This window comes from Jannaschia rubra (genome assembly GCF_001403735.1).
GTDB lineage: Bacteria > Pseudomonadota > Alphaproteobacteria > Rhodobacterales > Rhodobacteraceae > Jannaschia > Jannaschia rubra.
Genome location: NZ_CXPG01000017.1, coordinates 1 through 56,245, shown reverse-complemented (window position 1 = coordinate 56,245; position 56,245 = coordinate 1). Strand labels below are relative to the sequence as shown.

54 protein-coding genes, 1 other RNA gene and 1 pseudogene (1 of these 56 cut by a window edge) are annotated in these 56,245 nt (G+C 67.1%); 26 read left to right on the top strand and 30 right to left on the bottom strand.

The window, feature by feature from the left end; all coding sequences use genetic code 11:
• The 3 genes in view from JAN5088_RS08760 to cysS are tightly spaced (each overlapping or abutting the next) and all read right to left on the bottom strand, a layout consistent with a single transcriptional unit that may run on beyond the window.
• Positions 1 to 305: the start of a squalene/phytoene synthase family protein gene (locus JAN5088_RS08760; RefSeq protein ID WP_055682458.1), read on the bottom strand. The gene continues 457 nt to the left of window position 1, outside the view; only the first 305 of its 762 coding nucleotides appear in the window; the start codon lies at positions 303 to 305; its stop codon lies beyond the left edge, outside the window.
• The gene (cimA, locus tag JAN5088_RS08755) at positions 302 to 1,909 is read right to left on the bottom strand and encodes a citramalate synthase (protein ID WP_055682457.1); all 1,608 of its coding nucleotides are present in this window, start codon (positions 1,907 to 1,909) and stop codon (positions 302 to 304) included. Before cimA ends, JAN5088_RS08760 begins: the two co-directional genes overlap by 4 nt.
• A complete protein-coding gene (gene cysS / locus JAN5088_RS08750; protein ID WP_055682456.1) occupies positions 1,906 to 3,303 on the bottom strand; it encodes a cysteine--tRNA ligase in 1,398 nt (465 codons plus the stop codon). The genes cimA and cysS overlap by 4 nt, the downstream gene beginning before the upstream one ends.
• 145 nt (positions 3,304 to 3,448) lie before the next feature.
• Between cysS and JAN5088_RS08745 the strand changes: the two genes are divergently transcribed.
• Together JAN5088_RS08745 and JAN5088_RS08740 are read left to right on the top strand one after the other, a co-directional pair.
• Positions 3,449 to 4,627, top strand: coding sequence for a pyridoxal phosphate-dependent aminotransferase (locus tag JAN5088_RS08745; RefSeq protein WP_055682455.1), 1,179 nt, complete (start codon positions 3,449 to 3,451; stop codon positions 4,625 to 4,627).
• Positions 4,624 to 5,427, top strand: a complete 804-nt coding sequence (locus tag JAN5088_RS08740; RefSeq protein ID WP_055682454.1) for an isocitrate lyase/PEP mutase family protein — start codon at positions 4,624 to 4,626, stop codon at positions 5,425 to 5,427. Before JAN5088_RS08745 ends, JAN5088_RS08740 begins: the two co-directional genes overlap by 4 nt.
• A 10-nt stretch (positions 5,428 to 5,437) precedes the next feature.
• On the opposite strand, the gene eda is transcribed toward JAN5088_RS08740, so the two are convergent.
• Positions 5,438 to 6,070, bottom strand: coding sequence for a bifunctional 4-hydroxy-2-oxoglutarate aldolase/2-dehydro-3-deoxy-phosphogluconate aldolase (eda, locus tag JAN5088_RS08735; RefSeq protein WP_055682453.1), 633 nt, complete (start codon positions 6,068 to 6,070; stop codon positions 5,438 to 5,440).
• Positions 6,071 to 6,112: 42 nt separating this feature from the next.
• The gene (gene edd, locus JAN5088_RS08730; RefSeq protein ID WP_055682452.1) at positions 6,113 to 7,918 is read right to left on the bottom strand and encodes a phosphogluconate dehydratase; all 1,806 of its coding nucleotides are present in this window, start codon (positions 7,916 to 7,918) and stop codon (positions 6,113 to 6,115) included.
• Positions 7,919 to 8,011: 93 nt separating this feature from the next.
• Here edd and JAN5088_RS08725 point away from each other — a divergent pair, with 93 nt between their 5' ends.
• Positions 8,012 to 8,443 carry a GNAT family N-acetyltransferase gene (locus JAN5088_RS08725; RefSeq protein WP_055682451.1) on the top strand — a complete coding sequence of 144 codons (432 nt, stop codon included), beginning with the start codon at positions 8,012 to 8,014 and terminating at the stop codon, positions 8,441 to 8,443.
• Here JAN5088_RS08725 and hisI read toward each other — a convergent pair.
• Complete coding sequence (gene hisI / locus JAN5088_RS08720) at positions 8,440 to 8,799, bottom strand: phosphoribosyl-AMP cyclohydrolase (RefSeq protein ID WP_055682450.1); 360 nt, start codon at positions 8,797 to 8,799, stop codon at positions 8,440 to 8,442. The genes JAN5088_RS08725 and hisI overlap by 4 nt on opposite strands.
• Before the next feature lie 67 nt (positions 8,800 to 8,866).
• Between hisI and JAN5088_RS08715 the strand changes: the two genes are divergently transcribed.
• Both JAN5088_RS08715 and JAN5088_RS08710 read left to right on the top strand, forming a co-directional pair.
• Entirely contained in the window at positions 8,867 to 9,322 is a 456-nt protein-coding gene (locus JAN5088_RS08715; RefSeq protein ID WP_055682449.1) for an iron-sulfur cluster assembly scaffold protein, read from the top strand.
• Positions 9,323 to 9,368: 46 nt separating this feature from the next.
• The gene (locus JAN5088_RS08710; RefSeq protein WP_055682448.1) at positions 9,369 to 10,277 is read left to right on the top strand and encodes a methyl-accepting chemotaxis protein; all 909 of its coding nucleotides are present in this window, start codon (positions 9,369 to 9,371) and stop codon (positions 10,275 to 10,277) included.
• Positions 10,278 to 10,499: 222 nt separating this feature from the next.
• On the opposite strand, the gene JAN5088_RS19415 is transcribed toward JAN5088_RS08710, so the two are convergent.
• The 5 genes from JAN5088_RS19415 to sciP form a co-directional block, all read right to left on the bottom strand.
• A complete protein-coding gene (locus JAN5088_RS19415; protein ID WP_267885373.1) occupies positions 10,500 to 10,625 on the bottom strand; it encodes a hypothetical protein in 126 nt (41 codons plus the stop codon).
• 99 nt (positions 10,626 to 10,724) lie between these two features.
• A complete protein-coding gene (recG, locus tag JAN5088_RS08705) occupies positions 10,725 to 12,809 on the bottom strand; it encodes an ATP-dependent DNA helicase RecG (RefSeq protein ID WP_055682447.1) in 2,085 nt (694 codons plus the stop codon).
• Entirely contained in the window at positions 12,806 to 15,046 is a 2,241-nt protein-coding gene (gene ligA / locus JAN5088_RS08700; protein WP_055682446.1) for an NAD-dependent DNA ligase LigA, read from the bottom strand. Before ligA ends, recG begins: the two co-directional genes overlap by 4 nt.
• 83 nt (positions 15,047 to 15,129) lie before the next feature.
• The gene (gene ctrA / locus JAN5088_RS08695; RefSeq protein ID WP_055682445.1) at positions 15,130 to 15,840 is read right to left on the bottom strand and encodes a response regulator transcription factor CtrA; all 711 of its coding nucleotides are present in this window, start codon (positions 15,838 to 15,840) and stop codon (positions 15,130 to 15,132) included.
• Between the two features lie 93 nt (positions 15,841 to 15,933).
• Positions 15,934 to 16,212, bottom strand: coding sequence for a CtrA inhibitor SciP (gene sciP, locus JAN5088_RS08690; RefSeq protein WP_055682444.1), 279 nt, complete (start codon positions 16,210 to 16,212; stop codon positions 15,934 to 15,936).
• A 130-nt stretch (positions 16,213 to 16,342) separates the two neighbouring features.
• On the opposite strand from sciP, the gene mnmA reads away from it, so the two are divergent.
• The 4 genes from mnmA to JAN5088_RS08670 all read left to right on the top strand — a co-directional run bounded on the left by mnmA (position 16,343) and on the right by JAN5088_RS08670 (position 19,452).
• The gene (mnmA, locus tag JAN5088_RS08685) at positions 16,343 to 17,479 is read left to right on the top strand and encodes a tRNA 2-thiouridine(34) synthase MnmA (protein WP_055682443.1); all 1,137 of its coding nucleotides are present in this window, start codon (positions 16,343 to 16,345) and stop codon (positions 17,477 to 17,479) included.
• Positions 17,480 to 17,602: 123 nt separating this feature from the next.
• A complete protein-coding gene (locus JAN5088_RS08680; RefSeq protein WP_055682442.1) occupies positions 17,603 to 18,010 on the top strand; it encodes a DUF2852 domain-containing protein in 408 nt (135 codons plus the stop codon).
• A gap of 56 nt (positions 18,011 to 18,066) precedes the next feature.
• Positions 18,067 to 18,531: an RDD family protein gene (locus JAN5088_RS08675; RefSeq protein ID WP_055682441.1), complete on the top strand. Its 465-nt coding sequence runs from the start codon at positions 18,067 to 18,069 to the stop codon at positions 18,529 to 18,531.
• A gap of 90 nt (positions 18,532 to 18,621) precedes the next feature.
• Positions 18,622 to 19,452, top strand: a complete 831-nt coding sequence (locus JAN5088_RS08670) for an arginyltransferase (RefSeq protein ID WP_055682440.1) — start codon at positions 18,622 to 18,624, stop codon at positions 19,450 to 19,452.
• A 3-nt stretch (positions 19,453 to 19,455) separates the two neighbouring features.
• Here JAN5088_RS08670 and JAN5088_RS08665 read toward each other — a convergent pair whose 3' ends face one another.
• A complete protein-coding gene (locus tag JAN5088_RS08665) occupies positions 19,456 to 20,952 on the bottom strand; it encodes a polysaccharide deacteylase family 2 protein (RefSeq protein WP_055682439.1) in 1,497 nt (498 codons plus the stop codon).
• Between the two features lie 113 nt (positions 20,953 to 21,065).
• On the opposite strand from JAN5088_RS08665, the gene JAN5088_RS08660 reads away from it, so the two are divergent.
• The 6 genes from JAN5088_RS08660 to lexA all read left to right on the top strand — a co-directional run bounded on the left by JAN5088_RS08660 (position 21,066) and on the right by lexA (position 25,938).
• Positions 21,066 to 21,647: an anthranilate synthase component II gene (locus tag JAN5088_RS08660; protein ID WP_055682438.1), complete on the top strand. Its 582-nt coding sequence runs from the start codon at positions 21,066 to 21,068 to the stop codon at positions 21,645 to 21,647.
• Positions 21,644 to 22,660 carry an anthranilate phosphoribosyltransferase gene (trpD, locus tag JAN5088_RS08655; RefSeq protein WP_055682437.1) on the top strand — a complete coding sequence of 339 codons (1,017 nt, stop codon included), beginning with the start codon at positions 21,644 to 21,646 and terminating at the stop codon, positions 22,658 to 22,660. The genes JAN5088_RS08660 and trpD overlap by 4 nt, the downstream gene beginning before the upstream one ends.
• On the top strand, positions 22,657 to 23,469 hold the full coding sequence (trpC, locus tag JAN5088_RS08650; protein WP_055682436.1) for an indole-3-glycerol phosphate synthase TrpC: 813 nt from the start codon (positions 22,657 to 22,659) through the stop codon (positions 23,467 to 23,469). Before trpD ends, trpC begins: the two co-directional genes overlap by 4 nt.
• Positions 23,466 to 23,948 carry a cyclic pyranopterin monophosphate synthase MoaC gene (gene moaC, locus JAN5088_RS08645; RefSeq protein ID WP_055682435.1) on the top strand — a complete coding sequence of 161 codons (483 nt, stop codon included), beginning with the start codon at positions 23,466 to 23,468 and terminating at the stop codon, positions 23,946 to 23,948. The genes trpC and moaC overlap by 4 nt, the downstream gene beginning before the upstream one ends.
• Positions 23,945 to 25,120, top strand: a complete 1,176-nt coding sequence (locus JAN5088_RS08640) for a molybdopterin molybdotransferase MoeA (protein WP_055682434.1) — start codon at positions 23,945 to 23,947, stop codon at positions 25,118 to 25,120. Before moaC ends, JAN5088_RS08640 begins: the two co-directional genes overlap by 4 nt.
• A 125-nt stretch (positions 25,121 to 25,245) precedes the next feature.
• Positions 25,246 to 25,938, top strand: coding sequence for a transcriptional repressor LexA (lexA, locus tag JAN5088_RS08635; protein ID WP_055682433.1), 693 nt, complete (start codon positions 25,246 to 25,248; stop codon positions 25,936 to 25,938).
• A gap of 134 nt (positions 25,939 to 26,072) precedes the next feature.
• Here lexA and JAN5088_RS08630 read toward each other — a convergent pair whose 3' ends face one another.
• Positions 26,073 to 28,157: a ComEC/Rec2 family competence protein gene (locus JAN5088_RS08630; RefSeq protein ID WP_055682432.1), complete on the bottom strand. Its 2,085-nt coding sequence runs from the start codon at positions 28,155 to 28,157 to the stop codon at positions 26,073 to 26,075.
• A 111-nt stretch (positions 28,158 to 28,268) separates the two neighbouring features.
• On the opposite strand from JAN5088_RS08630, the gene gltX reads away from it, so the two are divergent.
• Both gltX and gltA read left to right on the top strand, forming a co-directional pair.
• Positions 28,269 to 29,687, top strand: coding sequence for a glutamate--tRNA ligase (gene gltX / locus JAN5088_RS08625; RefSeq protein WP_055682431.1), 1,419 nt, complete (start codon positions 28,269 to 28,271; stop codon positions 29,685 to 29,687).
• 118 nt (positions 29,688 to 29,805) lie between these two features.
• Positions 29,806 to 31,101, top strand: coding sequence for a citrate synthase (gene gltA / locus JAN5088_RS08620; protein WP_055682430.1), 1,296 nt, complete (start codon positions 29,806 to 29,808; stop codon positions 31,099 to 31,101).
• Between the two features lie 63 nt (positions 31,102 to 31,164).
• On the opposite strand, the gene putP is transcribed toward gltA, so the two are convergent.
• The 14 genes from putP to JAN5088_RS08550 form a co-directional block, all read right to left on the bottom strand.
• A complete protein-coding gene (putP, locus tag JAN5088_RS08615) occupies positions 31,165 to 32,676 on the bottom strand; it encodes a sodium/proline symporter PutP (RefSeq protein ID WP_055682429.1) in 1,512 nt (503 codons plus the stop codon).
• 115 nt (positions 32,677 to 32,791) lie between these two features.
• On the bottom strand, positions 32,792 to 33,511 hold the full coding sequence (locus tag JAN5088_RS08610) for an alanyl-tRNA editing protein (protein WP_055682428.1): 720 nt from the start codon (positions 33,509 to 33,511) through the stop codon (positions 32,792 to 32,794).
• The gene (locus JAN5088_RS08605) at positions 33,508 to 35,820 is read right to left on the bottom strand and encodes a DUF3772 domain-containing protein (RefSeq protein ID WP_055682427.1); all 2,313 of its coding nucleotides are present in this window, start codon (positions 35,818 to 35,820) and stop codon (positions 33,508 to 33,510) included. The genes JAN5088_RS08610 and JAN5088_RS08605 overlap by 4 nt, the downstream gene beginning before the upstream one ends.
• Positions 35,817 to 36,845, bottom strand: coding sequence for a cysteine synthase A (locus tag JAN5088_RS08600; RefSeq protein WP_055682426.1), 1,029 nt, complete (start codon positions 36,843 to 36,845; stop codon positions 35,817 to 35,819). Before JAN5088_RS08600 ends, JAN5088_RS08605 begins: the two co-directional genes overlap by 4 nt.
• 33 nt (positions 36,846 to 36,878) lie before the next feature.
• The gene (locus tag JAN5088_RS08595) at positions 36,879 to 38,024 is read right to left on the bottom strand and encodes an NUDIX domain-containing protein (protein WP_055682425.1); all 1,146 of its coding nucleotides are present in this window, start codon (positions 38,022 to 38,024) and stop codon (positions 36,879 to 36,881) included.
• The gene (locus JAN5088_RS18605; RefSeq protein ID WP_055682424.1) at positions 38,021 to 38,482 is read right to left on the bottom strand and encodes a TrgA family protein; all 462 of its coding nucleotides are present in this window, start codon (positions 38,480 to 38,482) and stop codon (positions 38,021 to 38,023) included. The genes JAN5088_RS08595 and JAN5088_RS18605 overlap by 4 nt, the downstream gene beginning before the upstream one ends.
• On the bottom strand, positions 38,482 to 39,693 hold the full coding sequence (locus JAN5088_RS08585) for an SAM-dependent methyltransferase (protein ID WP_055682423.1): 1,212 nt from the start codon (positions 39,691 to 39,693) through the stop codon (positions 38,482 to 38,484). Before JAN5088_RS08585 ends, JAN5088_RS18605 begins: the two co-directional genes overlap by 1 nt.
• 67 nt (positions 39,694 to 39,760) lie before the next feature.
• Positions 39,761 to 41,143 carry a cryptochrome/photolyase family protein gene (locus JAN5088_RS08580; RefSeq protein ID WP_055682422.1) on the bottom strand — a complete coding sequence of 461 codons (1,383 nt, stop codon included), beginning with the start codon at positions 41,141 to 41,143 and terminating at the stop codon, positions 39,761 to 39,763.
• Positions 41,144 to 41,235: 92 nt separating this feature from the next.
• The gene (locus tag JAN5088_RS08575; protein ID WP_055682421.1) at positions 41,236 to 42,879 is read right to left on the bottom strand and encodes a BCCT family transporter; all 1,644 of its coding nucleotides are present in this window, start codon (positions 42,877 to 42,879) and stop codon (positions 41,236 to 41,238) included.
• Between the two features lie 138 nt (positions 42,880 to 43,017).
• Complete coding sequence (acuI, locus tag JAN5088_RS08570) at positions 43,018 to 44,007, bottom strand: acryloyl-CoA reductase (protein ID WP_055682420.1); 990 nt, start codon at positions 44,005 to 44,007, stop codon at positions 43,018 to 43,020.
• The gene (locus JAN5088_RS08565; RefSeq protein ID WP_055682419.1) at positions 44,004 to 45,083 is read right to left on the bottom strand and encodes a dimethylsulfoniopropionate demethylase; all 1,080 of its coding nucleotides are present in this window, start codon (positions 45,081 to 45,083) and stop codon (positions 44,004 to 44,006) included. Before JAN5088_RS08565 ends, acuI begins: the two co-directional genes overlap by 4 nt.
• Positions 45,080 to 45,583, bottom strand: a complete 504-nt coding sequence (locus tag JAN5088_RS08560; RefSeq protein WP_233489747.1) for a DinB family protein — start codon at positions 45,581 to 45,583, stop codon at positions 45,080 to 45,082. The genes JAN5088_RS08565 and JAN5088_RS08560 overlap by 4 nt, the downstream gene beginning before the upstream one ends.
• A complete protein-coding gene (locus tag JAN5088_RS08555) occupies positions 45,580 to 46,248 on the bottom strand; it encodes a DUF1326 domain-containing protein (RefSeq protein WP_055682417.1) in 669 nt (222 codons plus the stop codon). Before JAN5088_RS08555 ends, JAN5088_RS08560 begins: the two co-directional genes overlap by 4 nt.
• Positions 46,245 to 46,955, bottom strand: a complete 711-nt coding sequence (locus tag JAN5088_RS08550; protein WP_306455465.1) for a DUF2182 domain-containing protein — start codon at positions 46,953 to 46,955, stop codon at positions 46,245 to 46,247. The genes JAN5088_RS08555 and JAN5088_RS08550 overlap by 4 nt, the downstream gene beginning before the upstream one ends.
• 144 nt (positions 46,956 to 47,099) lie before the next feature.
• Here JAN5088_RS08550 and JAN5088_RS08545 point away from each other — a divergent pair, with 144 nt between their 5' ends.
• From JAN5088_RS08545 to JAN5088_RS08530, 6 genes are all read left to right on the top strand, one after another.
• Positions 47,100 to 48,131, top strand: a complete 1,032-nt coding sequence (locus JAN5088_RS08545) for an extracellular solute-binding protein (protein WP_055682415.1) — start codon at positions 47,100 to 47,102, stop codon at positions 48,129 to 48,131.
• 104 nt (positions 48,132 to 48,235) lie between these two features.
• Positions 48,236 to 48,589: a transfer-messenger RNA gene (gene ssrA, locus JAN5088_RS18270) on the top strand.
• Positions 48,590 to 48,758: 169 nt separating this feature from the next.
• The gene (locus tag JAN5088_RS08540; RefSeq protein ID WP_055682414.1) at positions 48,759 to 49,235 is read left to right on the top strand and encodes an SspB family protein; all 477 of its coding nucleotides are present in this window, start codon (positions 48,759 to 48,761) and stop codon (positions 49,233 to 49,235) included.
• A gap of 78 nt (positions 49,236 to 49,313) precedes the next feature.
• Positions 49,314 to 50,705, top strand: coding sequence for a class II fumarate hydratase (fumC, locus tag JAN5088_RS08535; protein WP_055682413.1), 1,392 nt, complete (start codon positions 49,314 to 49,316; stop codon positions 50,703 to 50,705).
• Positions 50,702 to 50,875: a DUF4169 family protein gene (locus JAN5088_RS18265; RefSeq protein ID WP_074962657.1), complete on the top strand. Its 174-nt coding sequence runs from the start codon at positions 50,702 to 50,704 to the stop codon at positions 50,873 to 50,875. The genes fumC and JAN5088_RS18265 overlap by 4 nt, the downstream gene beginning before the upstream one ends.
• A complete protein-coding gene (locus JAN5088_RS08530) occupies positions 50,872 to 51,114 on the top strand; it encodes a ribbon-helix-helix domain-containing protein (RefSeq protein WP_055682412.1) in 243 nt (80 codons plus the stop codon). The genes JAN5088_RS18265 and JAN5088_RS08530 overlap by 4 nt, the downstream gene beginning before the upstream one ends.
• Here JAN5088_RS08530 and JAN5088_RS08525 read toward each other — a convergent pair.
• Complete coding sequence (locus tag JAN5088_RS08525) at positions 51,107 to 52,636, bottom strand: trimethylamine methyltransferase family protein (protein ID WP_055682411.1); 1,530 nt, start codon at positions 52,634 to 52,636, stop codon at positions 51,107 to 51,109. The genes JAN5088_RS08530 and JAN5088_RS08525 overlap by 8 nt on opposite strands.
• A 142-nt stretch (positions 52,637 to 52,778) precedes the next feature.
• Between JAN5088_RS08525 and guaA the strand changes: the two genes are divergently transcribed.
• Positions 52,779 to 54,344 carry a glutamine-hydrolyzing GMP synthase gene (gene guaA, locus JAN5088_RS08520; RefSeq protein WP_143114853.1) on the top strand — a complete coding sequence of 522 codons (1,566 nt, stop codon included), beginning with the start codon at positions 52,779 to 52,781 and terminating at the stop codon, positions 54,342 to 54,344.
• 554 nt (positions 54,345 to 54,898) lie between these two features.
• On the opposite strand, the pseudogene JAN5088_RS19240 reads toward guaA, so the two are convergent.
• Positions 54,899 to 55,349: pseudogene (locus JAN5088_RS19240) on the bottom strand (transposase); the annotation flags it as partial.
• A gap of 103 nt (positions 55,350 to 55,452) precedes the next feature.
• On the opposite strand from JAN5088_RS19240, the gene JAN5088_RS19235 reads away from it, so the two are divergent.
• A complete protein-coding gene (locus JAN5088_RS19235) occupies positions 55,453 to 55,728 on the top strand; it encodes a hypothetical protein (RefSeq protein ID WP_177220078.1) in 276 nt (91 codons plus the stop codon).
• On the opposite strand, the gene JAN5088_RS19665 is transcribed toward JAN5088_RS19235, so the two are convergent.
• Positions 55,645 to 56,109 carry a transposase gene (locus JAN5088_RS19665; protein WP_370736409.1) on the bottom strand — a complete coding sequence of 155 codons (465 nt, stop codon included), beginning with the start codon at positions 56,107 to 56,109 and terminating at the stop codon, positions 55,645 to 55,647. The genes JAN5088_RS19235 and JAN5088_RS19665 overlap by 84 nt on opposite strands.
• Here JAN5088_RS19665 and JAN5088_RS19660 point away from each other — a divergent pair.
• Positions 55,990 to 56,245: hypothetical protein (locus JAN5088_RS19660; protein ID WP_370736410.1), on the top strand; the 256-nt coding region annotated here is incomplete at its 3' end. The genes JAN5088_RS19665 and JAN5088_RS19660 overlap by 120 nt on opposite strands.

The window sequence follows — 56,245 nt, the reverse complement described above, 5'->3', positions numbered from 1 at the left end:
TCATCGAGATCGCGCGCCGCGGTGGCGTCGATGGCTGCCGCAAGCGGCGTGACGACCTCATGCCGGCGGACGGTCGTGCCCTCCGCAATCTCCTCGAGAGCGTCGCGCCACCATTGCAGGCGCATCTCCGCGATCAGCGGCTCCTTCGTGACCCAGGGCGCACGGGCAACCTCCAGGTTGAAGGCGTAGAGCGGGAACAGCATCCGGCGCAGCAGCATCGGTGCGGCCATCACGGCGCGAAACCGGGCAGGATCACCGCGCTGCACCAGACCCGCGCAGGCCGTAAGGTCGTCGTCAACGCTCACTGGAGCAGCTTCCACCGGACCGCGTCGAGCAGCGCCTCGAAACTGGCGTCCACGATGTTGGCCGAGACGCCGACCGCGGACCAACGCCGCCCCGCGTCATCCTCGTGGTCGATCACGACGCGGGTCACGGCCTCGGTCCCGCCCTGCATGATGCGGACGCGGAAGTCCTTGAGCCGCATATCAGCGATTCGGTCCTGCAACGGCCCGAGATCCTTGGCCAGCGCCTTGGACAGCGCGTTCACCGGCCCCCGGTCCCCGCCCGTCGCATCCATGGACTCCGACACCGACAGGCGTTTTTCGCCGTCGACCTTGACCACCACGACCGCTTCCGACAGCGTGACCATCCGGTCGTGCTTGTTCTTGCGACGCTCGACCGTCACGCGATACCGCTTTACCTCGAACAACTCCGGCATGAGTCCCAGCACCTCGCGCGCGACCAGCTCGAAACTGGCGGGAGCCATGTCGTAGGCATAGCCCGCGTCCTCCCGCTCCTTCACCGTCGTCAGGATGGCGCGCAACTGGTCCTCGGTTCCCGTCAGGCCCAGGTCGCCCAGCCGCTTGCGAAGGTTCGACAGGCCCGCCTGGTTCGACATGGGAACGATCCGCTGGTTGCCCACGGCCTCGGGCGGGACGTGTTCATAGGTCGTCGGGTCCTTCAGGATCGCACTGGCATGTAGTCCCGCCTTGTGCGCGAAGGCCGAGGCGCCGACATAGGCCGCCTCGCGCCGGGGCACGCGGTTCAGGATGTCGTCCAGCCGGCGCGACACGCGCATCAGCCGCGGCAGGGCGTCGGGGGAAATGCCGGTCTCGTAGCGGCTGGCGTATGGCTCCTTCAGCAGGAGCGTTGGGATCAACGCGGTGAGGTTCGCATTGCCACAGCGTTCGCCCAGCCCGTTCAGCGTTCCCTGAACCTGCCGCACGCCCGCGTCCACGGCGGCGAGCGTTCCGGCAACCGCCTGTTCGGTGTCGTTGTGGGTGTGAATGCCCAACCGTCCGCCAGGCACGCCGCCGTCGATCACCGCGTCGACCACCTCGGCAAGGCGGTACGGCATGGTGCCGCCATTGGTGTCGCAGAGCACCACCCACCGCGCGCCCGCTTCCATCGCGGCGCGCGCGCAGGCCAGTGCATAGTCGGGATCGTCGGCATGGCCGTCGAAGAAATGCTCCGCATCGAACAGCGCCTCGCGGCCTTGCGACACGACATGGGCGACCGAGTCGCGGATCGCCTGAAGGTTCTCGTCGAGCGTCACGCCAAGCGCGGTGCGGACGTGGAACGGGTGCGTCTTGCCAACCAGGCAGACCGTGCCGGTGCCCGCGTTCAGCACGGCGGCCAATACGTCGTCGTTCTCGGCGGACCGGCCAACGCGCTTGGTCATTCCGAAAGCCGTCAGCCGGGCGCGCATCTTCGGCGCGGCGTCGAAGAACTCACTGTCGGTCGGGTTCGCTCCGGGCCAGCCGCCTTCGACATAGTCGATGCCGAGGTCGTCCAGCATCGTCGCAATCTCATGCTTCTCGCTGGCCGAGAACTGCACTCCCTGCGTCTGCTGTCCGTCCCGCAGGGTCGTGTCGTAGAGATAGAGCCGGGTCTTTCCCCCCTCCGTCACAATACCCCCTCCAGCCGCGAAGGGTCGAACCCCGCACCGGCTTCCCATCCGCGGCCCTTGCCGTCGGTCACGACCACGCCCGCCGCAAGCAACGCGTCGCGCAGGGCGTCGGCACGGGCCCAGTCCTTTTCAGCGCGGGCGGCCAGGCGGGCGGCCAGAACGCGCGTAATGCGGGCATCGTCCGAAACCTCGGCCCAGTCCCCCATCGCCGGCTCCAGCAACCCTAGAAGCGCAGCGGATGCGGCAAGCGTCTCTCCGTCGCCCGTCTTGGCGATCCGGTGCAGCTCCGTGATCGCGCCCGGCGTGTTGAGGTCGTCGCGCAGCGCGTCCAGCACGCGTTCGTCGGCCTGTCCATCCGCGCGCGCCATCGCCCGCCACTTCCGCAACGTCGCCTCCGCCTCCCGTGCCTTCTCCTCCGTCCAGTCCATCGGTTTCGAATAATGGGTGGACAGGAACACGAAGCGGATAACCTCGCCCGGCACGCCACGATCCAGCAGGTCGCGCACCGTGAAGAAGTTGCCGAGCGACTTGGACATCTTGCGCCCCTCGACCATCAGCATCTCGTTGTGCAGCCAGTATCGCGCGAACCCGGCATTGGGATCGGCGCAGCAGGACTGTGCGCGTTCGTTCTCATGGTGCGGGAACAGCAGGTCGTTGCCGCCACCGTGGATGTCGAACGTCGGGCCCAGCAGCGCCTTCGACATCGCGGAGCATTCGATGTGCCATCCGGGGCGCCCGTATCCCAACGACGTGTCCCAGCCCGGCTCCTCGTCCGACGACGGCTTCCACAAGACGAAATCCATCGGATCTCGCTTGTAGGGCGCGACCTCGACCCGCGCGCCTGCGATCATGTCGTCCACCGATCGCCCCGACAGTCGGCCATATCCTGCAAAGGACGCGACCGAGAACAGCACGTGACCATCGGCCTTGTAGGCATGGCCGGAGGCGATCAGCCCCTCGATCATCTCGACCATCTGCCCGATGTAGTCAGTGGCGCGCGGCATCTCCGTCGGCGTCAAAGTGCCCAGCGCCGCCATGTCGTCCAGATACCACCGGATCGTGCGAGCGGTGATCGCATCGATCTCCTCGCCCGTCTCGGCCGCGCGCGCGATGATCTTGTCGTCCACGTCCGTGAAGTTGCGGACGTAGGTGACGGCCTCGGCGCCGTAATCGTGGCGCAGAAGGCGGAACAGGATGTCGAACAGGATCACGTTGCGCGCATTGCCCAGATGGGCGCGGTCATAGACCGTCGGGCCGCAGAGGTAGATGCCGATGGCCAAAGGGTCGAGCGGCTCGAACGGTTCGACCTTGCGGGTCAGCGAGTTGCGAAGACGGATCACCGGCTCCTCCTGTCTGAGGCGGGATGGGGCCGGAGGAAGATCGCGGGCACCCATCGCCCGCCGAAATCACTCAGCGGGCGGTCGAAATGCGGATGATGCAGATGCGGATGCCCATAGCCGGGGCCTAGCACGCCGCCCCGTGCCTGACAACGTGCGAGAGGCGTTTGACAAGCCGCCGGGCCGCGTGTCCCTTGCCGCCATGACGAAGCTATCTAAACGCATCCGCGGCCTGACCGCAGGCACGGGCGACGGATGGAGCATCCACCGCAGGGCCGTCCGCCTCCGCGCGCAGGGCATGCCCGTCATCGACCTGACGGTGGGTGAGCCGGACGTGCGCACCGACCCCGAGATCCTGTCGGCCATGGATGCTGCCGCGCGCGGTGGGCATACGGGCTACTCCGCCATTCCCGGCACGGACGCTTTGCGCGATGCCATCGCCGCGCGCGTGGAGGAGCGAACCGGAGTGCGCACGGCGCGCGGCAACGTGCTGGTGACGCCGGGCGGCCAATCGGCCCTGTTCTCGGCGCTCATGGCAGCGACCGATCCGGGGGCGGAGGTCCTGTTCCCCGACCCGTTCTATGCGACCTATCCCGGCACAATCCGCGCCGCCTCGGCCGCGCCGGTCCGGGTGCCGACGCGGGCATCCGGGGGGTTCCAGCCCGCCGAAGCCTTCCTACGGGCCGGGCTGACGGACCGGACGTCCGCGATGTTGGTCAATTCGCCCAACAATCCGACCGGCGCCGTCTATTCGCGCGCCACCTTTGATGCCATCGCGCGGGTCGCGCGGGATGCCGACCTGTGGCTTATCTCGGATGAGGTCTACGACACCCAGGTCTGGTCGGGTGACCACCTGTCGCCCCGCGCCCTGCCGGACATGGCGGACCGGACGCTGGTCGTCGGGTCGATGTCGAAGTCGCACGCGATGACCGGCAGCCGGGTCGGCTGGCTGATCGGACCGGAGACGGCCATCGACCGCATCGCCGACCTGTCCACGCATACGACCTACGGCATCCCCGGCTTCGTGCAGGATGCGGCCCTGCACGCCCTGTCCCTGGGCCGCGCGTTCGAGGAGCGCATCGCCGCCCCCTTCCGCCGCCGCCGCGATGCCTGTCTCGCCCGACTGGCGGGGCAGCAGGTCGTCGGGGTCATCCCGTCGGGCGGGGCGATGTACGTCATGCTCGACATCCGGGCCACCGGCCTCCCGGGACTGGACTTCGCGACCCGACTGCTGGACCATCATCACGTTGCCGTCATGCCGGGCGAGAGCTTCGGCGACGCCGCGGCGGGGCACGTGCGGGTCGCGCTGACGCGGCCCGACCATGAGCTTCTCGCCGCGATCGACACCATCGTGGCCCTTGCCGGAAAGATGATCCCATGACCGACTTCCGCGCCCTGCATCGGCCCGGCGATCCGTTCATCCTCGCGAACGCTTGGGACGTGGGATCGGCGCGCATGCTGGTCGCGCTCGGGGCGCAGGCCATCGGCACGTCCTCGGCGGGTTACGCCTTCACGCGCGGCTTGCCCGATGGCGGCCGCATCGGGCGGGAGGAACAGATCGCCCATGCGGCCGACCTGGCCGACCATGTGTCCGTCCCCGTGTCGGCCGACCTGGAGGACGGCTTCGGACCGGAGCCGGCCGATTGCGCCGCGACCGTCGAGCTGGCCGCCATGGCGGGACTGGCCGGATGCTGCATCGAGGACGTCGCCCCCGACGGCACCCCCTATTCCTTCGAGGCCTCGGTCGCGCGAATGGACGCGGCGGCGAAGGCGGCCCGCCGCGCACGGCACGATTTCGTCTTCTGCGCCCGCACCGACGGGGTGATGCACGGCACCTATGATCTGGAGGAGGCCATCCGACGCCTCAGGGCATTCGAGGAGGTGGGCGTCGACGTCCTTTATTGCCCCATGCCGGGCTCCATGGACGACCTGAAACGGATCACCGCCGCGACGTCGGCCCCAGTCAACGCGCTGGTGGCCGGGCCGTGGACACGGAACGGGCTGGCGGAGTTCGCCGAGGCTGGCGTCGCACGGGTCTCGCTCGGCTCATCGCTGGCACGGGCGACGCAAAAGCTGATCCGCGACGCGGGGCAGGAGATGTTCGATGCGGGCGACTTCGGTCGCTTGGGGGGCATCGGCGGCCGCGAGGTGGACGCCCTGCTGAAACAGGGCAGCGACTGAGGCGTGGGGCTTAGCCCCGCGCCTCGCGCGCCAACGCCTCGATCCCCGCCCAGTCCCCGGCCGCCATCCTGTCGGCCGGGGCGACCCAGCTGCCGCCGACGCAGACGACGTTCGGAAGCGACAGGTAATCGTCCTTGTTCTTCAAGCTGACGCCCCCGGTCGGGCAGAACGACACCTGTGGGATCGGCGCGCCGATGGCCCGCAGCGCGGGCGCGCCGCCCGACGCCTCGGCCGGGAAGAACTTGAGCAGGTCGTAGCCGCGTTCCAGCAGGACCATCGCCTCGGTCGCGGTGGCGACGCCGGGCAGGAGCGGCAGGTCTTCGTCGATGCAGGCCTGGATCAGCCGATCCGTTGCACCGGGCGATACGCCGAACCGGGCGCCCGCTGCCTTGGCCGCCTTGACGTCGGCGGGCGTGAGCAACGTCCCTGCCCCGACGATGCCGCCCTGCACCTCGGCCATCGCGCGAATGCAGTCGAGCGCCTGCGGCGTCCGCAGCGTTACCTCCAGTGCCGGCAGCCCCCCCGCGACCAATGCCTCGGCCAGCGGACGGGCCTGCGCCTCGTCGTCGAGGACGAGGACCGGAATGACGGGTGCCCGCCCCGCGATGTCGTGCGCGGCTTTCGACTGGTCCTGCGGTGTCATGAGCGGTTCCTTCTTGGCATGTTCGGGACTGCTGCCCGGATATCAGATGACCACGCCGGCGCCACGATCGGCTGGGCCGGCGGAGTTGCGGAACAGGGCGAACAGCTCGCGCCCGAGCCCAGTCTCGTTGGCGGACAGGTCGGGGTGGGTCAATTCCCGCTCGGCCACCCCATCGGTGAGCACGTCGAGCGTGCCGTTCGCCGCATCGACGCGCAGGACGTCGCCGTCCCGAAGGCGCGCGATCAGCCCGCCGTCCAGCGCCTCGGGCGCGACGTGGATGGCCGCCGGCACCTTGCCCGATGCACCCGACATCCGCCCGTCGGTGACGAGCGCAACCCGATGACCCCGTTGCAGCAACACCGACAAGAGGGGCGTCAGCGCGTGAAGCTCGGGCATGCCGTTGGCCCGGGGGCCCTGATAGCGGACGACGACCACGCAATCGCGGTCAAGCTCACCTGCCCGGAACGCCTCCTTCACGGCGTCCTGCGAATGGAACACGCGGGCCGGTGCCTCGATGGTGTGGAAGTCCTCGGCGACGGCGCTGATCTTCATCACGCCGAGACCCAGGTTCCCCCGGACCTGTTTCAAGCCGCCATGCCCGTCGAACGGCTCATGCGGCGGCTTGAGGATGCGGTCGTTCTGCGACTCGCGCGGCCCGGCCACCCATTCGATGCGGTCGCCGGCCAGGCGCGGTTCGGTCGCATAGGCCGACAGGCCCTGCCCCGCCACGGTCTGCACGTCCTCGTGCAGAAGCCCCGCGTCGAGAAGGTGCCCGATCATGTAGGGAAGCCCCCCAGCGGCATGAAAGTGGTTCACGTCCGCGAGGCCGTTCGGATAGACGCGCGCCATCAGCGGCGTCACGTCGGACACCGCATCGAAATCGCCGCAGGTCAGTTGCACGCCGGACGCACGGGCCATGGCGATCAGGTGCAGGACCAGGTTCGTGGACCCCCCCGTCGCCATCAGACCGACCAGCCCGTTCACATAAGCACGCTCGTCCAGGACATCGCAGACCGGCGTATAGGCATTCCCCAGCCCCGTGATCTCGGTCGCGCGAAGGGTCGCCGCGTCGGTCAGCGCGTCGCGCAGCGGGGTGTTCGGATTGACGAAGGACGCACCGGGCAAGTGCAGGCCCATGAACTCCATCAGCATCTGGTTCGAATTGGCGGTGCCGTAGAATGTGCAGGTGCCGGGACCGTGGTAGCTGGCCATCTCGGCCGCCATAAGCTCGTCGCGACCGATCTTGCCTTCGGCGAACTCTCGCCGCACCCGAGCCTTTTCCTCGTTCGGCAGGCCGGAGGTCATCGGCCCCGCCGGCACGAAGATGCCGGGCAGATAGCCGAAGGTCGCCGCGGCGATCACCAGGCCGGGCACGATCTTGTCGCAGATCCCCAGATAGAGTGCCGCATCGAAGGTGTTGTGCGAGAGCGCCACCCCGGCGGCGAGCGCGATCACGTCACGCGAGAACAACGACAGCTCCATACCCTGCTGGCCTTGGGTCACACCATCGCACATGGCCGGCACCCCGCCCGCGACCTGTGCCGTCGCACCGGCGGCCCGCGCCGCGATCTTGATACGGTCGGGAAAATCCTTGAACGGCTGATGCGCGCTCAGCATGTCGTTGTAGGCAGTGACGATCCCGATGTTCGGTGCGCGGTCGGCGGCGAGATCGTCCTTGGCGTCGCCCATCGCGGCATAGGCATGGGCCTGGTTGCCGCAATCCAGATGTGCCCGGCGCGGACCCTGCTGCGCCTGCGCCCGCATCCGTGCGAGGTAGGCCTCGCGGGTCTCGCGTGACCTTTCGCGGATACGGTCGGTGATTTCCTCGATACGGGTGTCAAGCGGCATGGCGGATCTCCTCACGGGAACAAATGCCTCGTTAGCGCTAACTGTTCAAGAGGAGAGGTTGCGTACCCGCAAATCCGATGACCAGATCGCGCCATGGAAATCCGCCCCCTGACAGATCGCGACAGCGTTGCCCTTCTGACCCTGGTGCAAGGTCTTGCAGGGCATCACGGAGACCAGTCCGCCGCAACGTCCGATACCCTGACGCGCGATCTTTCCGATGGCTGGACATGGGGCTTCGGGGCCGGCGATCCGCTGATCGGTTATGTCCTGATGATGCGTCATGCGCGGGTTCATGACGGTCTGCGAGGCGTGGACCTGCATCATGTGTTCGTGACCCCTTCGGCTCGGCGACAGGGCATCGCGCGCGCCCTTCTGACGCGAGCGGAGGACGATGCGCGCAGCAAAGGGTGCAGCTATGTCGTCATCGGCGCCCACGAAGGGAATTCAGTCGCCCGCGATGCCTATGTCGGGCTCGGATACGAATGGCGCGCGCCGATCTTTTGGCGGTTCTTCAAGCGGCTCTAGCCCTCCGGCGCCATCAGTTCGACCTCCTTGCCGTCGCGCAGGGCCGTGTAAAAGCAGGTCCGGCGGTTCGTGTGGCAGGCCGCGCCGGATTGTTCCACCAGTAGTAGGAGGCAGTCGCGGTCACAGTCGATCCGCGCCTCCACCAGGGTCTGGATGTGGCCGGACGTTTCGCCTTTGATCCAAAAGGCCTGGCGCGAGCGAGACCAGTAGGTGACGCGCCCCGTGTTCAACGTCCGTACGACAGAATCGGCGTTCATCCAGGCCATCATCAGCACCTCGCCGGTGGCATGATCCTGCGCGATCGCGGGGATCAGCCCAGCGGCGTCATACTTCAGGGTCGCGGGGTCGAAGGTCATGGGCGGTGCCTTTGCATCCGGGGACTCCGGCGCTACCTACGGGGGGACAGCAGCCGGGGAAAGACGGATGGCGGACGCAGATCTCATCAAGCTCTATTCGGGGCGCATTCTCGAATTGGCGGCCGACATGCCGGCCACCGATCCGATCGCGGATCCGGCGACGACGGTCCGCAAGCGTTCGCCGCTTTGCGGCTCGACGGTGACGGTCGCGCTCGACCTGCGGGACGGGCGCATCGATCGGTACAGTCAGAACGTGAAGGCCTGTGCCTTGGGGCAGGCATCGGCTTCGGTCAGCGGCCGCGTCATGGTCGGTCGGACGTTGGTCGAAGTCTCCAAGGCACGCGACCAGTTGCGCGCCATGCTCAAGGAAGGCGGTCCCGTGCCGGACGCCCCGTTCGATGGTCTGGAAGTTCTGCTGCCTGCCCGTGACTTCGCGAATCGTCACGCGTCGATCCTGCTGGCGCTGGACGCGACGGTCGAGGCGCTCGAATGTGTGAATGACGACCGCTTAACCGCCCGGTAAGGATTGGCGACTAGGAACCTCTCATCCGCCGCCTGAAGGAGGTTGCATGACCGGTTCCGCCCTGCCGCGCTCGCTGACATTCGACACGCCGTCCCCCGACGCCCGGCCGCTCGACCACCTGATGGGCGACATCTCGTCTTTCGTGGATGGCTTGGCCGGTACGTCCGACGCCACCCTCACCGAGATCGAGAAACTGCGCCGCAGCACCGATGCGTTCTCCACCGCGCTGACAGCCCTGCGGACGGAATTCGACGATCTTGCACGGTCCGCTCAGCGCACCGAAAGGGAGGCGGCGACGCGGCTCGACTCCATCGCGGAGAATTTCCGCAATCACCAGGTCCTCTCGGACTGGGGCACGGGAATCGCGCCCCGTACGGAAGTTCTGGAAGCCGTCCTGCGTGATATCGTGGCGTCGAACGGAGAGATCACGCGGATCGCCCGGCAAGTGAACATCCTGGCCGTCAACGCCTCGATCGAAGCGGCCCGGGCAGGCGACGCGGGACGCGGATTCGCCGTCGTCGCGGAAGCCGTGAAGGAACTGTCGCGCAAGACGGCGACCGCGGCAGGGGGCATCCAGACCTCCATCGGATCCCTCGGCGACTGGACACGAACCATGCGCGAAGACAGCGAACGCCTGGCTCCGGAGTTCGCCGGCACGGTCCGTACGGCCGCCGAAACCCGCGATTCGATTTCAGAGATTCAGACGACGATGGCAAGTTGCAGAAGCAAATTCATGGCCATCGAGGAAACCCTGGGGGTTCTCGCCCGGACCGAGGATGAAGTCGAAATGATCTGCGCTGCAGCTGAAACCGGCGCGCGCCATACGACCGTAGGACTAGCCGATGCCCGGCGGCGCATCAATGACGTCGTGGACTGGTGCGACACCTTCGTTTGGCGTGATGCCGGTTCGGCTTCCCTCGCAGCAGGGGGGACTGAGGCAGAGGACAACGTCTGACGACAGCACCGATCCAGGCAAAAAAACCGCCGCACTCCGTGGGGCGGAGGCGGCGGCAAAGTGGCATCCCGGCGTTCGATCGATGGCCGGCGGTCGGGCAGGACCGCGCCGGCCGGGCATCACCTCCCGGGGACGAGGCGGCGACGCTATGTCTGCGGACATGGGGAGATCCGGACAGACGAGAGATCGAAGAGGATGCAGGCGGTAACGGGTCGTAGTCGATCAGACGACCAATGACGGAAGGTGCAGGAGACTGAGCAGAAGTGTCACCAGCCAGACCCCGGCCAGCACATCCATGACGGGCTCCGCCTCCACACGGTTCAGGGTGGTCTTGATCTTGTGGGTCATCTGCTCACCTTTTCTTCCTGTTGCTCATTTGTTCTCACATCATTAACAAAAAATCAAGAACTTTATCAGAACAAACAGGAACAAATGGGAACTTCAATCCTATCCGACAGATAGCAGCCGCAACGCCCTATCCTGTTCCGTCAGCCAGAGAAGCATCCGTGCCGCCTGACCTCGCGGTCCGTTCATCTCCGGGTCCGCGGACAGCAAGGCGCGCGCGTCACTGCTTGCCAATGCCATCAGTCCGGTCTGACGCTCGAGATCCGCGATGCGGAACCGTGGAAGACCCGATTGGGCCGTCCCGATCACGTCGCCGGCTCCGCGCAGCGCCAGATCCTCCTCCGATATGCGGAAGCCGTCCTCGCTCTCGCGCAGGATGCGCAACCGTGCCTCGGCCGTCTCGCCCAGCGGCGCCTTGTACATAAGCAGGCACGTGGACGCCGCGGCCCCCCGCCCGACGCGGCCGCGAAGCTGATGAAGCTGGGCCAATCCGAACGTCTCCGCACGCTCGATCACCATGATTGACGCGTTCGGCACGTTCACGCCCACCTCGATCACGGTCGTCGCCACCAAGACGGACGTCCGCCCGGCAACGAAGTCGGCCATGGCCGCGTCCTTATCGGCAGGGGGCATCTGACCGTGGACCAGCCCTACGATACCTTCGCCCAGCGCCGCGCACAGGCTGCGGAACCGCTCTTCCGCCGAGGTGGTGTCGACGACTTCGGATTCCTCCACCAGCGGACAGACCCAATAGGCCTGCCGGCCTTCCGCCACAGCCGTGCGCAGCTTGGCCACCACATCGTCCATCCGCGACACCGGCACCGTCGCCGTCGTCACGGGCGTTCGTCCGGGCGGCTTCTCGTCCAGGACGCTTAGGTCCATATCGCCATATTGCGTCAGCGCCAGCGAACGTGGGATGGGCGTCGCGGTCATGACGAGGACGTCCGTGGCCCTGTTCTTTTCGCCCAGCAGCATGCGCTGCCGCACGCCGAAGCGATGCTGCTCGTCGATGACCGCCAGCCGCAGGTCGGCGAAGACGACGTCGCGCTGAAAGACGGCGTGCGTACCCACCAGAATGTTGATCCGGCCTTGGGACAGCGCATCGAGTTTGGCCTGACGTTCGCGTCCCTTGTCGCGGCCCGTGAGCAACTCCAGGACGACACCCGCCGCCTCTGCCAGCGGCCGCAACCCTTCGGCGTGCTGCCGCGCCAGAATCTCGGTCGGCGCCATCAGAACACCCTGCCCGCCCGCTTCCACCGCTGTCAGAAGGGCCATCAGCGCGACCAGCGTCTTGCCCGACCCCACATCGCCCTGGAGCAGACGGTTCATCCGTCGGGGCATGCCCATGTCCTGCGCGATCTCGTCGATCGCGCGCTTCTGCGCTGCGGTCGGCGCGAAGGGCAGGCCGTCGAGCACCTTGCGCCGCAGTCGGCCGTCACCCTCCGTCGCGATACCGCGCCGGCGCCGCTCCGACGACCGCGCGAGGGCGAGCGTCAGCTGATGCGCGAACAGTTCGTCATAGGCCAGCCGTTCCCGCGAAGGCGCGCCGGGTGTCAGGTCGCGCGCCTCCTGCGGATGATGAGCCCCGTGCAGGGCCTCGGCGAAGGCAGGCCAGTTCCGCTCCGCCATCAGGCCGGGGTCGATCCATTCCTCCAGGCCCGGCACCCGCTCCAACGCACCCGCAACGGCTCGGGCCATGACCCTAGAGGTAATGCCCGTGGTCAGTGGATAGACTGGCTCGAACGCCGGCAACGCCTCGCCTTCGGCCAGGACATGATCGGGGTGCGGCATCTGCGCGACACCGTCATAAAGCTCGACCTTGCCCGACAGAATGCGCCGCTGGCCCGTCGGTAATAGGCGCGCGTGAACATCCGGCGCGCCGCGGAAATACACCACCTGAAAGGTCGTCCGCGCGTCCTCCACCTCGATGCGGTACGGCCGGTTGCGCGACGCGGGCGGCAGATGGCGGCCGACGATGACGGTCACGGTGACGACACCCGGAAGCGCCGCATCGCGGATCGATGCCACGGGCGTCCGGTCGACCCCGCCAGTCGGCAGCGTCAGCAGAAGGTCCTTCGGCGTCGCCACATGGAGGTTTGCGAGAAGCCGCGCCGTCTTGGGCCCGACGCCCGGCAAGGTTTCCAGCCCCGCGAACAGCGGGAAAAGACGCTCCGGGCGCCCCGTCATGCGCCGATCAGCGCGAGCCAGGCATCTTCGTCCATCGTCTCGACCCCCAGTTCGGCGGCCTTCGCGGCCTTCGACCCGGCGCCGGGCCCGGCGACCACGATGTCGGTCCGGGCTGAAACCGATCCCGATACCCGCGCGCCCAATGCCTCGGCCCGCGCCTTGGCCTCGGCCCGCGTCATCCGCTCCAGCGTGCCGGTGAAGACGACCGTCTTGCCGGCGACGGGGCTTTCGCCGGCCGCCGCGACGAAAGGCGCCGGGGACAGTTCGGAGAGCACCGCGTCGATGGCCGACCGCTCCGCCGGGGACGACAGCGCGTCGCAGATCGCCAAGGCAAGTGTCGCGCCCACACCGTCGATGCCGGTCAGGTCATCCCAGGCCGCTCGCGCTTGTGGCGGCACCTCCTCCCAGACGGAAGCACGGGCTTCGGCTACCCTGGCGCGCCGATCATCCGCCTTGGCCGCGGTGCGTTCGGCCATGACTGCTTCCTCCGCGGCGCGATGGGCCTCGGCTGCCGGACCCGCCGCATCGACAATGGCGGCGAACTCTGTCCAGGTTCCGAAATGCCGCGCCAGATCGCGGCCGGCCGTCTCGCCAAGGTGGCGGATGCCCAAAGCGAACAGGACACGGGCCAGACCCTGCGTCCGCGACGCCTCGATGGCCGCGAACAGTTTGGTTGCCGAGGTCTCGCCCCAACCGTCGAGCGCGGCCACTGTCTGCAACCCGCGTCCGTGCCGCTCCGCCAAGGTGTAGATCTCCGCAGGCTCCCGCAGCCAGCCGAGGTCATGGAACCGCTCGACTTCCTTGTCGCCCAGTCCCTCGATGTCCATGGCGCCGCGCGATACGAAATGCTTGAGTCGCGCGACCCGTTGCGCCGGGCAGATCAGGCCGCCGGTGCAGCGGCGCACGGATTCTCCGGGTTCGCGGACGGCAGGACTGCCGCATTCGGGGCAGATGTCGGGAAAGGCGAAGGGCACCGCGCCCGCAGGTCTGGCCGTAAGGTCCACATCGCGAACCTTGGGGATGACGTCGCCCGCCCGATAGATCTCGACCCTGTCGCCCACCCGGAGGTCGGCGCCACGGATGGCATCGCCGTCCGAGCCGCGACCCGCAATATAGTCCTCGTTGTGCAGGGTCGCATTGGACACGACGACGCCGCCCACCGTCACCGGCTCCAGCCGCGCGACGGGTGACAGCGCGCCCGTGCGTCCCACCTGGATGTCGATGCCGAGCAACCGCGTCCATGCCGTCTCTGCCGGGAACTTGTGCGCGATGGCCCAACGGGGGGTGGTCGAGCGGAATCCCAGCCGGTCCTGCAAGCCGAGGTCGTCCACCTTGTAGACCACCCCATCGATGTCATAGCCCAGTTCCGCCCGCGCCGCCGCGATAGCGTCGTAGGCGGCAAGCATCTCCTGCGGACCGTCGCAGCGCCGCGTCTCCGGATTGGTGGAGAAACCCATGGCCGACAGGCGCTCCAGCGCTCCGAACTGGGTGTCGGACAAGGGCTCCGACAGACGGCCCCAGGCATAGGCGAAGAAGCGGAGCGGCCGGGAGGCAGTGATGGCGGGGTCGAGCTGCCGCAGGCTGCCTGCGGCGGCATTGCGGGGGTTGGCGAAGACCTTGGTGCCCGCCTTGGCCTGTACCGCATTCAGGGCGGCGAAATCGGCGTGGCTCATGTAGACTTCGCCCCGAACGTCCATGACTGCCGGGGCGCCGTCCACGCTGGTCGGAATGTCGGTAATGGTCCGGGCATTCGCGGTCACGTCCTCCCCCACTTCACCGTCGCCGCGCGTCGCCGCGCTGACCAACCGACCGTTCTCATAGCGCAGTGAGAGAGAGAGACCGTCGATCTTGGGCTCGGCGGTATAAGCCAATGGCACATCGGGACCGAGGTCGAGAAACCGCCGGATGCGCGTGTCGAAATCCCGTACGTCGCCGGCATCGAAGGCATTGGCCAGTGACAGCATGCGGACGTCATGCCGGATCTTGCCGAAACTGTCGGAAGGCGCAGCCCCGACCTGTTCGGTCGGACTGTCCGGTCGTATCAGGTCGGGAAAGCGCGCCTCGATCGCGGCGTTGCGTCGCTTCAGCGCGTCGTATTCGGCATCGTCGATCTCGGGCGCGTCGTCGCGGTAATAGGCGTCGTTCGCCGTATTGAGCAGGTCCGCCAGGCGGCGAAGCTCCGCCTCGGCCTCGCGCGGCCCAAGATCCTCGACCGTGACCTTCGTTCCGTTCCGCACCCTTCGACCTCCGCTGGCTTCCTCGATGGTGATAGGGCCCGGCCGGGCCCCTTTCCACCGATTCGCGCCGTCAGAGGTTTCCGTCAGGCGCTGACCAGCCGCTTGCCCCGCGCATCGTCCTGCGGATCGCGCAGGACATAGCCGCGGCCCCAGACCGTCTCGATATGCGTCTCGCCGCCCGTCGCTTCCGACAGCTTCTTGCGAAGCTTGCAGATAAAGACGTCGATGATCTTCAGCTCGGGCTCGTCCATGCCCCCGTAGAGATGGTTCAGGAACATCTCTTTCGTCAGGGTCGTCCCCTTCCGCAGGCTCAGGAGTTCGAGCATCTGATATTCCTTACCCGTCAGATGCACGGAGTTCCCATCGACCTCGACGGACTTGGCGTCCAGGTTGACGGCCACCTGTCCGGTGCGGATCACCGACTGCGAATGACCCTTGGACCTTCGTACGATGGCGTGGATGCGGGCGATCAGCTCATCCCGGTGGAACGGCTTGGTCATGTAGTCGTCGGCACCGAAGCCAAATCCCTTGATCTTGTTTTCGGTATCATCGGACCCCGACAGGATCAGAATGGGCGTCTCGATCCGGCTCATCCGGAGTTGGCGCAGGACGTCGTGCCCGTTCATGTCAGGCAGGTTCAGGTCGAGCAGGATCAGGTCGTAATCGTAAAGCTTTGCAAGATCGATCCCCTCCTCGCCCATGTCCGTCGAATAGACGTTCAGATTCGCGCTGCCGAGCATCATCTCGATGCTTTTCGACGTGGTCGGGTCGTCTTCGACGAGCAGGATACGCATGCTTCTCTCCGGGAGGTCCTGGTGACTGCACCGACCTTCAAGGGGAATGGTTAACTTATCGTTACCATGTTCGACAATCTGTCCCCCCGCAATTCAGGATTGCCGGAATTGCTGGGTCAACGTGGTCTTCAGGCCGTTGGTTCCATGCGCGCTCATCGCGCTTTCCCATCCGGCAAGTTCCTCATCCGACAGGTCATATCGCGCGATCGCTTCTTCCCGCGTGATCAAACCGGCCTGAATGCCGCGCACGACTGCTTCCTTTCGTCGCGCCACCCACCGCGTCGTACCGATCGCTGGAAGGTCGGCACGTGACATCTGCGAGCCGTCGGGCAGGGTCACGACATGCGGACCGGGCCCCTTTCTCAGGTACATTGCAGCCTCCTTCGTCTGGACTGGAGACTTCCTGCGTCGCCAAGCCTTAAGCCGGGGTGAAGCCGCGCCTTGTGAATACAGCGGATTTTCCTATATCTGCCGCCTAATGCCCCTGCCCCGGACCGGTCCCATGCCGCTCGACGTCAAGCTCAACAGCCTCGGGTTCGCCAAGGCGCCTTCCGAAACGCGCGTCGTCGTGGCCATGTCGGGCGGCGTCGACAGTTCGGTCGTCGCGGCGCAATTGGCCGAGGAAGGCTATGATGTTGTTGGCGTGACGTTGCAGCTTTACGACCACGGCGCCGCCCTGGCCAAGAAAGGCGCCTGCTGCGCCGGGCGCGACATCCATGACGCCCGTCGCGTCGCCGAGACCATGGGGTTTCCGCACTACGTCCTCGACTACGAAAACACGTTCCGCGAGGCGGTGATCGACGAATTCGCCGACGCCTACCTGGCCGGAGCGACGCCGGTGCCCTGCATCCGTTGCAATGAACGGGTCAAGTTCCGCGACCTTCTGAACACCGCCCGCGACCTCGACGCCGACTGCATGGCAACAGGGCACTACATCCAGCGACGCATGGGCGACCGCCCAGAACTTCACATGGCCGCCGATCCCGTGCGCGACCAATCCTACTTCCTGTTCTCGACCACCGAGGAACAGCTGGACTACCTGCGCTTTCCACTGGGCCACTTGCCCGACAAGGCGGCGACCCGCGCGCTGGCCGCGAAATACGGCCTGCCCGTGGCCGACAAGCCCGACAGCCAGGACATTTGCTTCGTGCCCAACGGCGACTATGCAGCCGTCATCGAAAAGTTGCGGCCCAGTGCCGGAGAGCCCGGCGCCATCGTCGACATCGAAGGACGCGAGCTGGGTCGCCACGACGGAGTGATCCGTTATACCGTGGGCCAGCGGCGGGGCCTCGGCATCGGCGGGCTGGTCGATCCGCTCTATGTCGTTCGTCTCGACCCTCAAAAGCGCGAGGTCGTCGTCGGACCGAAGGAGATGCTCGCCACCCGTCTCGTCCCCCTGCGGGAGATCAACTGGCTAGGCGATGCGCCTCTCGACAGCCGGGGGGAATGGCACATCGGGGTCAAGGTGCGGTCCACCCGCCCGCCGCGCGACGCGATCCTGCGTCCCAAGCCCGGCGGACTGGCGGAAGTGGAACTTCTGACGCCGGAGGAAGGAGTCAGCCCCGGCCAAGCCTGCGTATTCTACGACATGGACGGCACCCGCGTCTTCGGCGGCGGCTGGATCTGGCGCGGCTACTGACCGGCGGACATCCGCGACATGTAAACCGGTTTAACTTTTTTCGACCGGCCTCTTGCAGGCCCGATCCGGCTTTCCCATCTCAAATCATGTGAAAGGTATTCACATAAACCCGAGGAGAGACGCATGACACCCGCCCCCGCCTATGCCGGCCAGACCTCCGGCAACTGGTTCACCAGGATCGAAGGATGGCTCGACGCTCGCGGAAAGGGCGCATGGATCGCCGCCGCCGTTCTCGGTTTCATCTTCTTCTGGCCTGTCGGCCTCGCCGTTCTGGCATACACCATCTGGAGCAAGCGCATGTTCAAAGGCATTTCCTGCAACCGCGGCCGCATGGCCCCCAGCCGGTTCCGCAGCACCGGAAACATGGCCTTCGACAGCTACAAAGCCGACATGCTTCGCCGGCTCGAGGATGAGCAGGAGGCGTTCGAGAGCTTCCTGAACCGCCTGCGCGAAGCCAAGGACAAGGCCGAGTTCGACCAGTTCATGGAAGATCGCAGCAAGCGCACCGACGGCGACGCCGCCGAAGCCTGATCCGACCGGCCCCGCCCATTCCGGCGGGGCCGCCCCCTTCCACCGGAGCCGCACAGATGACCCATTGGACCGACCTCACCGCCCGCCCGACGACCCGCCTGCCGGACCCCGATGCCCAGCCAGAATTCTATCGCGGCGTCGTGGCGAAGCGGTTCCTCGCGTGGATTGTCGACGTAACCGTCATTACGCTGCTGACGATCCTGGCCGGGATCGCGACCCTGACCGTCGGCTTCTTCCTCTGGCCGATCTTCTTCATGGTCATCGGCCTGCTCTACCGCTTCGCCACCCTGTCGGGCAACTCGGCGACCTGGGGCATGCGCCTCATGGGGATCGAGCTTCGCGGTCACGACGGAGAGCGGTTCGACGGCATGCAGGCGACGCTTCACATCCTCGGCTACTACGCATCGATGATGTTCGTCCTGCCGATCCTGGCGTCGGTTGTCGCCATGCTGATGACGCCGCGCCGGCAGGGCCTGACGGACCTGCTTCTCGGCTCGGCCGCGATCAACCGTCCTTCCTGAGGCCGGCATCCCGCCCGGCGCGTCTTTTCGATTGACGCGCCGGGTCTCTGGTCTAGGCTCGGACCCTGAACATCATCAAAGCAAGATCCCATGCGCCACAGCCTACCGCTGACGCCGCAGTTCTACGTGACGGCGCCGCAATCCTGCCCCTACATCGACGGGCGGCGGGAACGGAAGCTGTTCACCGCTCTGCAAGGCTCGGGCGCCACCGCGCTCAATGACAAGTTGTCGAAGCAGGGCTTCCGGCGCAGTCAGAACGTCCTCTACCGCCCAAGCTGCGCGGATTGCACGGCCTGCCTGTCGGCGCGCATCCGCGTGTCCGACTTCCGGCCCACGCGATCCCAGCGGAAGACGCTAGCACGCAATCGCCACATCCGGCGAGAGGTCACGTCCCCTTGGGCGACGGAGGAGCAATACGCCCTGTTCCGTCGCTATCTTTCCGCCCGCCACGCCGAAGGCGGCATGGCGGACATGGACATCTTCGAATTCGCCGCGATGATCGAGGAAACGCCCGTCCGCACTCGCGTCATCGAATACTGGGACGACCGTCCTGCGGTCGACGGGGGCGATCCAGCGTTGCGGGCCGTTTGCCTAACCGACGTCCTCGATGACGGACTGTCCATGGTCTATTCCTTTTACGACCCGGACCGCCTGCCGGACAGCCTCGGCACGCAGATCATCCTCGACCACGTCGATATCGCGCGCGAGGCCGGACTGCCCTTCGTCTATCTCGGCTATTGGGTGCCCGGATCGCCCAAGATGGGCTACAAAGCCCAGTTCTCCGCGCTGGAAATCTTCAAGAATCGCGAATGGCGGCCCATCGGCGCGCCCGAGGACCACGCGGACGAAACCCACCCCCTGTCTGTCGAGCCCATCGCCGAGCAGGTGGCCCGGATCGACCTGCCCGACCAGATCGGCTGACGCTCAGTTCGATGTTTCGGTCATTTGAAGGACCGCCGACAGCGGAGCCGCCGCGACCCCTTCCGCCCGCCCGCCGTCCTGCCAGTCGCTCAAGGCGCGCACCATTTCCGGCGTCGTGTGACCCACCACGACCACCGCGCCGTCCTGCGCGGCCTCGAAGGTGGCGCGGTTCAGGTACCTGGTAATCACCACCGCGCGTTCGTCGTCCTGGTCCAGGGCGCGGTAGATGGTGACTGCGGGAACACCCTCTCTCTGCGCGGCCGAGACGCCGCTGTTCAACCCGCTGGGATAGGCGACGAAAGCCATGCCCTGCTCCGCCAGCGCGGGCAGCAGCGCGCGCAAGGCCTCCCGGTTCGCGGCGAAACCGGCCCCGTCGCGGTCCAGCACGCCGAGCGCCTCGGGCAAGGCGACGACGGCGCCGGACATCGCGACCTCCACGTCCTGCGCGGATCCCTGCGGGGCAAGGGCACTGGCAAGCATGACGACCTCGTGCCCCGCCTTCCGATAGGCCTGCGCCGCCTTCCGCGCGTCCGGCCGCGTGGGGTCGATGGCGAAGGTCATTGGAATGTCCAGCGCTTCCAGGTCCCCCTGATCCACCCCTGCATCGGGATCGTCGATCAGGAGGATCGCCATCATCGGAAGGTTGCGCGGGTTGTCGAAGGGCGCCGCCTGCGCCTTCAGCGCGGGCAGTCGGACGGACGGTTCCGGCTCGACCTCGACTTCTGTCTCCTCCGCCGCGGCCCTTTCGCTATCCAGGATCAACCGCCGGGGCGTACCGGTGAACGGCGCGGGTTCCTCGGCCGCGGGTTCGGGAATGGGCTCGGGGGCAGGGTCGGTGGCTCTGGGGGGAATCACCCGCTCCTCCTCGGGCACCACTGTCGGAACCTCGACCTGCGCGACGATCTCGTCCGGCGCGTCGTCCGGGGCCTGCATGACGCGGTCCGGAGCCGCGTTCGACGTCCCGCTGCGTGGCGCTGCGGCGTCCAGAGACGTCGGCAGATCGGGCGCCGATCCGGCTTCCGGCGGCGCGGACAGGGCATCGACGGACATTGGCTCCGGCCGTGTCGCGCTTTCGGTCTGTCGCAGGGGCGCGTCGCTCGGCACCACGCCGGGTCGCATCGCCTCGGCCGTGGCAGCCGGACGGGGCTGCGCGTCGGTCTCGGGCGTGTCTGCCGTACGGTCCTCCGGCGGACGGTTGAACTGGCTTCTGGCCGGCAGGTCGACCGCATCGACCACAGGCACTGCCGGGCTGACTTCGACCTGCGGGCGGACCTCGACCTGCGGGGCGACCTCCGCGATCGGCGCCGGGGTCTCGGGCGGGGGCGCCGCCACGATGCGCTCCGGTACCGCCGGGATGCGCGGCGCGGCTTCGGCCTGATCGCGCAGGACGGGGCGTGACGGCCCGCGATCCGGCGACGGTACAAGTAGTGACGCGGACACGAGGAAAAGCGCGGAGAGCGCCAGCGCGCTCGCCGACCCCAGCAAGAGTCCCCTGACCATCTGCGACTCCTTCAACTGCCTGCCCTTGACCCTTTCGCCGGGCCTTGCGACCTGTATAACCGGAAGGTCCGGCTTGGATACCCCCGCCTGACGCGGAATCTGGAGGGATTGGCTTGCTGCTGCTGATCGACAACTACGACAGCTTCACCTGGAACCTGGTCCACTACGTGGCCGAGCAGGGGGCCGACGTTCGCGTGGTGCGAAACGACGCGATGGACGTGCAGGCCGCGATGGCGCTGAACCCCGCGGGCGTGCTTCTGTCACCCGGACCCTGCGACCCGTCGCAGGCAGGCATCTGCCTTGCCATGGTCGATGCCTGCGCCGCCACGCGCACGCCACTGCTGGGCGTCTGCCTCGGGCATCAGGCCATCGGTCAGGCTTTCGGCGGCAAGGTGGTACGCGCACCCGAGATCGTGCACGGCAAGCTCGGGCGGATGCAGAACGACGGCACCGGCGTCTTCGCGGGCTTGCCGTCGGAGTTCGGCGCAACCCGCTATCACTCGCTCATCGTCGACCGGGACACCCTGCCCGATTGCCTCGAAGTGAACGCGAGCCTCGCTTGCGGTACCGTCATGGGCCTGCGCCACCGCGACCTGCCGATCCACGGCGTGCAGTTCCATCCCGAAAGCATCGCTTCCGAACACGGCCATGCCCTGCTGCGCAACTTTCTCGACATGATGCCCGTGCCCGCATGATCGACATCAAGCCGATCCTGAACGTGGCGCCCGACCGACCGCTCACGTGGGCCGAGGCGGAAAGCGCCTTCGCGGCCTTCTTCGACGGTGCCACCACACCCGCCCAGATCGGGGGCCTTCTGATGGCCTTGCGGACCCGGGGGGAAACCGTCGATGAGATCGCCGCCGCCGCGAGTGCGATGCGCGCCCGAATGAACAGGGTCGTCGCACCGCCGGACGCCATCGACATCGTCGGCACCGGGGGCGACGGCAAGGGCACCCTCAACATCTCGACCGCGACGGCCTTCGTGGTCGCGGCGACCGGGGTGCCGGTCGCCAAGCACGGCAACCGTAACCTGTCGTCGAAGTCGGGGGCGGCGGACGTCCTGACCCAGATGGGGATCGAGGTGAACGTTGGCCCGCAAGTCGCTGAAAAGGCTCTGGTCGAGGTCGGGATCTGCTTCATGATGGCCCCGATGCATCATCCCGCGATCCGCCACGTCATGCCCGTACGTGGCGAGTTGGGCACACGGACCGTGTTCAACATCCTCGGGCCGCTGACCAACCCCGCAGGCGTCGCGCGCCAATTGACCGGCGTCTTCTCGCCCGTCCTGATCCGCCCCATGGCGGAGGTTTTGCGCGCGCTCGGCTCCGACGCCGCATGGCTCGTCCACGGCCACGACGGGACCGACGAGATGTCGATCTGCGGACCCACCTCGGTCGCGGTATTAGCGGACGGCGAGGTCACGGAACGCCAGGTCACGCCCGACGACGCCGGCCTTCCGACGCACCCCTTCGCGGACATCGTCGGGGGGGAGCCCGCCGACAACGGCCGCGCTTTCCGCGCCCTGCTCGACGGGGCGCCCGGGGCCTACCGCGATGCCGTCCTCCTGAATGCCGCGGCGGCGCTCCTGGTGGCCGGACGCGTGAACGAACTGGGCGACGGCGTCGAACGGGCCTCGCGCGCCATCGACAGCGGCGCCGCAGGCGACAAGGTCGAGGCGCTTGCACGCCTCACGACGGAGGCATCATGACCACACCCACGATCCTTGAGCGGATCAAGGCCTATAAACTGGACGAGATCGCCGCACGGAAGGCCGAACGCGACCAGACCTCGATCGAGGCCGCGGCCCGCGCCGCGCCCGCCGTTCGACCCTTCGCCGACGCCCTGTTGCAAGCCAAGATCGAAGGATATGGCCTGATCGCCGAAATCAAGAAGGCCAGCCCGTCAAAGGGCGTGATCCGCAACGATTTCGACCCGCCCGCGCTGGCCCGTGCCTACGCCGCGGGCGGCGCGACCTGTCTCTCCGTCCTGACCGACGGGCCATCGTTCCAAGGCGACGATTCCTATCTTGGTGCCGCTCGGGCCGAAGTGGATCTGCCAGTTCTTCGCAAGGATTTCCTGTTCGACCCCTGGCAGGTCGCCGAAAGCCGCAGCCTCGGCGCCGATTGCATCCTGATCATCATGGCCGCCGTATCCGACGCTCAGGCCGCCGAGCTGGAGGCTGCCGCCGCCGACTGGGGCATGGACGCCTTGATCGAGGTTCATGACCGAGAGGAGCTGGAGCGATCCAGTCACCTCAATTCGCGCCTCCTCGGGATAAACAACCGAAATCTCAACACCTTCGAAACCGATCTTCAGGTGACGCGCGATCTGTCGCGCCGGGCTCCGGAAGACCGGATGCTGGTCTCCGAATCCGGGTTGAATACGCGGGAAGATCTCGCCGGCATCGCCCGCTACGGCGTCCGTTGCTTCCTCATCGGCGAAAGCCTGATGCGTCAGGAAGACGTCGTCGCCGCGACCCGCGATCTTCTCGCCAGCCCGATGGTTCCCGTGCGATGAGCGGACTCAGCCACTTCGACGACAGCGGCGCGGCGCATATGGTCGACGTATCGGTCAAGGCCGAAACCGCACGGCTGGCTGTGGCCGAAGGCTGGGTGAAGATGTCTGCGCAAACGCTCGAAATCATAAGATCCGGTACCGCGAAGAAGGGCGACGTCATCGGCGTGGCCCGCCTTGCAGGGATCATGGGGGCAAAGCGCACGGCCGACCTCATCCCGCTGTGCCACCCCCTGCCCATCGCCCGCGTCGCGGTCGATCTTGTGCCCGATGACGATCTGCCCGGCCTTCGCGTCACGGCCACCGTCGGGACCGCCGGCCGCACCGGTGTCGAGATGGAGGCGTTGACAGCCGTCACCACGGCCTGTCTGACCGTCTACGACATGGCCAAGGCCGTACAGAAGGACATGTCCATCGGCGGTATCCGCCTGCTGTCCAAGACAGGTGGGAAATCGGGCGACTGGGAGGCCCCTGTCCGGTGATCTCGGTCGAGGAGGCGTCAGCCGCACTTCTGGCTCTCGTCAGCCGGCTGCCGGTCGAGAGGGTGCCGCTCCGCGCCGCGCGTGGTCGTGTCCTGTCCGGCCCGGTCCGCGCGCGTCATGCCCAGCCGTCCTTTGCGGCCTCCGCGATGGACGGCTATGCGATCGCCGTCGCCGATCCGGTGCCAGGCCAGAGGTTCCGCATCAAAGGTGAATCCGCAGCCGGGCATCCGTTCACGGGCCGGTGCGACGGCGACGGGGCAATCCGCATCTTCACAGGCGCACCAGTTCCCGAGGGAGCGGTCCGCGTGATCATTCAAGAGGACGTGACGCGTGACGGCGACGTCATCGTGCTGACCGATACGGTAGGCTCCGGTACTCACATCCGCCCCGAGGGAGGCGACTTCGACGCCGGCGCAACCCACGACCCGCAGAGACCGCTCGGCAGTCGCGACATCGCGCTCCTTGCGGCGATGGGGCACGGCAAGCTGTCGGTGATCCGCCGCCCGGAGGTCGCCATCATCATGACGGGGGATGAACTGCGCCCACCCGGGACGCTCCTCGCTACCGGCCAGATCGCCGCCTCGAACGGCTATGGTCTGGCCGCGATGCTGGAGGATGCGGGGGCACAGGTCAGGCTGCTGCCGATTGCGGCAGATACGCCGGAGAGCCTCGGTCAGGCGTTGGATCTTGCAGCAGGCGCGGACCTGGTGCTGACCATCGGTGGCGCTTCCGTCGGCGACCACGACCTCGTCGCGGCGACCGCAGGTGCGGCCGGACTCGAACTATCCTTCCACAAGGTCGCGATGCGACCGGGAAAGCCGCTCCTTGCCGGGAAGCTGAAAGGGTCCACCCTTGTCGGCCTTCCGGGTAATCCCGTATCGTCAATGGTTTGCGGGTTGATCTTCATTCTACCACTCCTCCGATCGATGTTGGGATTGCCCCCCGGCGTGCCACGTCGCGTCGTCCCCCTCGCCGTCGGGATCGGACCGAACGGACCACGCGAACACTATATGCGCGCGACCCTTCGTGACGGTCGGGCGCAGCCGCATGCACGACAGGACAGCAGCCTTCTGTCCATCCTGGCCGACGCCGATGTCCTGCTCGTACGTCCCCCCCGCGATCCGGAGCGTGGGCCCGGAGATCCGGTCGACGTGATCGATCTGCCGCGTTAACCTGCAATTAACCTTCGCACGCGAAAGCTGATGGTGCCCGGCCTTCTGGATGTTGACACAAAAGGTGAACTTTTCTAGAACATCCGATGATGGGCCATAATGCCGTTACCAAGGGAATCCCAATCATGTTGACCCGCAAGCAACGCGACCTTCTGGCGTTCATTCACACGCGCGTTCAGCGGGATGGGGTGCCGCCTTCGTTCGACGAGATGAAGGACGCGCTGGATCTGCGCTCCAAATCGGGAATCCACCGGCTCATAACCGCTCTGGAGGAGCGGGGGTTCATCCGTCGCCTTGCGCACCGTGCGCGCGCGATCGAGATCACGCGCCTGCCGGAAGACATGGTCGGCGGTGCGTCCTTCGTACCCCGGGTGATCGAGGGCGGCGCGTCGGAACAGGGTGCCCCGCACAATGCCATGCCGGTTCGTATTCACGCAATCGAACTGCCCGTCATGGGACGCATCGCAGCCGGTGTGCCGATCGAGGCGATCAGCGAAGTTTCGCATCACGTTGCGGTTCCCGGCCAGATGCTGGATCGTGGGGGCAATCATTACGCTCTTGAGGTCAAGGGCGATTCGATGATCGACGCCGGCATCAACGATGGGGACGTCGTGGTGATCCGCGATCAGGGCACGGCCGAGAACGGCGACATTGTGGTCGCACTGGTCGAAGGCCATGAGGCGACGCTCAAGCGGTATCGTCGCGTGAAGGGGATGATCGCGCTGGAAGCGGCGAACCCGAGCTATGAAACCCGACTCCTGCGCGAAGATCAGGTCAAGGTTCAGGGGCGGCTTGTCGGCCTGATCCGCAGCTACTGACGCTTGATTTCGGCACGGCTAATGTCGGCACGGCCGCCGGGGTCCGCCTCCGGGCGGCAGTCTGGACGTTCCTTGTGTCGATCAAGTCCAACAATGGCTTCACGAGTTGAAGAGTCTGGACCGTTGCCTGACGTTCAGTCTCCCTGCCCCATCGACCAGGGGCGTTCGCCTTGCATCTGTCGGGCCGTTCGGAAGAGGACCGCTCCGTCGGCCAGACGGGACAGTGACACTGCGCCGGTCCGCGACAGGCTTTTTACATCCAGGATGATGCATCCGTCAGCGATGGTTTGCTGTCCCGGCTCCATCGGGACGGGCAGGACGACCCATCCCGGATCCAGCGAACAGGCCTGCAAGGCGGCTGGAACGTCGCCCTTCGACCTTGCCTGATGCAGCACGATGCCCGTTTCGGTCATGTCCGGCCGGGGCCTTGCCGCGGCGGTCGCCTGATCCGCACCGTCGCCATCGTTTTCAAGCCAGACCCCGGCCACGAAGGAGGCGCCCTTCTCGCGACTGAGCCAACGTCCCGACGGACCCATCGTCCCGACGAGCCGGCCGTCGTCCGAGATAAGAATATCGGGCCGGCTTCCCTGCATCCAGATCAGGCCAGCCACCGCTACCAGGACGACACCCGTACCGCGTGACAGGTTGCCACGGGCGGCCCCGAAAATGGCAAGCCCCAACCCCAGAAGGGGGAGGACCTGCCAGGTGGGTGCCGGCAGATGGCCTGTCGAACCGGGCAGTTCCGCGACCCTATGGGCGACCGCCAGAATCCATTCGATCCCCCAGCCCGCGACGCGGAACGGCAGATCTTCCAATCCGAAGGGCCAGAGCATGAGACCGATGAATAGAAGGGGCATGACCGCAAAGCCCATCATCGGGACGGCCAGCATGTTTGCCAGAACGCCGTATTGGCCAACCCGGTTGAAGTGCAGCGCCGCGATCGGGCCTGTCGCGAGCCCCGCCACGACCGAAGACAGGAGCAGGGAGATCACGGCCCCCCGCCAGCCCCGCATCCAGGCGGGACGATCCGTCCGGGCCAGAGCGCCGAAGGCGATGACCAACGCGGCCGTGGCGGCGAAGGACATCTGGAAGCCCGGCCCGGTCAGGCTTTCGGGGCGCCAGAGCAGGACGAGGAGCGCGGCGATCGCGACGCTGCGAAGCGAGAGGGCGCGCCGCCCCAGCAAGACGGCACCCAGCATGACGACAGCCATCACGAAGGCGCGCTGCGTTGCCACCCCCCCGCCGGACAGGAACAGATAGGCCAGCGCGAAGGGCAGCGCAGCTGCCGCGGCCCAGGCGCGGGTCGGATGGTAGAGCGCGAGGGATGGGATCAGCGCCAGGCCACCGCGCACCGCCCAGAAGACGAAGCCCACCAGCAGGCCCATGTGAAGCCCTGAAATCGCGAGCAGATGGGCGAGGTTGGACGCGCGCAGATCCTCGGTCACCTGGTCGGACAGGCCGGCGCGGTCGCCCGTCGTGATTGCCGCCGCGACCTGTCCCACCTGCCCCGGCAGCCGCTCCCGCAAGCCGTTTCCGATGGCGGCGCGCAGGCGGGCGACGGCGAGCGAGATTCCGTTGGAGGGCGGCTCGGCGAGAAGCAGGGGCACGCGGGAGTAGCCGATGCCCCCCAGTTTCAGAAACCAGGCGTGCCGCTGGAAGTCGAAGCCGCCGGGCTCGGTCGGCCCGGGCGGCGCGGTGAGATGCGCCGTCGTCATCACCCGCAGGCCGGGGCGCGGGACCGCACCCGCCTCGTCGTGAAGCGAAACCCTGACGCGGCGCGGGGTCTCGTCCGGGCCAAGTCCGTCGAGCCTGACGCGGTCGAGAGTCAGTCGGGGCGCACCGGAAGCGGATCGGTCGATGTCGACGACCCGTCCCTCGACCGCTCCGTAATAGCGAAACCCCAGGACCGGGCCGGCCACGAGGTTCGTCCGCATCTGCGCCGCGAGCATCCCCGTGACCGAGACGGCGACCATCAGGGGCACGAACCCCACGCTACCGCGCAGGCCCCATGCGACGGCGAACAGCAGAAGGCAGGCGAGCGCGGCCACAACCGCCGCCGCCGATCCGGGCTCGGCCGGCAACGCGAAGTAAAGCCCCACACCCGTGCCGAAGGCGACCGCGATCCAGGGCAGGCGATGGCCGCGCAGGGCTTGACACTCCGCAGCGAGGCGCGCGCTCCAGGGGTGCGGCGCGGGTGGCGCAACGTCGGCGGGGTGCATCCTTGCCCTCGACCTCCGGGCTGCCTATCAACCCGGCGACCCTGCGCGAGGTCTGGTTTACAAATCGTTAACCGGGCCGTGCCATCACCGCGCCAGACCAAGGATTCCGCCATGACCGCCTCGACCGAGGACCGCCCCGTCGTCACCCGTTTCGCCCCGTCCCCGACGGGATATCTGCACATCGGCGGGGCGCGGACAGCGCTGTTCAATTGGCTGTTCGCCCGCGGCCGAGGCGGGAAGTTCCTGCTGCGGATCGAGGATACCGACCGCGCCCGGTCGACCGATGCGGCGACGCAGGCCATCTTCGACGGGCTGACATGGCTGGGGCTCGACTGGGACGGCGACGCGGTGAGCCAGTTCGCTCGCGCCGACCGCCATGCGGAGGTGGCAAAGGCGATGCTGGCCTCCGGGCACGCCTACCGTTGCCATTCCAGCCAGGACGAAATCGAAGCATTCCGCGAAGCCGCGCGGACGGAGGGGCGCTCGACCCTGTTCCGGTCTCCCTGGCGCGAGGCGGAGGAGGCGACGTACCCCGACACGCCGTCGGTCATCCGACTGAAGGCCCCGCGCGATGGGGCGACGGTGATCGACGATGCGGTGCAGGGACGCGTGACCTTCGCCAACGATCAACTCGACGACATGGTGCTGCTGCGGTCGGACGGTACGCCGACCTACATGCTGGCCGTGGTGGTCGACGACCGCGACATGGGCGTGACGCACGTGATCCGCGGCGACGACCATCTTAACAACGCCGCGCGGCAGGCGCAGATCTACGAAGCGATGGGGTGGGAGCAGCCGGTCTGGGCTCATATCCCCCTGATCCATGGCGCCGATGGAAAGAAGCTGTCCAAGCGGCATGGGGCCACCGGGGTCGAGGAATACGCCGAGATGGGCTTTCCCGCCGCGGCCGTCCGCAACTATCTGACGCGCCTCGGGTGGAGCCATGGCGACGACGAGTTCTTCACTGACGCGCAGGCGCGGGAATGGTTCGGGCTGGAGGGGATCGGACGGGCCCCTGCCCGGCTGGACCTGAAGAAGCTCGAGAACCTGTCGGGCCAGCACCTGAGCGCAATGGACGACGACGAGATGGTGGCGGCAGCGCTGGATTGGGCGCGCAGGACGGGCATGGCGCCCATCGACGCGGAAGCGCTGGCGCGGGCCGTTCCATTGGTCAAGGACGCCTGCCGGACCCTGCCCCAGGTGATCGAACGGGCACGCTTCGCGCTGATCTCGCGCCCGGTGGATATCGACGGCAAGGCATCGAACGCGCTCGATCCGGTATCCCGTCGCATACTGTCGGAATTGACGCCGCACCTGCAAAATGCTAGCTGGACGCGCAACGACCTCGAGGCGATCGTGGGTGATCTTGCGCAGTCCAAGGGGCTGGGTCTGGGAAAGTTGGCAGCGCCCCTGCGCGCGGCGCTCGCCGGTCGGACGGCCACCCCCAGCGTCTTCGACATGATGCTCGTCCTGGGGCGTGACGAAACGGTCGCACGGCTGGGCGATGTCGCCGTCGAGACGAGTTCCTGAGACGGCGGCATTTGTGGTCGCCGCACCACCTCAGGGTAAGGATTGCGGGAAAAGACACCCGAACGATCAATTGGTTGCATGGCACGCCGACCGCGGCGGCCCCTTCGAAAGGACGGATATGGCTGATACTGACAAGACGGCAAGACTGACGCTCGACGGCAAGAACTACGATCTGCCGATCCTGTCGCCCAGCGTCGGGCCGGACGTGGTCGACATTCGCAAGCTCTATGGACAGGCGGGGGTCTTCACTTACGATCCCGGCTTCACCTCCACGGCGTCCTGCGACAGTGCGATCACCTTCATCGACGGCGAGAAGGGCGTTCTGCTGCACCGCGGCTATCCCATCGGACAGCTTGCCGAAAAATCGCATTTTCTCGAGGTCTGCTACCTTCTGCTCTACGGCGATCTGCCATCGGCGGCCGAAATGGAGAAGTTCGAGAGCATCGTCACGCGTCACACCATGGTGCACGAACAGATGCACAACTTCTTCCGCGGATTCCGGCGCGACGCGCATCCGATGGCGACCATGGTCGGCGTGGTGGGCGCGATGTCGGCCTTCTATCACGACAGCACCGACATCAACGACGAATGGCAGCGTGAGGTCGCGGCGATCCGCCTGATCGCGAAGCTGCCGACGATCGCGGCGATGGCCTACAAGTATTCCGTGGGCCAACCTTTCGTCTATCCGCGCAACAACCTGGATTATGCGGCGAACTTCCTGAACATGTGCTTTTCGGTCCCGGCGGACGATTACGTCGTCGATCCGATCCTGGCGCGTGCCATGGACAGGATCTTCACCCTGCACGCCGATCATGAACAGAACGCCTCGACTTCGACCGTCCGGCTGGCGTCGTCGTCGGGAGCGAACCCGTTCGCCTGCATCGCGGCCGGCATCGCCTGTCTCTGGGGGCCCGCACACGGCGGCGCGAACCAGGCGTGCCTCGAGATGCTGCGCGAGATCGGGACGGTGGACCGCATCCCCGAGTTCATCGCCCGCGCCAAGGACAAGGACGATCCGTTCCGCCTGATGGGTTTCGGGCACCGGGTCTACAAGAACTTCGACCCGCGCGCGACCGTGATGAAGCAGAGCGCCGACGAGGTGCTGGAGCTTCTGGGGATCGAGGATAATCCGACCCTGCAGGTCGCCAAGGAGCTTGAGAAGCAGGCGCTCGACGATCCTTATTTCGCCGAGAAGAAGCTGTTTCCCAACGTGGACTTCTATTCCGGCATCATCCTGGAAGCGATGGGCTTCCCGACGTCGATGTTCACGCCGATCTTCGCGCTGTCGCGCACGGTGGGCTGGGTCGCGCAGTGGAAGGAACAACTGTCCGATCCGAACCTCAAGATCGGCCGGCCCCGGCAGCTCTATACCGGGCCGACGGAACGCGATTACGTCGAAGTTGAAGACCGCTGATCGCCGCCGACGTGGAAACGCCGCCCCGCAAGGGGCGGCGTTCTTCGTCGGTCAGGCGGTGGATCAGCGGGCGGCGGTTCCGCGCGCGCCCGGCGCCGGCCGGAACTCTCCCGAGGAAGCGGTGGCCCGGCTGACGAAGTAGATCGCCGCCCAGGCCACGATGAAGCCGGGGATGATCTCGTAGATGCCCGGCCCGCCGAGAAAACTGCCGTTCCAGCCCAGAGTGATCCAGACGATCACCGTGGCCGCCCCGCCGATCAGCCCGGCCACGGCGCCGCTTCCGGTCATCCGGTCCCAAGTCAGCGACAGGATGATGAGCGGACCGAAGGCCGCACCGAACCCGGCCCATGCATTCGCCACGAGGCCAAGGACCTGGCTGTCGGGATCGCCCGCGATGAAGGCAGCCACGAGGCCCACCAGGATGACGCTGATCCGGCCCACGGTCACAAGCTCCCGGTCGCCGGCCTGCTTGTTGAGGAACAGGCGATAGAAGTCCTCCGTCAGCGAAGAGGACGACACGAGAAGCTGGCTGGAGATGGTCGACATGATCGCCGCCAGCAGCGCCGCGAACAGAAAGCCGGTGATGAGCGGATGGAACAGCAGGTTGGACAGGATGATGAAGATCGTTTCAGGGTCGTCCACGGGAAGGTCGTTCCGCACGGCATAGGCCCGGCCCAGGATGCCCAGGCTGACCGCACCGACGAGCGATATGAACATCCACGTCATGCCGATGTTGCGGGCGACCGGAACCTCGCGCACCGACCGAACGGCCATGAAGCGGACGATAATGTGCGGCTGTCCGAAGTATCCCAGGCCCCAAGTCACGGCGGAGAGAAAGCCGAAGAACGTCAGGCCCTTGGTCAGCGAGAGGAAATCGGGGTCGACGGCGCCCAGAGTCTCGCCCGCCTGATCGAAACCGCCGCCGCCCGCACCATAGAGGACGACCAGCGGCATGACGATCAGCGCCAGCATCATGATGATGCCCTGCACGAAATCCGTCAGGCTGACGGCGAGGAAGCCGCCGATGACGGTATAGATCATCACGATGCCCAGCGTCAGCCATATCCCGATGGAATAGTCGCTGAAGCTGTCGGAATTGATGAGGTCGCCGAAGGCGCTGGAAAAGAGCTTGCCGCCTGCCACGAGGCCAGAGGCGGTGTAGACCGAAAAGAATACCACGATGATGATGGCCGACACGATCCTCAGCGCCGCCGCGCGGCTCGGAAAGCGGTTCGCCAGGAATTGCGGGATCGTCAGCGCGTTGTCGTAGCGTTCGGTCTGTTCGCGCAGGCGCGGGGCCACCACGATCCAGTTGACCAGCGCGCCGACGAACAGGCCGATCCCGATCCACGCCTCGACCAGCCCGGCGGCATAGAGCGCGCCGGGAAGCCCCAGCAGAAGCCAACCGCTCATGTCCGACGCACCCGCGGACAGCGCCGCGACGGCGGGGCTGAGGTTGCGCCCGCCGAGCATGTACTCCTCGGAACTGGCGGTCGATTTCCGCCAGGCATAGACGCCGATCCCGATCATCAGCGCGAAATAGGCTAAGAGACTTATCCAGACGCCCAGGGCCATCAGATTCTCCTCGAGAAAAGAATACTCAGATGACGCAGCGTCCCACGGCAGGCGACGCAAGGGAACATGAAACTGCGACGCCCGGACGCCGGCCAGCGACGCGGGGGTCGGTGTGTCAGCCGTCGAGCGTGAGCGAGATGCGCCGGTTGGACCGGCCCTTGCTCTCGATCTTGCCGATGCGGAACATGCCGATCTCGGCCGTGGTGCGGACATGGGTGCCGCCGCAGGGTTGCAGATCGACGGGCGCATCCGCCCGACCGATGCGAACCAGACGGATGCGGCCCGCGCCGCGCGGCGGCCTGACCGCCAGCGTCTTGACCAGCGCCGGATTGGCGTCGAGCGCGTCCTCGGTGATCCACTCCTCGGTCACGGGATGGTCTGCGGCGACGAGCTGACCCAGGCGTGCCTGGATGAAGTCGCGGTCGTGGATGACCTCGGGCATGTCGAAGTCGAGCCGGCTCTTGTCGTATCCGATCTGGCCGCCCGTCACCGGCAGGGGCACGACGACCGACAGAAGGTGCAGCGCCGTATGCATCCGCATGAACCTGTGCCGCCTGTCCCAGTCGAGTCGCATCTCGATCTCGGCGTCCGGCTCCGGCAGGGGACCGCCGCTCGCCGGCAGCAGGACGATCCGCTCGCCCTCGCCCTTGACCGCCCCGGCGATCTCGCAGGAGCCGCCGTCCCAGCGGAGGCGCCCGCTGTCGCCGGGCTGGCCGCCGCCTTTGGGATAGAAGACGGTGCGGTCGGGGACGATGCCGCCTTCGGGGGTGATCGCCGCGACGCGGCCGGTGGCGGACTTTAGGTAGGGATCGGTGCGGAACAGGGGGTCGGTCATGTGCTTGGCGGGCCTTCGGGTTGCAGGGCTTCGGGGTTGCGCAGCAGGACGTCGCGGCGGGGCAGCGGATGCTCCAGCCCCTCGGCCTTGAAGCGCTTGGCGATGGCGTGGTTCAACTCCGAAGCGACCACGACCTTGAACAGGATGTCACGCAGCACCACGCGGACCGTGAAGTCGAGGCCGTTCGTCCCGAAGCCGTCGAACGTCACCAGCGGCGGTGGATTGAGGATGACCATGGGGTGTTCCTCGGCCACCTCCTGCAGGATCCGCTCGACCCGTTCAGTGTCGGAGCCGTATGCCACGCCCAGCGTCAGGACGACCCGCCCGGAAGCGTTGTTGAGCGTATAGTTCGTGACGACCCCCGAAATCAGGTCCGCGTTCGGCACGATCATGTCCTGGCGGTCGAACGTCTCGATCCGGGTGGAGCGGACGCTGATCTCGCGCACGAACCCCTCGACCCCGCTGGCCTGGACGACCACCCAGTCGCCCAGCTTGATGGGCCGCTCGATCAGCAGGATGATGCCCGAGACGAAGTTCTGCACGATGGTCTGCAAGCCGAAACCCACACCGACCGACAGGGCGCCCGCGACGATGGCAAGACCGCTCAGGTCGATGCCCGCGGCGGTGACGGCCATCAGGATGGCGATGGTGATCCCGATATAGCCTGTGCCCGAGAGGATCGCGTTGGTGCCCCCGGTGTCGAGCTTGGTCTTGGGCAGCACGCTGGTCCGCAACACGCCCTTGAGCAGGCGGACCATCAGGTAGCCGACGAGGAACACGAGGGCGAGAGTCAGAAAACTGCCCGGCGAGATCCGCGATTCGCCGAAGTCGAAGCCAAGCTGGAACTTTGTCCACCATTCCCGCAGCGTCGACGGCAGCACGCCCCAGATCAACGCGAAAAGCGGCAACGACAACAGCGCCAGCACGAAGCCCACCAGCGTCGGCAGCAGCGCGTCGCGGCCGGTATCGGGCCGTCGCATCGCGGCCGCATAGAGATCGAAGGCGAACCCCTGCAGGATCCCGATGAACATGATGAGCGCGAGCGACAGTGCCGCGGGCCAGAGCGCCGCATTGGCGAGGTTGACGTAACCCACCGCCGCCACCAGCGGCGACAGCACCCCCACCAGTATGAGGCCTCGCCCGATCAGCCGAAGGACCTGCGCCCAGAAGCCGCCACCCCCGTCATCGTCGTCGGCGCGCGCCGCCTCCCCCTCCGACAGGAACAGCTTGCCCATGCGGAACAGGTTGATCCCCGCGATGACCAGCAGCACCAAATGCGCCACCGCGTTGCTGACGACCGGATCGTTCGCAGTCTGGGTGATGACCTCCACCGCCATGGCGCCCGCCAGCAGGATGCCCAGCATCAGCGCATAGAACCGCGCAGCCGGCCGACGCGCGGGGCTGACGGGCAGGAACGCCTGCGCCGTCTCTCGCATCGGCAGCGCTTGGAGCGACAGCCACCGCGCCATCAGGATCGTGAACCCCATGAGCGGCAACAGGGTGGTCGCCGCATCGACCCGCAGGCCCTCGGCGCCCATGAGTTGCAGGATGCGGACGACGGCGAATAGCCCCGCAACCGGCAGGATCAACCGGACGACGGAAATGGTCAGAAGGATGACACGCGCGACCGCGCTGTCAGCCTCGTGCAGGGCGACACGGTCGCGCAGCTTGCCCAGCCAGACCCCGGATCGCCAGAGCAGCAGGATCGCCACCAACACCAGAAGCCCCAACTCACCCCCGCGGGCCTGCCAGACGGCGCGGGCGGTCGGCGTGGCGAAGGGCGCGTAGAGTTCCTGCCCGAACGCCTTCAGCCAGGACGCGATGGCCGCGACCGTGGGGGGCCAGTTCACCGGGTTGACCGGCGCCGGGGCCTTTGACAGCAGCTGCGCCGCGCGGTTCGCCTCCAGCAGGCGATCGACCTCGGAGATCAGGCCATCCGCAGCGGTGAAGGATGCCTGCGCCTCGCGGACGGGGGCCCTGAGCTCCTCCAGCCGCCGGTTCAGTTCCGAACGCTGGATGCCGATGCCGGGCGGCTCGGTCTCTCCTTCCTCGGGCGGGGGGCCGATCGCTTCGATCTGCGCGGTCAGGGTCTCGATCCGGGCGGCGTTTGCAGTCTGTGCCTCCTGGAACCGGGCGCGCCAGTCGGCAAGTTCCCCCCGCAGCGCCGTCAGCGCCCCGGCCGAGGCATCGCCGCTTTCCAGCACCGACTCCGTGCGTTCCGAGAGGGCCTTCCAGTCCGGGTCGACACCCTGCGCCACGCCCGGAAGGACCAGCCAGAGCGTCAGGAAGACGGCGAGGAAAAACCTCATTCGAAGGCCGTCGGAACCTCGCGCTCCGGTCCGTCGAGCCAATGCGGCACCGGCAGGCCCTTGTCGCGCAGGAAGTCGGGGTTCCACAGCTTGGACTGATAACGCGAGCCGTAGTCGCACAGGATCGTCACGATGGTATGCCCCGGCCCCATGTCGCGGGCCATCTTCACGGCGCCGCCCACGTTGATGCCGGTCGATCCGCCCATGCACAGCCCTTCGTGTTCCAGAAGATCGAAGATGATGGGCAGCGCCTCCTCGTCCGTGACCTGGCAGACGAAATCGGGGGTGAAGCCTTCCAGGTTGCCGGTGATCCGCCCCTGCCCGATGCCTTCGGAAATGCTGGAGCCTTCGGACTTCAACTCGCCGTGCTCATAGAAGTTGTAGAGCGCGGCGCCCATCGGGTCGGCCAGCCCGACCTTGACGCCCTTCGGCTGCAACGCCGCCGCCACACCCGCGACGGTACCGCCCGTGCCGGCCGCACAGATGAAGCCGTCGACCTTGCCGCCGGTCTGCTCCCAGATTTCCGGCCCGGTCGTCTCGACATGGGCCTGCCGGTTCGCGGTGTTGTCGAACTGATCGGCGAAGATCGCGCCGTTGGGCTCCGTCCGCGCGAGCGTCTCCGCCAGCCGCCGGGCATAGCGGACATAGTTGTTCGGATCCTTGAAGGGCTTGGGCGGAACCTCGACCAGCGTGGCACCGGCCAGACGCAGCATGTCCTTCTTTTCCTGGCTCTGGCTGTCGGGGATCACGATCACCGAACGGAACCCCATCGACGCGCCGACCAGCGACAGGCCGATGCCGGTGTTCCCGGCCGTCCCCTCGACGATGGTGCCGCCGGGTTTCAGCGCGCCCGAGGCGATGGCGTCGCGGATGATGAACAGCGCAGCGCGGTCCTTGACCGACTGGCCGGGGTTCAGGAACTCCGCCTTGCCCAGGATCTCGCAGCCCGTCTCGTCGGAGACGCGGTTGAGCCGGATCAGGGGGGTGTTGCCGATGGCATCGGACAGGGACGAATGGACGGTCACGGGCAGGCCTCCGGGGCTGGTCTCCCCTTGGGTCTAGACCCCGGATTGCAAGTCTTCAACCGGCCTTCCCGCGCGCAAGCCGTCCGCGCGCAGACCCAGCCATTGCACCGACACGATCAGGGGAGCGTTGACCGCCTCGCCCGAGGCGACCATGGCCAGAACCTGCGACAGGGGCACGACATGGGCACGGATGTCCTCATGCTCGGAGGCGAGCCCGTGCAGCCCGCCCGCATCGTCCGGCAGGTCGCAGACCGCGACGTAGGAATGGATGACCTGCGCCACGCCGCCGGGGCTGGGGAAATAGCGGGCCACGAAATGCAGGTCGCCGCGGTCCACGGTGATCCCCGCCTCCTCCTCCAGCTCGCGCAGGGCGGTGGTCTCGGGCCCCTCGCCCGCGTCGATCAGGCCGGCGACCGGCTCCAGCATCCAGGGCTGCCGGTCGCCCTTGGCCAGGGCTCCGATGCGGATCTGCTCGACCAGCAGGACGCGGTCGCGGCGGGGATCATAGGGCAGGACGGTGGCGGCATCGGTGATATGGCTGATCGCCCGGTTGATGCGACCCGACCGGGTGCCGTCGAACCGCGGATGGTCGAGCGTCCATTCCTCGACCCGGTGGAACCCCTCATAGGGATAGTCGACGGACTCGACGCGGATGTCCTCCACCGGCGCGCCGCCGCCCACGGTCACGGGACGATGCGCGGCGCGGGCCGCGACGATACCTTGTGCGCGCGCTTGGATCACGCCGCGCCGGGCCGCGATGGCGGCTGGCGTCATGCGGCCCATGGCGCGCTGCACCTCGGCCGCGGCCAGGATCGTGCGGTCGCCATGCAGCGCGACCCAACCGTCGCGCGACCACGGCACGCCCGCGCCCTCTGCCCCGCCCGCGCGATAGACCAGCGCGGCCACCGGGCCGTCGGGGCCCGTCACGGTCACGGCCTCCGGCGAATAGGCGAAGGCGGTCTCGTACCAGTCGAGCCGGGCGCGACAGTCGTCGCTCAGCGGTTCGGTCAGCAGGCCCATCGTCTGCCCGCCTTCGACCAGGACGGGCCAGTCGCCATCGGCCGCGCGCTCCACCGACCACCCGTCGAGCGTGGCGGGCGACGTGGCGACCGGGCGTCCCGCGACCTGCGTCAGCAGCGCGTCCCAGGTCAGCGTCCCGAACAGGAAATACCGGCTCACCGCGTGACGCGGCCGGTGATGCCGGCAACCAGGCCGACCACGGCCCCCCCGCCGAACAGCACGATCAGGATGGCCGGGTGGGCAACCAGTTGCAGATCGTTCCAAAGGAACTCCATCCATGCCGACCCGGCCTGGCCGATGGCATTGTATTTCCGGTCGAGTGAATTGAGGACCATCACCCCCAGCGAATGCAGCAGCAGCGCCAGCATCATCAGGATCAGCGCCCCGGCGATGCCCGCCGTGATGCCGCGCGCCATGGTCGTGCCCTTGCCGGTCCGGCCCGTCGTCTCACGCCCGACATAGCGCCAGCCGACCAGCAGGCCGCCCAGCGCCAGGATCTCGCGGAAGCGCCCGACGCGGACGCCTTCCTCCAGCACCATGCGGACGATCAGGTCGCCCACCAGCCAGGCAAGGGCCGCGAACAGGACCGCCGCGACGAGTTTCGAGGGGGTGGGCATCAGATGGGCTTTCGTACGGTCATCTGGATCACGTCGCACATGCCATATTCGAACGCACCCGCACAGCCCGTCAGATACAGGTTCCACATCTTGCGGAAGCGGTCGTCGAACCCCTGTCGGGCGACGTCGTCCCAACGGGCGTTGAAGCGGTCGAACCAGCGGCGCAGCGTGATGGAATAGGCCTTGGCAAGACTGACCGAGCCGCCGTCCTCCAGTCCCGCGCGAGCGACCTGTTCGGCCAGCTTCATGGGTGCGGGCAGCATGCCGCCGGGGAAGATGTACTTCTGGATAAAATCCACCTGACGGGAGTAGGTCGACCAGCGGACGTCCGGCACGGTGATGATCTGCAGCGAGGCTTGCCGCCCCGGCCGCAGCCGGTCGCGCAGGATGCCGAAATAGACGGGCCAGTATTCGCGGCCCACCGCCTCGAACATCTCGATGCTTGCGATGCCGTCATAGCTGCCCGTCTCGTCGCGGTAGTCCTGAAGCTTGAGATCGACCTGCGCCGACAATCCCGCCTTTTCAATCCGTTCCCGGGCGAAGTTCAACTGCGCCCGGCTCAGGGTCAGGCCGGTCACCCGAAGCCCCCGGTCGCGTGCCGCGTATTCGGCGAACCCGCCCCAGCCGCAACCGATCTCCAGCACGTGCTCGCCCGGCTTGACGTCCATCCGGTCGACGATCGAGGCATATTTCGCCGTCTGCGCGGCTTCGAGGGATTCCTGTCCGGTGGCGAACAGGCCGGAGGAATAGGTCATCGTCTCATCGAGCCAGAGCCCGTAGAAATCGTTGCCTAGATCGTAGTGGCGCGAGATGTTCCTGCGGGCCTGCCTGCGGGTATTGCGGCGCAGCCAGAAGCGCAGCTTCTCATAGGTTCGCAAAACCACGAAACCGGGGAACTGCTGGATCAGGGCGTCGCCTTCCTTGTTGACGTAGTCGAACAGCGCCTGAAGGTCGGGTGTCGTCCAGGAGCCGTCCATGTAGCTTTCCATGAACCCCACGTCGCCCTCCCGCACGAGGCGGGCGAAGACGTCCACGGTCTGCACGACGATCTCGGCCGCAGGGCCGGGTTCGGGCCCGTCGTGGCGAAAGCGGCGACCGTCGGGCAGCACGATGTCGAGCCGCCCGGACCCGGCGCCCTGCGCCATGGCGAAGGCCCGGGGAAAATACCGCGGCAGGTCCTTCTGCCCGTCGAGTGTGGTGATCGCGTCCATGTCTCTCCCGAACCTCGGGCAGACTGAACCACCGGTTTGCCTCGGTCGGCAAGTCCTAGGCGCGCGATTACTCCGCGTCGCGTTGCTGATACGCCGCGAGCGCCTGCTCCCGGCCCAGGGCCAGCCCGACGATGGGCTCCTCCGGCCGGCTGTCCGGACCAATGGCCCAACTGCGCGGCACCGCGTCGAAGAAGGCGTCGTCCTCCAGCCACCTGCGGCGATAGACGGCCTTCGGGTCGAACTTCTCGGCCTGCGTGTCGGGATTGAAGATGCGGAAATAGGGCGATGCGTCCGGCCCCGACCCCGCCACCCACTGCCACCCCATCGCGTTCGATGCCGGGTCCCAGTCGATCAGCGTGTCCGCGAACCAGTCGCAGCCGATGCGCCAATGCGTCATCAGGTGCTTCGTCAGATAGGAGCCGACGAGCATCCGGGCGCGGTTGTGCATCCGGCCCGTGACGTAGAGTTCCCGCATCGCCGCATCGATCACGTCGATCCCGGTGAGCCCGCGCCGCCACGCCTCCGCATCTGCGCCGTCGCCCTGCCAGGGAAAGGCGTCCCATTCGGGGCGCCAGTTCTCGGTCGTCAGGCGGGGCGTGTGATACGCCAGATGGTGCGCGAAGTCGCGCCAGACGAGTTCCTTCAGGAACACCTCGGCGTCACCCTTCCCGTCATGGAGCGCCTTTTGCCCGGCGAACCAGCATTCGCGGATGCCGATCTCGCCCCAGGTGAGGTTCTCGGACAGGCCGGAGGTGCCGTCGACGGCCAGCATGTCGCGGGCAGTGGCATAGTCGTCCACCTTCGTCTCGATGAAGTCGACCAGACGGTCGCGGGCGGCCAGTTCCCCAACATGGACATGATCCGCCACGACATCCGCACCCCGCCGCATGGCACGACCCATGTTCCAGGCGTTCAGATCGTCCGACGCGGGCCAGGCGTCCGGCGCGGCAAGCGCCTCGACCGGGGGCAGCGGCCGACCGAGATCGCGGTCGCGCACAGCCTTCCAGAACGGGGTGTAGACCTTGTAGAATCCGCCCGCGCCGGTCTGAACCGTCCAGGGTTCGAACAGGACATGTGCCTGGAACGACCGCGCCTCGGTCCCCTCGTCGCGGAGCGCCTCCTTCACCTCGGTGTCGCGGGCCCGCTCGTCGGCGACGTAGAGGCGGTTCCAGACCACGGTGTCGGCGCCGGTTTCGACCCGCAGGTCGCGCAGCACGTCGATCGCCCTGCCCCGCCGCAACATCAGCCGCGAACCGATGTCTTCCAGCCGTTCCGACAGCGTGGCAAGGCCCAGCCCGGCGCGCCACAGGGGCGCGGCGCCCCAGGTCTCCACCACCTCGTCCAGGATGAAGACGGGGATGACGGGGCGGCCCTGTTCCGCGGCCCAGTGCATCGCCGGGTTGTCGGTCAGCCGGAAATCCCGGCGCATCCAAAGAATGATCGGAGCCATGGTCCGTCATCTAGGGCCGCGCGCCACGATGCAAGGGCGCGAACGGAAACGGGGGCCCGAAAGCCCCCGCGACGTGCCGCGAACGGCAGGGTTCAGATTTCGGCCCGCTCGGACTGAAGTCCGCGGAAGATGCACCAGCAGAGCGCCAGCAGGACCACCGTGAACAGCAGGCCGGTCGAGATGACCATCGACTGCAAGGCCGCAAGCCCGCCGCCCAGCAGCAGCGCGATGGCCACGGCACCTTCGAACACGCACCAGAACACCCGCTGCGGCACCGGCGCATCGACCTTGCCGCCCGCCGTGATCGTGTCGATCACGAGGCTGCCGGAGTCGGACGAGGTGACGAAGAACACGATGACCAGGATGATGCCCAGGAACGAGGTGATCGACGCCAGCGGCAGCGGGTCGAGCATCTTGAACAGCTGCAGCGGCAGGTCGGCCTCCTGCGCGGCGGTATAGCCATCGGTGATGACCTGATGGATCGCCGTACCGCCGAAGATCGACATCCAGGCGACGCAGGCGAAGCTGGGGATGAGCAGGACGCAGACCACGAACTCGCGCACCGTCCGGCCCCGGCTGACGCGGGCGATGAACATGCCGACGAAGGGCGACCAGCTGATCCACCACGCCCAGTAGAACGCCGTCCAGCCCTGCGAATAGTTCGTGTCCGGTCGGTTGAAGGGATTGGCCAGCGCCGGCAGGTATTCGACATAGGCCACGAGGCTCTGCCAGAAGAAGGTGAACAGGAAGACCGTTGGCCCCACGATCAGGGTAAAGAGGGCCAGAAGCCCCGCCAGTCCCATGTTGATCTCGCTCAGGATCTTCACGCCCCCGTCGAGGCCGCGCAGCACCGACACCAGCGCCACGGCGGTGATCGCGGTGATCAGGATCACCTCGGTCGTGTTGCCGATGGGGATGCCGAACAGGTCGTTCAGGCCGGCGTTGGCCTGCGTCGCGCCGAAGCCAAGCGACGTCGCCAGACCGAACAGCGTGGCGAAGACCGCGAGGATGTCGATGATGTGGCCCGGCCAGCCCCAGATGCGTTCGCCGAAGATCGGATAGAAGGCCGAACGGATCGTCAGCGGCAGACCCTTGTTGTAGGTGAACAGCGCCAGCGCCAGCGCGACGGTCGCGTAGATGGCCCAAGGGTGCAGCGCCCAGTGGAAGATGGTCGCGGCCATGCCCAGCCGGATCGATCCGGCCTCATCCCCCGTGGCGCCGCCGAGAGGCGCCCAGTCGGTCCGCAGCCCCGCTTCGTCCGCGGCCAGTTCGCCGAAGGAGGTCGAGAAGTGCGTCAGGGGCTCCGACACGCCGTAGAACATCAGCCCGATGCCCATGCCCGCCGCGAACAGCATCGAGAACCAGCCGATATAGCCATAGTCCGGCGTGGCGTCGGTGCCCCCCAGCCTGACCGATCCGTAAGGCGTCACGATCAGCAGCAGCGCGAAGACGACCACGATGTCGGCCGCCCCGATCAGGAACCAGCCGAAGTTTTGGGTGACGAAGTTGAACATCGCCGTGAAGATCGCCGAAGCATGGTCCGGCAGGGCGAGCGTGAAGAACACGAAGGCCACGATGGCGACGCCCGAGATGACGAAGACCGGGTTGTGGATATCGACGCCGAAGGGACCGATATCGCGCTGGATGTTGTCCTGCCCGACTTCGTAATCCGTCTGGATCACCTCCGTCACGCCCTCGGGACTGGGAATGCCGCCGTCCGGCGTCGTGTCTGTCATCGCTGTCTCCTCTTGTTGATCGTGCCTTCGGACGCGCCGGGCTATGGCGGGTCACAGGCGTGATCTTGCCGGAAGGTACTCCGATCGGTGCCGCTTGTCACATCGGAACTGGCTTGGCGCAGGCCCCTGTCCAGTGGATCAGGCGTTCAGGTCGACGACCACGCGGCCGCGCACCTGCCCCTTGAGGATGTCGGCGCCGAGCTTGGGCAGGTCCTCCAGCGTGGCGGGCACCACCATTTCCTCCAGCCTCTCCATGGGCAGAAGCTGCGCGATCCGGTCCCAGGCGCGCACCCGGTTGTCGTAGGGTTGCAGCACGCTGTCGATGCCCAGAAGGTTCACGCCGCGCAGCAGAAAGGGGATCACCGTCGCGGGCAGGCTCGCCCCGCCGGCAAGCCCCACGGCCGCGACCGAGGCGCCGTATTCCATCTGTCCAAGCAGTCGGGCCAGCATGGCGCCCCCCACCGCATCGACGCAGCCGCCCCAGGTCTCGCTCTCCAGCGGGCGCTTGACCGTCTCGGCCAGATCCTCGCGCGGGACGATTCGCGTGGCACCAAGCCCGCGCAGGTAGTCCTCCTGCTCCGGGCGTCCGGTGACGGCGGCCACCTCCTTGCCCAAAGCCGACAGGAGCGCCACGGCCACCGAGCCCACACCGCCCGATGCGCCCGTCACCAGCACGGGGCCGGCGCGGAAGCCGTGATCCTCCAGCGCCTGCACGGCCAGCATCGCTGTGAACCCCGCCGTGCCCACCGCCATCGCCTGCCGCGTCGTCAGCCCGTCGGGCAACGGCACCAGCCAGTCGGCGCGCACGCGGGCCTTCTGCGAATAACCGCCCCAATGCGCCTCCCCGACGCGCCAGCCGGTCAGCACGACCTTGTCGCCCGGGGCATAGCGGTCGTCCGACGACGCTTCGACCGTGCCGGCCAGGTCGATACCGGGGACATGGGGATAGTTCCGCACCAGCCCGCCCCCCGGCCCGATGCACAGCCCGTCCTTGTAGTTCAAAGTCGAATATTCGACCGCCACCGTCACCTCGGCCTCCGGCAGGTCGTCCAGCGTCAGGTCGCGGACCGCCGCACGGGTGCCGTCGTCGTCCTTGTCGACGACCAGTGCCTTGAACGTGTCGCTCATCTCCAGAACCTCTCCTTGGGTGTCGCGGCCAGCGGGCCGTCCTGTGTCATGCAGGTCAGGCGGTCGCCCGGCCCGTGGTCCATCGCAACCATGCCGATGGCGACGCCGCATCGGAACTCCTCCGACCGAGCGGCCGACCGGATGCGACCGACCCTGTCGCCGTCGTCGTTCAGAAGCGGCCATTCCCGGTCGCAAACCGGCGGGTCGCCCTCCAGTTCCACCGCCATCAGCCTGCGCCGGGGACGATGGTCGCGCAAGGCCGCTCCGCCGATGCAGTCGAACCGCTGGACGTATCGGCCCAGCCCCGCCTCGGCCGGGGTGTCGTCGCGGGTCATGTCGTTGCCGTAGGACAGAAGGCCGCCCTCGATCCTCTCGATGGTGTTGGGGCAGCCTGCGCGCACGTCGAGATCGGCGCCTTCGGCCATCAGCCGGTCCCAGAGCGCATGAGCCTTCGCCTCGGACGCGACGCGGACCTCGAACCCGCCCTGCTTCGAGAACCCGGATCGGGAGACGAGCACCTCCGCCCCGTCGAAGGGCGCCCAGGCGAAGCCGAAGAACGGCAGCTCGCGCACGGCGTTGCCAAGCACGCGACCAGCGAGTTCCGGGGCATTCGGCCCTTGGATGGCAAGGGTCTGGATGTCCGGCTCCGTCACGCGGAAGTCGAAGCCGCCCTCTGCCAGCGACGAAACCCAAAGTCCCAGATCTCCATCGGCCAGCGACAGCCACCAAACCCCCGGTCGGGGCCGCAGGGCGACGGGGTCGTTCAGCATCCCACCGCGACTGTCGCAGACCGGCAGATAAGCACAGCGGTCCGCCCCCACCCTGTCCAGGTCACGCGGTGTAAGCCGTTGCATCAGGCGGTCCGCGCCCGGCCCTTCGATCTGGACGATGCGTTCGCAGGCCACGTCCCAGACCTGCACCGCGCGCTTCAGGTGGGCGCAATCCTCTGCGGGGCTGCGGAAGACCGACGGCAGCAGGGTGCGGTTGTAGACGGTCCAGGCGCTGACGCCCGACGCCTCCACCGCCTCCGTCCACCAGGTCCGGCGCAGGCGGTTGGAGGGCGCGAGCCGCGTCACGCCGGCTCCGGCATGAACGGCAGGTCGGTATCCTCCGGCTCGACCCCCGCGGCGGTCAGCATGGCATGGATCTGCCCCCGGTGATGGGTCTGGCGGTTGAAGAAATGCGTGAGCAGAACCGCCATCGGCCGCGCGATGTCGCGCCCGAGCGCACCCGAGGAACAGGTCAGGTCGCCGTCGCAATCGGACAACGCTTCGGCCCAACGGGTGATGGCGGTATCCGTCGCCTTCCGCCGCGCGGCCCAGGCGGCCACGTCCGGCGTCAGGTTTCGCGACTCCGCGATCCCGCCCGGCGGCGCCTCCGGTCCGTCCGCAATGCGGGAAAGCCACATCTTGTCGGCCCGGAGCAGATGGTCGCACGTGCCAAGGATCGACCCGAAGAACGCGCCCCGATCGCGGGTCGCCTCGCCCGCGTCCAACGCCTGAACGTCGCGCCGCAAACCGCTGTTCTGCCACGCGTTGTAGAGCGCCGTCATTCGCACCCAACCGAGGGTTATCACTTCGCGACCTCCGGCCCGGACCAGTCGATCTGGCAGATTTCGGCGCTGCGGCCGTCGAAGTCCCATACGCGCCCGAAGGCACGCACCCGGCCCTTCGTCGCCGTGGCCACGGTGATGTCGCTGCCCATCCAGTATTCGGTGTTGGTCGCCACGATGTCGCGGTCGGGGTCCTTGCCGGGAACGGGGATCACCTCGCCCTGGATTTTCTTGCCGACCATAAGGCGACGGGTCTTGCCCTCGGTCTCATAGGTGATGGCGGCACGCTCGGCGCCCAGGAACTCGCTCACCAGCATGCGGAACAGGCCGGTGGTGCCGCGCGCCCGCCCCGAGAAGATCTCGACCAGACCGTCGTAGGCGGCATCCTCCGCCCGGTCGTCGATGAAGGCCGCGGCCTTCCAGTTGCCCCGCGCCATCAAGCCCGGAATATCGAGCAGCAGGCCGACGTTCAGGCCCGACAGGTCGCTGTCGCCGTAGTGTCCGCTGTCGATGCGGATGCCTGCCCAGGCCTGGCAGTAGCCCTCGGTCGGGCCGTGTTTGCCCAGCGACACGACGCAGGGGCAGAAGACAGTGCAGTTGCAGTTCAGGATCAGCTCGCCCTTGATCGCCCAGGGCGTCTGCCCCGTGGCCGCGGCCGGGCGCACCTGCGTCAACGTCGTTGTGGTCATGTCATCCCTCCGATCAGAAAGCCCGCGCCGACGAGGCAGCCAAGGCCGATGGCGCGGGGCACCAGCACCCCGCGCGACAGTTTTTCCAGTACCATCAGCGCCGTCGCCAGCGCCATGAAGCCCAGCGACATCGCCCCGCCGATCAGGCCGAGCGCCATCAGTGCCCAGCAGCAACCAAGGCAGACCGCGCCCAGCCGCAGCCCCATCCGCAGCGGCCCTTCGGACCAGTGGCCCATGAAGAACGTGAGCGGCTGGCGGCATTTCGAAAGGCACGCGTCCTTCAGGGCACTGAACTGATAGGCCCCGGCGAGCGTCAGCAAGACCGGCGCCAGCCACGCCTCCCGCGCCACGCCGAGGTGGCCCAGCGCCATCTGCGCAACCGCGGCGAGGGCGGAGAACCCGACCCAGACCAGCCCATAGCCCGCCACCAGCCGCGCGCCGCCGCCGGTGCCCTGGCTGTCGGCGATGTCGTCGTGGGTGGCGAAGGCGGGAAGCGCCGTGGGCAGCATCATCGCAGCCGACATGATCAGCCACATCGCCAGCGCCCCGCCCGGCCCGAGCGCCGCACCCGGCGTCAGGCACAGGTCGCGCAGCGCCGTGCCCCACTCCACGGGCGCGGCCATCAGCCAGACCGCCACCCAGGCGGCGACGAGCGTGCCATAGAGCGCCAGCCAATGCGGCGCGGTCATGCGGGCCAGATGTCTCAAGGCCGCCTCCCCTGCTGCCCGAAGCATATGGGTGGCGCCCTGCCCGTGGAATGTCAAACGGCGACATGCCTCAATCCGGTGCTGGACGCGACGGGCGAACGCCCCTAGCTTCGCGTCAAAACGACCAACCAGCGGGAGATTTCGATGACCTTAAAAGCCGCCCTTCTGACCGGCGCCGCCACGCTTGCCGCCCTTCCGGCCACGGCCGAGATGACCGTGTTCGACTATGCCGGGTTCGAGGTTCCCGCCTTCCACCAGCAATACGTCGAGCAGCACGGCGACTCGCCCGACTTCGCCTTCTTCGGCGACGAGGAGGAGGCGTTCCAGAAGCTGTCCTCCGGCTTCAAGGCGGATGTGACGCACATCTGCGGCGGGTCGGTCACCAAGTTCACCGAATCCGGTCTGCTGGAGCCGTGGGATCTGTCGCGCATCACCAACTGGAAGAACCTCAACAAGGATCTCACCGGCGAGCAGATGGCGGGCGAGGAGGAGGTCTATTTCCTGCCCATCGACTACGGCTCCACCGGCATCGCCTACAACACCGAGGAGGTGCCGGCCGAGGATGTCGCGTCGCTCGATATCTTCCTCGACCCCGCGTATCAGGGCCGCGTGACCCTGCCCGACAACGTCGACGACGCCTATGCGCTGGCCTATCTGGCGACCGGCACGACCGACTGGACCGATGCCACCGACGAAGAGTTCGAGGCCGCGTCCGACTGGCTGCGGCAGGCGCATCCCAACCTGCGGACCTACTGGACCGATCCGGCGGAGTTGTCGCAGCTTCTGGCGTCGGGCGAGGTTCTGGCCGCCTGGGCCTGGAACGAGACGCTGCCCACGATGGCGGACGAAGGGTTCCCGATCGGCTTCCAGCGCGAGGCGGAGGAAGGATCGTCGCTTTGGCTCTGCGGCTATGTCAACATGAAGGACGGCGCGGGCGAGGAAGACCTCGTCTACGACTACGTCAATGCCATGCTGCACGAATCCGCCACCCAGCCTCTGCTCGACGCGGGCTATGGCCAGTCGAACGCCGTGGCGATGCAGGGCCAGGGCGAGGAGGCACTGGTCGCCTCCGGCCTGGGTCAGATCTCGGCGCCTGTACTGGCGCAACTGCCGATGCCCGGCCCCCTGCGCCAGAAGCAGGCCGAGGCGTTCGAGCGGATCAAGGCGGGTTTCTGATCCGACGCTTCCGATGTCGATACGAAGGCCCCGTCGGACCCCCGGCGGGGCCTTTCGCTTGTCGGCAGGCGGGGTCGTGAAAATACGGTATCCTGCCTCCGACACCACTTGAACCGCGCGGGCACCGCGCCTATCTTCGGGGTGTCTCCCTCGGGGGACTATGGCGATAAACGCGCCCGTAATAAGCGGTTCGGACCCGGGGGCGGTACCCGGCGACTCCACCAACATCCCGGTATTGGGGGATCATGGGGTCGAAACAGGATCGACGGACGTCTAAAGGGGTAATGCTTTCGCTCGGTGAGATACCACCGTTATCGGTTCAAAATGTACAGTTGCCAATACCAACCGTGCTCCGATGGCGATGGCCGCGTAAGCGACCGGACCTATCGAAACTTAAGTCCTTGCGCCTAGCAGTGTAAGGCGGGGTTCGCAGGCACCTGGCAACAGAAGCCTGCACTTTTCCAGCCATTTCGATACGTCGCTGATCCGTTCCGCGTGCATGGACCGGGGCGCACGTGACGATCCCGCGCCTCCCGCGATCCAGAACGGGGTTGTGAGCCCCCGGATGCTCTGTTTATCTCGGATCGAGGGCCGGTGCAGTCCGCCCGGAAATGCTGAGGATCGCGAATGGCCCGCACGACCATCGACTACGGCACGATGATGCACGACGCGATGCGCGGGTTGATCCGGCGGGTGCTGGACCAGGTGGCGGCCGACGGTCTGCCGGGGGACCACCACTTCTTCATCTCGTTCGACACGAACCATCCGGGCGTTCAGATCGCCCAATGGCTGCACGACCGCTACCCCGAGGACATGACCATCGTGCTCCAGCACTGGTACGACAACCTCGACGTGCGTGACGACGGGTTCTCGGTCACGCTCAACTTCGGCGACAGCCCCGAGCCGCTCGTCGTCCCATGGGAGGCGATGAAGACTTTCGTCGACCCCTCGGTCGAGTTTGGCTTCCGCTTCGAGCAGCGTGACGACGACGGACCCGATGATCCCGGCGGGATGCATGACGACGAGGAGGCCCCCTTCGCCGAGATCGAGGAGACCCCGCGCCAGGACGCGGAGGTCGTCAGCCTGGACCGTTTCCGCAAGTAGGCCGTGCCCGATGGACGCCGCCGGGTGGCTTCGCTAGACCCATGCGCGACTGAAACCGCCATGCCACCGGAGCGCGCCATGACCGCCACCCGTACCGAGACCGACAGCTTCGGACCGCTCGAAGTTCCTTCCGACAAGTACTGGGGCGCGCAGACGCAGCGATCGATCCAGAACTTCCCCATCGGCTGGGAGCGCCAGCCCGTCGCCATCGTTCGTGCCCTGGGCGTGATCAAGAAAGCCGCCGCGAAGGTGAACTTCGGGTTCGGCGACCTGGACGCCAAGCGCGCCGGTGCCATCGACGCCGCCGCGCAGGAGGTCATCGAGGGCAAGTTCGACGACAACTTCCCCCTCGTCGTCTGGCAGACGGGGTCCGGCACCCAGTCGAACATGAACGCCAACGAAGTCATCTCGAACCGCGCGATCGAGATCCTGTCGGGCGAGATCGGATCGAAGCATCCGGTCCACCCCAACGACCATTGCAACATGGGCCAATCGTCCAACGACACCTTCCCCACAGCCATGCATGTCGCCATCGGCATGTCCGCCCGCGACACCCTGCTGCCCGGCCTGCGCAAGCTGCACGAGGCGCTGCTGGCGAAGTCGGAGGAGTTCGCGGACATCATCAAGATCGGTCGCACCCACACGCAGGACGCCACCCCCCTGACCCTGGGGCAGGAGTTCGGCGGCTATGCCCACCAGGTCGCCAAGGGGATCGAACGGGTCGAGACGTGCCTGCCCGACATCTACGAGCTGGCCCAGGGCGGCACTGCGGTCGGCACCGGGCTGAACACCCGCAAGGGGTTCGCGGAAAAGGTCGCGGCGGAAATCGCCGAGATCACCGGCCTGCCCTTCGTCACCGCCCCCAACAAGTTCGAGGCGCTGGCCGCCCATGACGCCATGGTCATGTTCTCGGGCGCGCTGAAGACCGTCGCCGCGAGCCTGTTCAAGATCGCCAACGACATGCGCTTCCTCGGTTCCGGCCCGCGCTCCGGTCTGGGCGAATTGATCCTGCCGGAGAACGAGCCGGGGTCGTCCATCATGCCGGGCAAGGTCAACCCGACGCAGGCCGAGGCGCTGACCATGGTCTGCGCGCAGGTCATGGGCAACGACGCCGCTGTGGGCTTCGCCGGCAGCCAGGGTCATTTCGAACTGAACGTCTACAATCCGATGATGTCCTACAACGTGTTGCAGTCGATGCAGCTTCTGGGCGACGCGGCCGGCAGCTTCACCGACAACATGGTCGCAGGCACCCGTGCCAACGTCGAACGCATCGACCGGCTGATGAAGGAATCGCTGATGCTGGTGACGGCGCTGGCACCTACCATCGGCTATGATAACGCCACCAAGGTTGCCAAGACCGCCCACAAGAACGGCACCACCCTGCGGGAGGAGGCGCTGGCCATGGGTCTGGTCGACGGTGAGACCTTCGACCGCGTGGTCGACCCCAAGCTGATGATCGGCCCGAAGTGAGCAAGGTCGCCTCCCTCTCCCGCGTCCGCAAGGACCGCGCGAAGGCGGCGAAGCGGGCGGAGGCCGACAGCAACGCCGCCCGCTTCGGCCGCACGCGCGAGGAGAAAGAGCGCGAGCGGCAGGAGGCCGAGCGCAAGAGCCGCGATCTGGACGGGCACCGTATCGAATGACCGACGCCCGGCCGCGAAAACGCTCCCTCACGCTGCACGGCCACCGCACGTCGGTTTCGCTGGAGGAGGCCTTCTGGGTCGCCTTCGTCGAGATGGCCCGGACGCAGGGCCTGTCGGTCAATGCCCTCGCCGCCCGGATCGACCGTGACCGGGGCGTCAGCGCGGGCCTCGCCTCAGCCATCCGGGTGGCTGTGCTGCGCGACCTTCAGGACCGGGTGGCCGAAAGCGCCGCTACATGAACGCGTCCGGCATCGATTCCTTCTTCCGCGCGACATAGTCGGCCAGCGCCTCGCGCACGGCGGGATCCATCGTTGGCTGCTCGTATGCGGCGAGCAGCGCGTCGGCCCGTGCGGACGCCAGCGCGCGCGTGTCGCGCGACCCCTCGTCGGCCCAGGTCTCGAACGGCTTGTAATCCAGCACGTTCGACTTCCAGAACGCCGACTTGAAATTGGCCTGCGTGTGCGCGCAGCCCAGATAGTGCCCGCCCGGGCCCACCTCGCGGATGGCATCCATCGCCTGCCCGTTCTCGTCCATCGGGATGCCTTCGGCCAGCTTGTGCAGGATGCCAAGCTGATCGGCGTCCATGACGAACTTGTCGAAATCCGCGACCAGCCCGCCTTCCAGCCAACCGCAGGCGTGGAGCATGAAGTTCACCCCCGACAGAAGCCCGGTGTTCAGGCTGTTCGCCGTCTCATAGGCCGCCTGCGCGTCGGGCAGCTTCGATCCGCAGAACGACCCCGCGCTCCGGTAGGGCAGGCCCAGCCGCCGGGCCAGTTGCCCCGCGCCATAGGTGATCTGCGCAGCCTCCGGCGTCCCGAAGGTCGGCGCCCCGCTGTTCATGTCGATCGAGGTGACGAAGGCGCCGAAGATCACCGGCGCGCCCGCGCGCACAAGCTGGCTGTAGGCGACGCCGGCCATCACCTCGGCCAGGACCTGCGCCAACGTGCCCGCGACGGACACGGGCGCCATGGCGCCGCCGACGATGAAGGGGCTGATGATGACGGCCTGGTTGGCACGGACATATTCTTCCAGCGCGCCCATCATGATCGAATCGAAGGTCAGCGGCGAGTTGATGTTGATGAGGCTGACCATCGCCGTCCGGTCGTCGAGCCCGCCGAATAGGATGTCGCACATCTCGACCGAATCGCGGGCGCGGCTGGGTTCCGTGACCGAGCCCATGAACGGCTTGTCGGTGAGCGTCATATGCGCCAGCAGCATGTCGTAGTGCCGCTTGTTCACCGGAATGTCCGTCGGCTCGCAGACGGTGCCGCCCGAATGGTGCAGCCACTTGGACATGTGGCCCAACTTCACGAACTTGTGGAAATCCTCCAGCGTGGCATAGCGCCGCCCGCCCGCGTCGCGCACGAAAGGCGGGCCGTAGACGGGGGCCAGCACCAGGTTGCGGCCGCCGATCTCGACGTTGCGGTCGGGGTTGCGCGCGATCTGCGTGAAGGTCGACGGCGCCGTCGCACAAAGCTTGCGCGCCAAGCCGCGGGGAATGCGGACGCGGTCGCCCTCCACCCCCGCGCCCGCCTCGCGCCAGAGCGCCAGCGCGGGTTCGTTTTCGGGAAAGGCGACGCCGATCTCCTCCAGCACTGTCTCGGCGTTGGCCTCGATGATCTCCAGCGCCTCCGCGTTCAGGATCTCGAAATCGGGAATGTTGCGCGTGATGAAGCGGGCCTGCTCGATCTTGCCCGACGTCCGCTCCGCCCGCCGCGCGGCACCGCCGCCGCCCCGCCGTCCCCGTCCGCCTTCCGCCATGCCCGACCCCTCGCTGCTTCGACCTTCGCCCCCAGTTACCCGTAAAGCCTGCGCGCCAAAGCGCCGTTTCCGGCGCGGGCGGGCGAAAGGCGACATGGCTTGCCAGTGGGTTGGCCCGCGCGTAATCCCCGGTGCCATGGACATGCCAGAACACCAGCGCCTTCTCATCGTCGACTTCGGCTCGCAGGTCACGCAGCTCATCGCGCGCCGCCTGCGGGAGTTGAACGTCTACTGCGAAATCCACCCGTTCCAGTCGGTCGACGCCGCCTTCCTGCGGGGTTTCGCGCCGATGGCCGTCATCCTGTCGGGCGGTCCCGCCTCGGTTCCCGACGCCGACAGCCCCCGCCCCCCGCCCGAGGTCTTCGATCTGGGCGTGCCGGTGCTGGGCATCTGCTACGGCCAGCAGGTGATGATGCAGATGTTGGGCGGTCAGGTCGAGCGCGGGCACGGCACGTCGGAGTTCGGCCGCGCCTTCATCCTCCCCGAAGCCCGGCTGGAGCTGCTGGAAGGCTGGTTCGACGGGCTGGAGGCCACCGGCCGCGAACAGGTCTGGATGTCGCATGGCGATCACGTCAGCCGCATCGCGCCCGGCTTCGACGTCTATGCCACCTCGCCCGGTGCGCCCTTCGCCGTGGTGGCCGACCCGTCGCGCCGGTTCTACGGCATGCAGTTCCACCCCGAGGTGCATCACACCCCCAAGGGCCCGCGCCTGTTCGAGAACTTCGTCCGCATCGCGGGCTTCACCGGCGACTGGACGATGGCCGGCTACCGCGACCAGGCCATCGCCGCGATCCGCGAACAGGTGGGCGATGCCAAGGTGATCTGCGGGTTGTCGGGCGGCGTCGACTCCTCCGTCGCGGCCGTCCTCATCCACGAAGCCATCGGCGACCAGCTTACCTGCGTCTTCGTCGACCACGGCCTGCTGCGCCAGGGCGAGGCGGAGGAAGTCGTGCGGATGTTCCGCGACCACTACAACATGCCGCTGATCCACGCCGATGAACGCGAGCTGTTCCTGGGCGAACTCGACGGCGTTTCGGACCCCGAGACCAAGCGCAAGATCATCGGCCGCCTGTTCATCGACGTCTTCCAGAAGCACGCGGCCGAGGTGGGTGGCGCGAAGTTCCTGGCGCAGGGCACGCTTTACCCCGACGTGATCGAGTCGGTCAGCTTCTCCGGCGGCCCCTCGGTCACGATCAAGTCGCATCACAACGTCGGCGGCCTGCCCGAAAAGATGGGCCTGAAACTGGTCGAACCGTTGCGCGAACTGTTCAAGGACGAGGTGCGCGAACTGGGCCGCGAACTGGGCTTGCCGCCGTCCTTCATCGGCCGCCACCCTTTCCCCGGTCCCGGCCTCGCCATCCGCTGTCCGGGGGAAATCACGCGCGAGAAGCTCGACATCTTGCGGCAGGCGGACGCGGTCTTCATCGACCAGATCCGGCGGCACGGCCTCTACGACGACATCTGGCAGGCCTTCGTCGCCATCCTGCCCGTCCGCACCGTGGGCGTCATGGGCGACGGCCGCACCTACGACTTCGCCTGTGCCCTGCGGGCCGTCACCTCGGTCGACGGCATGACGGCCGATTACTACCCCTTCACCCACGACTTCCTGGGCGAGACCGCCACCCGTATCATCAACGAAGTGCGCGGCATCAATCGCGTGACCTACGACATCACGTCGAAACCGCCGGGCACGATCGAATGGGAATAATTCAGAGCGTATGGAGGCTATCGGCATCTGTCGTCAAATAACGCGTAACATGCTGACCAACATGATATAGAATACCGACTATGTTCGGGTCTATCGCTGCATAGCAATGAAATCTGATGGTATGCCTGACGGTATGGCCAAACCTTGCTTGACCCACTTTTCGCGCGCACGATCATAGGCGTAGCCTCATTGACGGTGTTTTTTCGACGCATCTCTTTCTGGCACGCTCCTGGGAAAACGCCTCGATGCCCGACGAATAATTGTCGATGACGTCTCGCCTCCTCAGGAGAAGCAGCGTCGCAAGCGCCACATCCGAAAAGCGAAGAGCTTCGGACAGTTCGGCGAGCGCGAGTTACAGAAAGCGCCCACGGCCGATAGCACGCGCGCCATGCGTCGCTCGATCTTGGACCGCGAACTAATGCGCTTCTGGCAAATTGGCTGCTCAATGAAGTTCTGCCGGTCGACCTGCGCGCGCTTCGCGCAAGATCGGCTCTGCTGCACGGAACGCGATGAAGGCTGAGCTTCCGCTTTCCCCGATCGGCTCGGGCGGCGGGTCTTGTGACGGGGATGCCGAGGGCGGTGAAGCGGTTCGGGAGGGCGAAGCGGACCTGGAGTTCGGCGGTCTGGCGATCGAAGGTGAGGCATCGAGCCGCCATGGGTCCGAGACCGATGCCGAACGGCGGCAGGCTTCGGGCCGGAACTTGGCCGAGCAGGTCAGGCAGCACGGGCGCGTCGCCCACGCCGCTGCCGGCAATGGACGGCCCGGACCTCCGGCGTCGGCAGGGCGTCGAGAAGTCAGGCACCGGCCAGTCCAGGCCCCCGGCTTCAGCAGGCTTGCGGCGAACCCCGTCGTCTGCCGGAGCGGCAGACCGAACAGCATCTCGATCGTCAGGCGGTCCTGAATGGCCGCGTCGCTGCAGACCGGCCGCCGCGCTTGCCCCACGGCGCCGTGTGCCAAGACGTCGACGGATCGAACCGGACAGTCAGCGATCCGCGTTCACCCAACGCGACGTCACAGGCGGACCGGACAGGCGGACCGGTTCAGGGTGCGGCAGCGGGTCGGCGCAGGCTCGGACATGCGACCCGGCCATGACACCGGACTCGCAATGTGAATCCCGGACAGGCTTCGGGCAACAGGGTCGCGAAAATCGTCGACCGTGGTGCCCCGGCGACGGCCATGCATGCGCACGATATCACAAAGCAGATCTTCAGCTTCGCGATCTTCCCTGGCGAAAAGTTCACGAACCCGGCCGACGAGGTCGGGCCGGCGTCGATCACAACCTTCAAGCCGCGAAATCGATCACTCTCCGCTGCCGGAATCAGGATATTGCCGAAGCAGATCCAACGTGTCGCAACCCTGCCGACGACTCCGGCTCGGCGTTGATCTCTTCATGCTCATAATGGTGTGCAAAAGTATCGTATCCCACTGACCGATGTATCTGGCCTCGAGGATCGCCATGACGTCCGGCGCGGGTGTGCCTGATCGGCGTGCTGCGACGGACAGGCGGAGGATGGCATCGTCATCGGGAAGACGCCGACGCCTCTGGTGCGCCGCCCGGATCTCGCCGTTCGGACGCTCGATCGGAGTCGCGGAGCGCGGCCCGGCACGATGCTCCCTCGGAAAGGTCATGCAGGTCGGGACGTCGTGCCCGGCGTCATCCATGACGTCCGCCAGCTTCGGCACCTCGGGACGAAGCCGATCGGCGACGGCACGCCAACGGGTGCTCGCGGCTTTGGCGGTGTCCTGAGCGAAGGCGGTGGCGATGAAGGCCGGGCAACCCGCCTGCCGCTCTTGCCCGCGTGGGCCGGAACGTTTCGCTGGAAACGGACCCGGCAGCGCTGCCATGTGGCGCACAGCATCTTTGTCGCGGCTGCCTCGATGCCTTTATGGGGTGGAGGAG

Bases quoted from the DNA above. Each gene is read 5' to 3' on its own strand.
- JAN5088_RS08745 (WP_055682455.1), top strand. From the start codon at position 3,449: ATGACGAAGCTATCTAAACGCATCCGCGGCCTGACCGCAGGCACGGGC.
- gltA (WP_055682430.1), top strand. From the start codon at position 29,806: ATGGCTGATACTGACAAGACGGCAAGACTGACGCTCGACGGCAAGAAC.
- JAN5088_RS08610 (WP_055682428.1), bottom strand. From the start codon at position 33,511: ATGACCGACCCCCTGTTCCGCACCGATCCCTACCTAAAGTCCGCCACC.
- JAN5088_RS08545 (WP_055682415.1), top strand. From the start codon at position 47,100: ATGACCTTAAAAGCCGCCCTTCTGACCGGCGCCGCCACGCTTGCCGCC.
- JAN5088_RS08665 (WP_055682439.1), bottom strand. From the start codon at position 20,952: ATGGTCAGGGGACTCTTGCTGGGGTCGGCGAGCGCGCTGGCGCTCTCC.
- JAN5088_RS08585 (WP_055682423.1), bottom strand. From the start codon at position 39,693: ATGGACGCGATCACCACACTCGACGGGCAGAAGGACCTGCCGCGGTAT.
- JAN5088_RS08575 (WP_055682421.1), bottom strand. From the start codon at position 42,879: ATGACAGACACGACGCCGGACGGCGGCATTCCCAGTCCCGAGGGCGTG.
- JAN5088_RS08725 (WP_055682451.1), top strand. From the start codon at position 8,012: ATGGAAATCCGCCCCCTGACAGATCGCGACAGCGTTGCCCTTCTGACC.
- JAN5088_RS19415 (WP_267885373.1), bottom strand. From the start codon at position 10,625: ATGACCCACAAGATCAAGACCACCCTGAACCGTGTGGAGGCGGAGCCC.
- putP (WP_055682429.1), bottom strand. From the start codon at position 32,676: ATGGCCCTGGGCGTCTGGATAAGTCTCTTAGCCTATTTCGCGCTGATG.
- trpC (WP_055682436.1), top strand. From the start codon at position 22,657: ATGACCACACCCACGATCCTTGAGCGGATCAAGGCCTATAAACTGGAC.
- gltX (WP_055682431.1), top strand. From the start codon at position 28,269: ATGACCGCCTCGACCGAGGACCGCCCCGTCGTCACCCGTTTCGCCCCG.
- JAN5088_RS08675 (WP_055682441.1), top strand. From the start codon at position 18,067: ATGACCCATTGGACCGACCTCACCGCCCGCCCGACGACCCGCCTGCCG.
- recG (WP_055682447.1), bottom strand. From the start codon at position 12,809: ATGACGGGGCGCCCGGAGCGTCTTTTCCCGCTGTTCGCGGGGCTGGAA.
- JAN5088_RS08715 (WP_055682449.1), top strand. From the start codon at position 8,867: ATGGCGGACGCAGATCTCATCAAGCTCTATTCGGGGCGCATTCTCGAA.
- sciP (WP_055682444.1), bottom strand. From the start codon at position 16,212: ATGTACCTGAGAAAGGGGCCCGGTCCGCATGTCGTGACCCTGCCCGAC.
- JAN5088_RS08580 (WP_055682422.1), bottom strand. From the start codon at position 41,143: ATGGCTCCGATCATTCTTTGGATGCGCCGGGATTTCCGGCTGACCGAC.
- edd (WP_055682452.1), bottom strand. From the start codon at position 7,918: ATGCCGCTTGACACCCGTATCGAGGAAATCACCGACCGTATCCGCGAA.
- JAN5088_RS08710 (WP_055682448.1), top strand. From the start codon at position 9,369: ATGACCGGTTCCGCCCTGCCGCGCTCGCTGACATTCGACACGCCGTCC.
- JAN5088_RS08530 (WP_055682412.1), top strand. From the start codon at position 50,872: ATGACCGACGCCCGGCCGCGAAAACGCTCCCTCACGCTGCACGGCCAC.
- JAN5088_RS08630 (WP_055682432.1), bottom strand. From the start codon at position 28,157: ATGCACCCCGCCGACGTTGCGCCACCCGCGCCGCACCCCTGGAGCGCG.
- moaC (WP_055682435.1), top strand. From the start codon at position 23,466: ATGAGCGGACTCAGCCACTTCGACGACAGCGGCGCGGCGCATATGGTC.
- eda (WP_055682453.1), bottom strand. From the start codon at position 6,070: ATGACACCGCAGGACCAGTCGAAAGCCGCGCACGACATCGCGGGGCGG.
- JAN5088_RS08555 (WP_055682417.1), bottom strand. From the start codon at position 46,248: ATGACCACAACGACGTTGACGCAGGTGCGCCCGGCCGCGGCCACGGGG.
- trpD (WP_055682437.1), top strand. From the start codon at position 21,644: ATGATCGACATCAAGCCGATCCTGAACGTGGCGCCCGACCGACCGCTC.
- lexA (WP_055682433.1), top strand. From the start codon at position 25,246: ATGTTGACCCGCAAGCAACGCGACCTTCTGGCGTTCATTCACACGCGC.
- cysS (WP_055682456.1), bottom strand. From the start codon at position 3,303: ATGGGTGCCCGCGATCTTCCTCCGGCCCCATCCCGCCTCAGACAGGAG.
- JAN5088_RS08680 (WP_055682442.1), top strand. From the start codon at position 17,603: ATGACACCCGCCCCCGCCTATGCCGGCCAGACCTCCGGCAACTGGTTC.
- fumC (WP_055682413.1), top strand. From the start codon at position 49,314: ATGACCGCCACCCGTACCGAGACCGACAGCTTCGGACCGCTCGAAGTT.
- JAN5088_RS08540 (WP_055682414.1), top strand. From the start codon at position 48,759: ATGGCCCGCACGACCATCGACTACGGCACGATGATGCACGACGCGATG.
- JAN5088_RS18605 (WP_055682424.1), bottom strand. From the start codon at position 38,482: ATGCCCACCCCCTCGAAACTCGTCGCGGCGGTCCTGTTCGCGGCCCTT.
- JAN5088_RS08605 (WP_055682427.1), bottom strand. From the start codon at position 35,820: ATGAGGTTTTTCCTCGCCGTCTTCCTGACGCTCTGGCTGGTCCTTCCG.
- JAN5088_RS08740 (WP_055682454.1), top strand. From the start codon at position 4,624: ATGACCGACTTCCGCGCCCTGCATCGGCCCGGCGATCCGTTCATCCTC.
- JAN5088_RS08670 (WP_055682440.1), top strand. From the start codon at position 18,622: ATGCGCCACAGCCTACCGCTGACGCCGCAGTTCTACGTGACGGCGCCG.
- JAN5088_RS08525 (WP_055682411.1), bottom strand. From the start codon at position 52,636: ATGGCGGAAGGCGGACGGGGACGGCGGGGCGGCGGCGGTGCCGCGCGG.
- ctrA (WP_055682445.1), bottom strand. From the start codon at position 15,840: ATGCGTATCCTGCTCGTCGAAGACGACCCGACCACGTCGAAAAGCATC.
- mnmA (WP_055682443.1), top strand. From the start codon at position 16,343: ATGCCGCTCGACGTCAAGCTCAACAGCCTCGGGTTCGCCAAGGCGCCT.
- hisI (WP_055682450.1), bottom strand. From the start codon at position 8,799: ATGACCTTCGACCCCGCGACCCTGAAGTATGACGCCGCTGGGCTGATC.
- acuI (WP_055682420.1), bottom strand. From the start codon at position 44,007: ATGAGCGACACGTTCAAGGCACTGGTCGTCGACAAGGACGACGACGGC.
- guaA (WP_143114853.1), top strand. From the start codon at position 52,779: ATGCCAGAACACCAGCGCCTTCTCATCGTCGACTTCGGCTCGCAGGTC.